This window comes from Pseudomonas sp. NPDC089741 (assembly GCF_044748825.1).
Lineage (GTDB): Bacteria > Pseudomonadota > Gammaproteobacteria > Pseudomonadales > Pseudomonadaceae > Aquipseudomonas > Aquipseudomonas helmanticensis.
In genome coordinates, this window is sequence record NZ_JBIVGT010000008.1 from 170,820 (window position 1) to 218,650 (window position 47,831).

Annotated in this window: 45 protein-coding genes; 23 read left to right on the forward strand and 22 right to left on the reverse strand. The window is 58.8% G+C overall.

Annotation, left to right across the window (positions count from 1 at the left end; translation table 11 throughout):
- Positions 1-249 precede the first annotated feature (249 nt).
- The gene (locus ACIPZE_RS11615) at positions 250-678 is read left to right on the forward strand and encodes a DUF4160 domain-containing protein (protein WP_283438747.1); all 429 of its coding nucleotides are present in this window, start codon (positions 250-252) and stop codon (positions 676-678) included.
- Entirely contained in the window at positions 675-1,121 is a 447-nt protein-coding gene (locus tag ACIPZE_RS11620) for a DUF2442 domain-containing protein (RefSeq protein WP_400772936.1), read from the forward strand. Before ACIPZE_RS11615 ends, ACIPZE_RS11620 begins: the two co-directional genes overlap by 4 nt.
- 55 nt (positions 1,122-1,176) lie before the next feature.
- Here ACIPZE_RS11620 and trmA read toward each other — a convergent pair whose 3' ends face one another.
- Together trmA and ACIPZE_RS11630 are read right to left on the reverse strand one after the other, a co-directional pair.
- Complete coding sequence (gene trmA / locus ACIPZE_RS11625; RefSeq protein WP_283438745.1) at positions 1,177-2,256, reverse strand: tRNA (uridine(54)-C5)-methyltransferase TrmA; 1,080 nt, start codon at positions 2,254-2,256, stop codon at positions 1,177-1,179.
- The gene (locus ACIPZE_RS11630; protein WP_129395616.1) at positions 2,253-3,548 is read right to left on the reverse strand and encodes an NCS2 family permease; all 1,296 of its coding nucleotides are present in this window, start codon (positions 3,546-3,548) and stop codon (positions 2,253-2,255) included. Before ACIPZE_RS11630 ends, trmA begins: the two co-directional genes overlap by 4 nt.
- A gap of 260 nt (positions 3,549-3,808) precedes the next feature.
- Between ACIPZE_RS11630 and ACIPZE_RS11635 the strand changes: the two genes are divergently transcribed.
- Both ACIPZE_RS11635 and ACIPZE_RS11640 read left to right on the forward strand, forming a co-directional pair.
- Positions 3,809-4,213 (forward strand): DUF4879 domain-containing protein, encoded by a 405-nt coding sequence (locus tag ACIPZE_RS11635; RefSeq protein WP_283439471.1) that lies wholly within the window; start codon positions 3,809-3,811, stop codon positions 4,211-4,213.
- Between the two features lie 66 nt (positions 4,214-4,279).
- Positions 4,280-4,831, forward strand: coding sequence for a DJ-1 family glyoxalase III (locus ACIPZE_RS11640; RefSeq protein ID WP_283438744.1), 552 nt, complete (start codon positions 4,280-4,282; stop codon positions 4,829-4,831).
- 5 nt (positions 4,832-4,836) lie between these two features.
- On the opposite strand, the gene ACIPZE_RS11645 is transcribed toward ACIPZE_RS11640, so the two are convergent.
- Complete coding sequence (locus ACIPZE_RS11645; protein WP_400772939.1) at positions 4,837-6,075, reverse strand: MFS transporter; 1,239 nt, start codon at positions 6,073-6,075, stop codon at positions 4,837-4,839.
- A gap of 567 nt (positions 6,076-6,642) precedes the next feature.
- Here ACIPZE_RS11645 and ACIPZE_RS11650 point away from each other — a divergent pair.
- The 3 genes from ACIPZE_RS11650 (at position 6,643) to ACIPZE_RS11660 (ending at position 9,343) form a co-directional block, all read left to right on the forward strand.
- Positions 6,643-8,091 carry a cytochrome ubiquinol oxidase subunit I gene (locus ACIPZE_RS11650; protein ID WP_129395612.1) on the forward strand — a complete coding sequence of 483 codons (1,449 nt, stop codon included), beginning with the start codon at positions 6,643-6,645 and terminating at the stop codon, positions 8,089-8,091.
- 3 nt (positions 8,092-8,094) lie between these two features.
- On the forward strand, positions 8,095-9,102 hold the full coding sequence (cydB, locus tag ACIPZE_RS11655; protein ID WP_093434736.1) for a cytochrome d ubiquinol oxidase subunit II: 1,008 nt from the start codon (positions 8,095-8,097) through the stop codon (positions 9,100-9,102).
- A 73-nt stretch (positions 9,103-9,175) separates the two neighbouring features.
- Positions 9,176-9,343 carry a DUF2474 domain-containing protein gene (locus ACIPZE_RS11660; RefSeq protein WP_283438742.1) on the forward strand — a complete coding sequence of 56 codons (168 nt, stop codon included), beginning with the start codon at positions 9,176-9,178 and terminating at the stop codon, positions 9,341-9,343.
- 78 nt (positions 9,344-9,421) lie between these two features.
- Here ACIPZE_RS11660 and ACIPZE_RS11665 read toward each other — a convergent pair whose 3' ends face one another.
- The gene (locus ACIPZE_RS11665; protein WP_400772942.1) at positions 9,422-10,546 is read right to left on the reverse strand and encodes a methyltransferase; all 1,125 of its coding nucleotides are present in this window, start codon (positions 10,544-10,546) and stop codon (positions 9,422-9,424) included.
- A 173-nt stretch (positions 10,547-10,719) separates the two neighbouring features.
- The gene (locus ACIPZE_RS11670) at positions 10,720-11,433 is read right to left on the reverse strand and encodes an autoinducer binding domain-containing protein (RefSeq protein WP_400772943.1); all 714 of its coding nucleotides are present in this window, start codon (positions 11,431-11,433) and stop codon (positions 10,720-10,722) included.
- 326 nt (positions 11,434-11,759) lie between these two features.
- Between ACIPZE_RS11670 and ACIPZE_RS11675 the strand changes: the two genes are divergently transcribed.
- The gene (locus ACIPZE_RS11675) at positions 11,760-12,536 is read left to right on the forward strand and encodes a ferredoxin--NADP reductase (RefSeq protein WP_400772945.1); all 777 of its coding nucleotides are present in this window, start codon (positions 11,760-11,762) and stop codon (positions 12,534-12,536) included.
- A 45-nt stretch (positions 12,537-12,581) separates the two neighbouring features.
- Here the strand turns inward: ACIPZE_RS11675 and mscL are convergent, their stop codons facing one another.
- Positions 12,582-12,995: a large-conductance mechanosensitive channel protein MscL gene (gene mscL, locus ACIPZE_RS11680; RefSeq protein WP_129395607.1), complete on the reverse strand. Its 414-nt coding sequence runs from the start codon at positions 12,993-12,995 to the stop codon at positions 12,582-12,584.
- Positions 12,996-13,281: 286 nt separating this feature from the next.
- Between mscL and ACIPZE_RS11685 the strand changes: the two genes are divergently transcribed.
- The 3 genes from ACIPZE_RS11685 to radA are packed head-to-tail and all read left to right on the forward strand — an operon-like array spanning position 13,282 to position 16,834.
- Positions 13,282-14,823: a catalase gene (locus ACIPZE_RS11685; protein WP_400772972.1), complete on the forward strand. Its 1,542-nt coding sequence runs from the start codon at positions 13,282-13,284 to the stop codon at positions 14,821-14,823.
- A 60-nt stretch (positions 14,824-14,883) separates the two neighbouring features.
- The gene (locus ACIPZE_RS11690; RefSeq protein WP_400772946.1) at positions 14,884-15,420 is read left to right on the forward strand and encodes an ankyrin repeat domain-containing protein; all 537 of its coding nucleotides are present in this window, start codon (positions 14,884-14,886) and stop codon (positions 15,418-15,420) included.
- Positions 15,421-15,466: 46 nt separating this feature from the next.
- Entirely contained in the window at positions 15,467-16,834 is a 1,368-nt protein-coding gene (gene radA / locus ACIPZE_RS11695; RefSeq protein ID WP_283438737.1) for a DNA repair protein RadA, read from the forward strand.
- A 100-nt stretch (positions 16,835-16,934) separates the two neighbouring features.
- On the opposite strand, the gene ACIPZE_RS11700 is transcribed toward radA, so the two are convergent.
- Positions 16,935-17,303 (reverse strand): PilZ domain-containing protein, encoded by a 369-nt coding sequence (locus ACIPZE_RS11700; protein ID WP_236428353.1) that lies wholly within the window; start codon positions 17,301-17,303, stop codon positions 16,935-16,937.
- A 160-nt stretch (positions 17,304-17,463) separates the two neighbouring features.
- On the opposite strand from ACIPZE_RS11700, the gene ACIPZE_RS11705 reads away from it, so the two are divergent.
- The 3 genes from ACIPZE_RS11705 (at position 17,464) to yjiA (ending at position 20,877) form a co-directional block, all read left to right on the forward strand.
- Entirely contained in the window at positions 17,464-19,530 is a 2,067-nt protein-coding gene (locus ACIPZE_RS11705; RefSeq protein WP_283438736.1) for a carbon starvation CstA family protein, read from the forward strand.
- A gap of 15 nt (positions 19,531-19,545) precedes the next feature.
- Positions 19,546-19,743 (forward strand): YbdD/YjiX family protein, encoded by a 198-nt coding sequence (locus ACIPZE_RS11710; protein ID WP_003228401.1) that lies wholly within the window; start codon positions 19,546-19,548, stop codon positions 19,741-19,743.
- Positions 19,744-19,905: 162 nt separating this feature from the next.
- Positions 19,906-20,877, forward strand: a complete 972-nt coding sequence (yjiA, locus tag ACIPZE_RS11715) for a GTPase (RefSeq protein WP_400772949.1) — start codon at positions 19,906-19,908, stop codon at positions 20,875-20,877.
- An 85-nt stretch (positions 20,878-20,962) separates the two neighbouring features.
- On the opposite strand, the gene ACIPZE_RS11720 is transcribed toward yjiA, so the two are convergent.
- The 7 genes from ACIPZE_RS11720 to morA form a co-directional block, all read right to left on the reverse strand.
- Positions 20,963-21,673, reverse strand: coding sequence for a GntR family transcriptional regulator (locus ACIPZE_RS11720; protein WP_400772950.1), 711 nt, complete (start codon positions 21,671-21,673; stop codon positions 20,963-20,965).
- A 19-nt stretch (positions 21,674-21,692) separates the two neighbouring features.
- Complete coding sequence (locus ACIPZE_RS11725; protein ID WP_095139286.1) at positions 21,693-22,397, reverse strand: FadR/GntR family transcriptional regulator; 705 nt, start codon at positions 22,395-22,397, stop codon at positions 21,693-21,695.
- 83 nt (positions 22,398-22,480) lie between these two features.
- Positions 22,481-23,794, reverse strand: a complete 1,314-nt coding sequence (locus ACIPZE_RS11730; RefSeq protein ID WP_283438733.1) for a C4-dicarboxylate transporter DctA — start codon at positions 23,792-23,794, stop codon at positions 22,481-22,483.
- A gap of 267 nt (positions 23,795-24,061) precedes the next feature.
- The gene (locus ACIPZE_RS11735) at positions 24,062-24,616 is read right to left on the reverse strand and encodes a hypothetical protein (RefSeq protein ID WP_400772953.1); all 555 of its coding nucleotides are present in this window, start codon (positions 24,614-24,616) and stop codon (positions 24,062-24,064) included.
- Between the two features lie 60 nt (positions 24,617-24,676).
- The gene (locus ACIPZE_RS11740; RefSeq protein ID WP_400772955.1) at positions 24,677-24,937 is read right to left on the reverse strand and encodes a hypothetical protein; all 261 of its coding nucleotides are present in this window, start codon (positions 24,935-24,937) and stop codon (positions 24,677-24,679) included.
- Between the two features lie 276 nt (positions 24,938-25,213).
- Complete coding sequence (gene glyA / locus ACIPZE_RS11745) at positions 25,214-26,467, reverse strand: serine hydroxymethyltransferase (protein ID WP_129395595.1); 1,254 nt, start codon at positions 26,465-26,467, stop codon at positions 25,214-25,216.
- Between the two features lie 235 nt (positions 26,468-26,702).
- Positions 26,703-30,551 (reverse strand): cyclic di-GMP receptor MorA, encoded by a 3,849-nt coding sequence (gene morA, locus ACIPZE_RS11750; protein ID WP_400772957.1) that lies wholly within the window; start codon positions 30,549-30,551, stop codon positions 26,703-26,705.
- A gap of 285 nt (positions 30,552-30,836) precedes the next feature.
- Between morA and ettA the strand changes: the two genes are divergently transcribed.
- A complete protein-coding gene (gene ettA, locus ACIPZE_RS11755) occupies positions 30,837-32,501 on the forward strand; it encodes an energy-dependent translational throttle protein EttA (protein WP_008078577.1) in 1,665 nt (554 codons plus the stop codon).
- Positions 32,502-32,851: 350 nt separating this feature from the next.
- A complete protein-coding gene (gene gdhA, locus ACIPZE_RS11760; protein ID WP_400772959.1) occupies positions 32,852-34,189 on the forward strand; it encodes an NADP-specific glutamate dehydrogenase in 1,338 nt (445 codons plus the stop codon).
- Here the strand turns inward: gdhA and ACIPZE_RS11765 are convergent.
- The 4 genes from ACIPZE_RS11765 to ACIPZE_RS11780 form a co-directional block, all read right to left on the reverse strand.
- Complete coding sequence (locus ACIPZE_RS11765; RefSeq protein ID WP_129395592.1) at positions 34,186-34,680, reverse strand: GreA/GreB family elongation factor; 495 nt, start codon at positions 34,678-34,680, stop codon at positions 34,186-34,188. The genes gdhA and ACIPZE_RS11765 overlap by 4 nt on opposite strands.
- Before the next feature lie 70 nt (positions 34,681-34,750).
- Positions 34,751-35,107, reverse strand: a complete 357-nt coding sequence (locus ACIPZE_RS11770) for a hypothetical protein (protein WP_283438728.1) — start codon at positions 35,105-35,107, stop codon at positions 34,751-34,753.
- Positions 35,108-35,258: 151 nt separating this feature from the next.
- Positions 35,259-37,112 (reverse strand): DUF4105 domain-containing protein, encoded by a 1,854-nt coding sequence (locus tag ACIPZE_RS11775; protein ID WP_283438727.1) that lies wholly within the window; start codon positions 37,110-37,112, stop codon positions 35,259-35,261.
- Positions 37,113-37,377: 265 nt separating this feature from the next.
- Entirely contained in the window at positions 37,378-37,866 is a 489-nt protein-coding gene (locus ACIPZE_RS11780; protein WP_007909797.1) for a DUF3015 domain-containing protein, read from the reverse strand.
- Between the two features lie 301 nt (positions 37,867-38,167).
- Between ACIPZE_RS11780 and ACIPZE_RS11785 the strand changes: the two genes are divergently transcribed.
- A complete protein-coding gene (locus ACIPZE_RS11785) occupies positions 38,168-40,606 on the forward strand; it encodes a Lon protease family protein (protein WP_400772962.1) in 2,439 nt (812 codons plus the stop codon).
- Between the two features lie 309 nt (positions 40,607-40,915).
- The gene (locus ACIPZE_RS11790) at positions 40,916-41,233 is read left to right on the forward strand and encodes a hypothetical protein (RefSeq protein WP_064392388.1); all 318 of its coding nucleotides are present in this window, start codon (positions 40,916-40,918) and stop codon (positions 41,231-41,233) included.
- Positions 41,234-41,283: 50 nt separating this feature from the next.
- On the opposite strand, the gene ACIPZE_RS11795 is transcribed toward ACIPZE_RS11790, so the two are convergent.
- Positions 41,284-43,113: a hypothetical protein gene (locus tag ACIPZE_RS11795; RefSeq protein ID WP_400772963.1), complete on the reverse strand. Its 1,830-nt coding sequence runs from the start codon at positions 43,111-43,113 to the stop codon at positions 41,284-41,286.
- 160 nt (positions 43,114-43,273) lie between these two features.
- On the opposite strand from ACIPZE_RS11795, the gene ACIPZE_RS11800 reads away from it, so the two are divergent.
- The 3 genes from ACIPZE_RS11800 to ACIPZE_RS11810 all read left to right on the forward strand — a co-directional run bounded on the left by ACIPZE_RS11800 (position 43,274) and on the right by ACIPZE_RS11810 (position 44,944).
- Entirely contained in the window at positions 43,274-43,762 is a 489-nt protein-coding gene (locus ACIPZE_RS11800) for a TIGR00645 family protein (protein ID WP_129395586.1), read from the forward strand.
- A gap of 136 nt (positions 43,763-43,898) precedes the next feature.
- A complete protein-coding gene (locus tag ACIPZE_RS11805) occupies positions 43,899-44,204 on the forward strand; it encodes a DUF6482 family protein (RefSeq protein WP_400772964.1) in 306 nt (101 codons plus the stop codon).
- Positions 44,205-44,326: 122 nt separating this feature from the next.
- On the forward strand, positions 44,327-44,944 hold the full coding sequence (locus ACIPZE_RS11810; RefSeq protein ID WP_400772966.1) for an FKBP-type peptidyl-prolyl cis-trans isomerase: 618 nt from the start codon (positions 44,327-44,329) through the stop codon (positions 44,942-44,944).
- A 132-nt stretch (positions 44,945-45,076) separates the two neighbouring features.
- Here the strand turns inward: ACIPZE_RS11810 and ACIPZE_RS11815 are convergent, their stop codons facing one another.
- The 3 genes from ACIPZE_RS11815 to ACIPZE_RS11825 all read right to left on the reverse strand — a co-directional run bounded on the left by ACIPZE_RS11815 (position 45,077) and on the right by ACIPZE_RS11825 (position 46,997).
- Entirely contained in the window at positions 45,077-45,334 is a 258-nt protein-coding gene (locus ACIPZE_RS11815; RefSeq protein WP_034153845.1) for a hypothetical protein, read from the reverse strand.
- Positions 45,335-45,542: 208 nt separating this feature from the next.
- Positions 45,543-45,884: a zinc ribbon domain-containing protein YjdM gene (locus ACIPZE_RS11820; RefSeq protein ID WP_129395583.1), complete on the reverse strand. Its 342-nt coding sequence runs from the start codon at positions 45,882-45,884 to the stop codon at positions 45,543-45,545.
- Positions 45,885-46,028: 144 nt separating this feature from the next.
- Positions 46,029-46,997 (reverse strand): polyprenyl synthetase family protein, encoded by a 969-nt coding sequence (locus tag ACIPZE_RS11825; protein ID WP_129395582.1) that lies wholly within the window; start codon positions 46,995-46,997, stop codon positions 46,029-46,031.
- 377 nt (positions 46,998-47,374) lie between these two features.
- Between ACIPZE_RS11825 and rplU the strand changes: the two genes are divergently transcribed.
- On the forward strand, positions 47,375-47,689 hold the full coding sequence (gene rplU / locus ACIPZE_RS11830) for a 50S ribosomal protein L21 (protein ID WP_003176051.1): 315 nt from the start codon (positions 47,375-47,377) through the stop codon (positions 47,687-47,689).
- Between the two features lie 34 nt (positions 47,690-47,723).
- Positions 47,724-47,831, forward strand: a 108-nt coding sequence (locus ACIPZE_RS11835; RefSeq protein WP_400772975.1) for a 50S ribosomal protein L27, incomplete at its 3' end; no start/stop codon positions are given.

Below are 47,831 nucleotides of genomic sequence, written 5' to 3' on the forward strand. Positions count from 1 at the left end.
TGGTCAATTGAACAAAAATAGCCTTGGCGTTTTATGTTCGGTTATCGCACAGAAGCAAGTTCCAGGTTCGGTCCTGATCTAGATGTAACGACAGCTTTGCTTACGTTTTTTCCTGAAAATTGGTCAGCTATTCGCCTACGCCGACGCTAGCCTCAAAGCAGTGAGGCACGTCGCGTGCTTGATCACCAGTTGTCGGATTTGAAAGGAATATCGAATCCTGAAACTTATTAACCTAACGGATGGGTTAGCATGAAGGTGTGCAGCTACAAGGGATTGTCGATTGTCATCATGCTGCGAGATGAACATTGCCCACCTCACGTTCACGTGAACGCGGGCAGTTGGAGTGCTCGATTGCAGTTCAGTTTCTGGTGCAACGATATTGAGCTTTGGGACGTCGTGCCGCTTTCTCGTCGACCACCCTTGGCCGTGCTGGAAGGCTTGTGTCGGTCCCTTGAGCAGCCTGCTCATCTGCGACGAGCACGCGGGATCTGGTGGTCGAAATTGCAAACTGTCTGTCTCGACAATCAGTTGTGGGACAGCAAATCAAACGAAGTGCTGGGGATGAAACTCGTCACTGACACGACCTATAGAGTGGGATCGGCGCGTTATCTGCCAGACGAGGGCAAGACCCTTCTGACATTGGTAGGCGCATTGGAAGGAGTGGAAATCGATTTATGAAAATCATCAAGGCGAAGCCTCCCGCGCGCAATTCGCTGACGGAAGAAATGATCGATGCAGCCATCAAGCGTGGAGAGGAGCGCCGCTCAAGCAGCCTGCAGGCTGTCTCTGTGACATTTGAAGATCCATCGCTGATCATCCATTTTGAAGACGGCAGCGGTGTGTTGCTCCCGGCGGATCGTTATCCGGAGTTCCGCGGATTCAATGCCGACGATTACAAGCACCTGACAGTCGGATTCGCGGGCACTGTGCTTTGCCACGAAGGCAAGGATCTCGATGTGTCCATCGCCGGAATGATTTCAGCGAGCCCGTCATTGATGCTGATGGCCGCTTCGGTAGTGGCTTCGCGCAACGGCCGTCAGAGCAGCGCGGCAAAGTCTGCAGCCGCGCGGGCGAACGGCAAAAAGGGCGGGCGCCCACGCAAGGTCGATCCTGCTTTGTAAGCACCCACAAAAAAGCCGTCAATCACGACGGCTTTCTCGTATTCGCTGCCAGCACTCAGCGCCGGGTCAGCAACACACCCGATTCCATGTGATGCGTCCACGGGAACTGGTCGAACAATGCGCATTTGGTAATGCGGTGCGTGTCGTGCAACTGGGCGATGTTCGCCGCGAGGGTTTCCGGGTTGCAGGAGATGTACAGGATGTTGTCGAAACGCCGGGTCAGCTCGCAGGTGTCCGGGTCCATGCCGGCACGTGGCGGGTCGACGAAGACGCTGCCGAACTCGTAGCTCTTCAGGTCGATGCCTTGCAGGCGACGGAACGGGCGCACTTCGTTGAGCGCTTCGGTCAACTCTTCGGCGGACAAACGCACGAGAGTGACGTTATCCACAGCGTTTTCGCTAAGGTTGCTCAGTGCCGCGTTGACCGAGGTCTTGCTGATTTCCGTGGCCAGCACTTTGCGCACGCGGGTGGCGAGCGGCAGGGTGAAGTTGCCGTTGCCGCAATACAGCTCCAGCAGATCGTCAGGGCGATCGCCGAGCGCTTCGTACGCCCAGTTCAGCATCTTCTGGTTCACTGTGCCGTTAGGCTGGGTGAACGCGCCTTCCGGTTGGCGATAGCTGAAGGTGCGACCGCCGACTTCGAGTTTTTCGACCACGTAATCGAGGCCAAGCACTTCGCGTTTGCCCTTCGAGCGCCCGATGATGCTGACGCCGAGATCCGCCGCCAGCTTGGTGGCTGCTGCATGCCAGTGTTCGTCCAGCGGACGGTGATAGCACAGGGTGATCATCGCGTCGCCGGACAGCGTGGTCAGAAACTCGACCTGAAACAACTTGTGGCTCAGTGCCGAACTGGCCTGCCACGCAGCCTTGAGCTGCGGCATCAACTGATTGATGCGCAGGCTGGCAATCGGGAACTCTTCAATCAGGATCGGCGTGCGTTTGTCGTCCTGAGCGAACATCGCGTAATGCCGATCGCCACCCTCGCGCCACAGGCGGAATTCGGCGCGCAGGCGGAAGTTCTGCAGCGGCGAGTCGAACACGGTCGGCTCGGGGGCATCGAACGGCGCCAGCAGATCACGCAAACGCGTGACCTTGGCTTCGAGTTGTTCGGCGTAAGCCTGGGAATCAAATGTCATGCGTTGAACCAACCCAACTTGATCACGAACAGAATCGACAGAATCACCAGCGCCGGGTTCAGCTCACGGGCACGCCCCGACAGCAATTTGATCACGGTCCAGGAAATGAAACCGAACGCGATGCCGTTGGCGATCGAGTAAGTGAACGGCATGGCCAGCGCGGTCACGACTACCGGCGCGGCAACGGTGATGTCGTCCCAGTCTATTTCCGCCAGGCCGGATGTCATCAACACGGCGACGAACAGCAGTGCCGGTGCCGTGGCGAATGGCGGAACGCTGGCTGCCAGTGGCGAGAAGAACAGCGCCAGCAGGAACAGGATCGCCACCACGATGGCCGTCAGACCGGTACGCCCGCCAGCACTGACGCCGGCAGCGGATTCGATGTAGCTGGTGGTGGTCGAAGTACCCAGCAGCGAACCGGCCATGGCCGCGGTGCTGTCGGCGATCAGCGCGCGCCCCATTTTCGGCATGTGGCCGTCCTTGCCCATCAGGCCGGCGCGCTTGGCGACGCCGATCAGGGTGCCGGAGTTGTCGAACAGGTCGACGAACAGGAAGGCGAAAATCACGCTGACCAGACCGATGTCCAGTGCGCCTTTGATGTCCAGCTGCATGAAGGTCGGGGCCAGCGACGGTGGCATCGAAGTCACGCCGCCAAACGGGGTGAAGCCCATCGCGATGGAGGTGATGGTCACTGCCAAAATGCCGATCAGTACCGCGCCGCGCACTTTCAGCGCTTCGAGAGCAACGATCAGGGCGAAACCGAGGGTGGCGAGGATCGGTGCCGGTTGTTTCAGGTCACCAAGGCCGACCATGGTCGCAGGGTTGCTGACCACGATGCCGGCGTTGTGCAGGGCGATCAGCGCCAGGAACAGACCGATACCGGCAGCAATCGCCGAGCGCAGCGGCAGCGGAATACTGTTGATGATCCATTCACGGATGCGGAAGATCGACAGCAGGAAGAAGCACACGGCCGAGATGAACACCGCGCCCAGCGCCACTTGCCAGGTATGACCCATGTGCAGGACGACGGTGTAGGTGAAGAAGGCGTTCAGACCCATGCCCGGTGCCAGGGCGATCGGGTAGTTGGCGATCAGGCCCATGATCGTCGAACCGATCGCGGCGGCCAGACAGGTGGCGACAAACACCGCGCCCTTGTCCATGCCGGTCTCGCCGAGGATGCTCGGGTTGACGAACAGAATGTAGGCCATGGCCAAGAAAGTCGTGATGCCCGCCAGAATCTCGGTGCGCACGTTGGTGTTGTGTGCCTTGAGTTGAAACAGCCTTTCCAGCATGTCTGCTCCCCGTGGCGCGCGTAGCGCCGTGAATGTATCGACCTCAACAGCAAAGCACAGACCGTCGCAAGCGCCTGGAAAATTGTGGTGGGCCGGAAAAAGCCGCGCATCATACCAGCAGCGTGGGGGATTGGCTGCGATCGTCGGCGATGTTTTGCAGTCAGGCGAAGTGCGCCATACTGCGCGCCTGTTTTGGGGGGAGGGGCATGATGGGCGTCAAGCGCAATTTCGTTCGATCGTTGGGGCTGTTTTGCACGTTTATGGCCAGTGTGCCTGCCGTGATGGCGGCATCGGCGCCGCCGTTGTCCAGCGTCCAGGTGCTCAAGGTGCAGTCGGCCGCTTGTGGCATCGAAAATATTTCCGAAGGGCAGGACAAGACTGCTTGCGACCACGGCGGTGCCAACATCAAGGTTTATGTGCTGGAGATGGGTTACGGCCGTGTACCCAGTGTCGCACTGGACGGTTTCGGGCTCGACGGGATGAAAACCCAGGTTTGCGCCTACGGTAACGGCAACCTGACGGAGTGCACGGGCGCGGCGACGAAGATCGTCGGCGCGTTGTACATCTATGATCTGGAGGGCAAGCAGGAAGGCACGTTCACCTTCAGCAACACCTCGATCAATGCGCCGGGCAACCAGGTCTCGACGCAGCTTTACATCAAGTAACGCCTGGCGCTGCGCGATCCGGAGGAAGCTGACTACGCTTCAAGGATCACCCAGCGGATGGCGCCCATGACTTTTAGAGCCCTGATTACCCTCGCCGAGGGCATCGATGATCTGCAATGCGTGAGCCTGATCGACGTGCTGCGCCGCGCGGAGATCGAAGTCGTCGCGGCCAGCATCGAAGGCCGGCGCATGCTGACCTGCGCGCGCGGCACACGCCTGACCGCCGACGGCATGCTGGTCGATGTATTGGCGCAGAATTTTGACCTGATCGTATTGCCCGGCGGCGCCGTCGGTTCGCAACACCTGGCCGCGCACCAGCCCCTGCAACAACTGCTCAAGGATCAATCCAGCGCCGGCCGCCTGTTCGCCGCCATCGCCGAGTCCCCGGCCGTCGCCCTGCAAGCCTTTGGCGTATTGCGCCAGCGGCGCATGACCTGTCTGCCGAGCACCAGCCATCAACTGTCCGGCTGTACGTTTGTTGATCGACCGGTAGTGGTCGATGGCAACTGCATCACCGCGCAGGGCTCCGGCGCGGTGATGGAGTTTGCGCTGACGCTGGTTGAGCAACTTGGCGGCAAGGCGCTACGGGCGAAAGTGGCGGGGGCGTTGTTGGTCTGAAGGCTTCAGACCTTCGCCTCTTCCACCGGCACATGCATCCGATCGCGGTTAGCCAGTGTCGGGAACAGCTTGATCCATGTGCCCGTCACCACCAGCGTGCCGATCCCGCCCATCACCACGGCTGGCACGGTGCCGAACCAGTGGGCGGTGACGCCGGATTCGAATTCGCCGAGCTGGTTCGAAGCGCCGATGAACAGGCCGTTCACCGCGCTGACCCGGCCGCGCATTTCGTCCGGGGTTTCCAGTTGCACGAAGGAGGCGCGAATGACCATGCTGATCATGTCCGCCGCGCCGAGCACCACCAGCACCGCCAGCGAGAGCCAGAACGAGGTCGACAGGCCGAAGGCGATGGTCGCGACGCCGAAGACACCGACTGCGGTAAACATCACCCGGCCGACCTTACGCTCCACGGCAAATCGTGCGAGGAACAGCGACATTCCCAGTGCGCCGACCGCCGGTGCCGAACGCAGCAGGCCCAGCCCCCACGGGCCGGTCAGCAAAATATCCTTGGCGAATACCGGCAGCAGCGCCGTGGCACCCCCGAGCAGCACCGCAAACAGGTCCAGTGAAATCGCCCCGAGGATGTCCGGGCGGCTGCGAATGAAGCGGATCCCCGCGAGCAATGAATCCAGTGTGGCTTTGCCTTTGTTCAATGGCGTTTGTCGTGCGGGCAGGTTGAGCATCAGCGTGCAGGCAATCACGTACAGCAGTACCGTCGGGCCATACACCCAGACGCTGCCGAACGCATAGAGCAGACCGCCAAGGGCCGGGGCCACGATGGTCGCTGACTGTTGCGCCGACTGCGCCGCCGCAACGGCGCGGGGGAACAACGCACTGGGCACGATGCTTGGCAGCAAAGCCTGGGTGGTCGGCATCTCAAAGGAGCGCGCCGCACCGAGCAGGAAGGCGAGGATGAAGATCATCTCGCGGGTGACATGGTCGGTGGCACTGCCGATGGCCAGCGCCAGGGCGATCAACGCCTGTAACGACTGGCAGATCGCTGCGACTTTGCGTCGGTCGTAGCGGTCAGCGACATGCCCGGTGTGCAACATGAACAGCACGCGCGGAGCGAATTCGACCAGGCCCACCAGACCCAGATCGAGAACGTTGCCGGTCAGTTGATAGAGGTTCCAGCCAATCGCCACGGTGAGCATCTGGAAACCGCTGGCGGTAAAAATTCGCGCCATCCAGAAAGCCAGGAAGGGGCGGTGGTGACGTAACAGCAAAGGCTCTTGGCTGGGCATCTGAAGGCAGGTCTGGTTCGAGGGGAACCGCGAGGTTATCACCAGTCTGTAACAGGAAGTTGCTATGACAAAAAATTTAGTTAGCCAGACATCGATATTCTCGCCATCACAAATTAACCCTGTGGCGAGGGGATTTATCCCCGTTCGGCTGCGCAGCAGTCGCAAATTGGGCGCCACGATTGATCTGAAAAAACGCGTTGGATGGATTCGGGGCCGCTTCGCAGCCCAACGGGGATAAATCCCGTCGCCACAGGGTTTATGTGTTGTTTCCTTACCATCACATGGCTCCGGGGATTTGTTGCAGGGCGTTGCAGCTGCAATGAGGCAACTTGTCACGCGGCAAACGACCACGCAGTTCATCGGCAAAAATGGGACTACTCTTTCAGCGTTGCTTGATCCAGATCAAGACCCCAACGGAATTGATCCGGCGGCCAGTTGGCCAGACTCCCTGCGTTGCGATGGTTGTTTAAAAAGAACGAATCAGAATTCGCCGCACTCCATATCCGTGGGGGCAGTGGGTGCAGGCCTCCGGGTCCGCAGCCGGTATTACCTGACAGAGGAAGCCATATGTTCGGTTTAGAGGCACTAGATCTCGCCCGAATTCAGTTCGCGTTCACCATCTCGTTCCACATCCTGTTCCCGGCCATCACCATCGGTCTGGCGAGCTACCTTGCGGTACTCGAAGGCCTGTGGCTGAAAACCCACAACGACACTTACCGTGACCTCTACCATTTCTGGTCGAAGATCTTTGCCGTCAACTTCGGCATGGGCGTGGTCTCGGGGCTGGTCATGGCCTACCAGTTCGGCACCAACTGGAGTCGCTTCTCGGACTTCGCCGGCGCCGTCACCGGGCCATTGCTGACGTATGAAGTGCTCACTGCGTTCTTCCTCGAAGCCGGTTTCCTTGGGGTGATGTTGTTCGGCTGGAACAAGGTCGGGCGGGGTCTGCACTTCTTTGCCACGATCATGGTGGCCATCGGTACGCTGATCTCGACTTTCTGGATTCTGGCATCCAACAGTTGGATGCAGACCCCGCAGGGTTTTGAAATCATCAACGGCCAGGTGATTCCGACCGATTGGCTGGCGATCATCTTCAACCCCTCGTTCCCGTATCGCCTGATGCACATGGCGACCGCTGCGTTTGTTGCCACGGCGTTCTTCGTCGGTTCATCGGCAGCCTGGCATTTGCTGCGCGGCAAGGACAACCCGGCCATTCGTACCATGCTGTCGATGGCGATGTGGATGGCGTTGATCGTCGCGCCGATCCAGGCAGTCATTGGCGACTTCCATGGCCTGAACACGCTTGAACACCAACCGGCAAAGATCGCCGCGATCGAAGGTCACTGGGAAAACAAAGGCGACGAAGCGACGCCGTTGATCCTGTTCGGCTGGCCGGACATGAAAGAAGAGAAGACCAAGTTCGCCGTGGAGATCCCGTACCTCGGCAGCCTGATCCTCACGCACTCGCTGGACAAACAGGTGCCGGCGCTCAAGGAGTTTCCACCGGAAGACCGGCCGAATTCGACCATCGTGTTCTGGTCGTTCCGGGTCATGGTCGGCCTCGGTTTCCTGATGATCTTCACCGGTCTGTGGAGTCTGTGGCTGCGTAAGCGCGACACGCTCTACACCTCGCGACCGTTCCTCTATCTGGCGTTGTGGATGGGGCCGTCCGGTCTGATCGCGATTCTGGCCGGCTGGTTTACCACGGAAATCGGCCGTCAGCCGTGGGTGGTTTATGGACTGATGCGCACGGCGGATGCCTCTTCCAACCATAGCTTCGTGCAGATGAGCATCACCCTGATCATGTTTGTGGTGGTGTATTTCGCGCTGTTCGGTGCAGGTCTCGGCTACATGATGCGCCTGGTCCGTAAAGGGCCGAAGATCAGCGAAGGCGCAGAAACGCCGGAGGGTGGTCCAGGCAAAAAACGCACACCGGCTCGTCCGTTGTCCGCTGCCGACGATTCGGCGGATGCCGACCACGGCGACGACGACGTCCGCCTGACCAAGGAGATTTGACTCATGGGTATTGATCTTCCGCTGATCTGGGCCGTGATCATCATCTTCGGCATCATGATGTACGTGGTCATGGACGGCTTCGACCTGGGGATCGGGATTCTCTTCCCGTTCATCCCGGGCAAGGTCGATCGTGACGTGATGATGAACACCGTCGCCCCGGTCTGGGACGGCAACGAGACCTGGCTGGTGCTGGGCGGCGCGGCGCTGTTTGGTGCGTTCCCGCTGGCGTATTCGGTGGTGTTGTCGGCGCTGTACCTGCCGCTGATCTTCATGCTGATCGGTTTGATTTTCCGTGGCGTGGCGTTCGAGTTCCGCTTCAAGGCCAAGGATGACAAGCGTCACCTGTGGGACAAGGCCTTTATCGGTGGCTCGGTGGCGGCGACGTTCTTTCAGGGGGTGGCGCTGGGTGCATTCATCGACGGTTTGCCAGTGGTCAATCGGCAGTTCGCCGGCGGTTCACTCGACTGGCTGACACCGTTCACGCTGTTCTGCGGCGCCGCACTGGTGGTGGCGTATGCCTTGCTCGGCTGCACCTGGCTGATCATGAAGACCGAAGGCAAGCTGCAAGAGCAGATGCACAATCTGGCCCGGCCTCTGGCGTTCGTGTTGCTGGCGGTGATCGGTGTCGTCAGTCTGTGGACGCCACTGGCGCACCCGGAAATTGCCTCGCGCTGGTTCAGCATGCCCAACCTGTTCTGGTTCATGCCGGTGCCGATTCTGGTGCTGGTGACGATGTACGGCCTGATCCGCGCCGTGGCACGCAATGCCAACTACATGCCGTTCCTGTTGACCCTGGTGCTGATCTTCCTCGGCTACAGCGGTCTGGGCATCAGCCTGTGGCCGAACATCGTGCCGCCGTCGATCTCGATCTGGGACGCTGCCGCCCCGCCGCAAAGCCAGGGCTTCATGCTGGTGGGCACGCTCTTCATCATCCCGTTCATCCTGGGTTACACCTTCTGGAGCTACTACGTGTTCCGCGGCAAGGTCACCCATGAAGACGGTTATCACTAAACCTGTGGAAGCGGGCTTGCCCGCGATGGCGTCGGCAACGGCGCCATCGATCTGACTGATGAGGATCGAAACAATGTCCGGCAAACATTCCCTGCACGAGATTGAACAAGCCGAAAAAAAGCCGCTGTGGCAGCGGCTCGGCTGGCTGGCCCTGATCTGGGTCGGCAGTGTTGGCGTGCTGTTTATCGCCGCCAGCCTGATGCGCATGTTCATGAATGCCGCAGGCCTGACCACGCACTGATTCTGAATCATCCCCGTCCCGGCGCCTTCGGGTACGGTTTGTAACCCTCCTCACGGAGGGTTTTTTTTGCCTGGTGCTTTACTTGCGGGCTTTGAGAATCACGAATTTCGGTGTTGCCGCCACTTGCTCGACGCCGCGGAATAACCGCGCGAGTTTGCTGTGATAGCCCAGATGACGGTTGCCGACGATGTACAGCGCACCGCCGACGACCAGTGCTTCACGAGCCTGCTGGAACATGCGCCAGGCGAGGAAGTCGCCAACCACTTGCTGCTGATGAAACGGCGGATTGCACAGCACCACGTCCAGTGATTGTGCCTCCTGCCCGGCCAGACCATCGCCTGCACGCACTACGACCTCGCGATCACCCAACGCCGCGCGCCAGTTTTCAGCGGCCGATTGCACCGCCATGTACGACTCGTCGACCAGCGTGTAATGCGCGTCCGGGTTGCGCAGGGCGCTGGCAATCGCCAACACGCCATTACCGCAGCCAAGGTCGGCCACCCGCGCACTACCGAGGTTTTGTGGCAGGTGCGGCAGAAAGGCGCGAGTACCGATGTCGAGGCCTTCACGGCAAAACACATTGGCGTGGTTGAGCAGTTCGATCGCCGGTTCATCAAGACGATAGCGCGACGGGTAGGGCGAGACCGCCGGGGCTTTTGCCTCCGGTGTGGCTATCAACAGTCGAGCTTTCTTCACGGCCAGCGAGGCATGTACCGGGCCGATGTAACGCTCCAGCAAATCACCGGCAGCGCGTGGCAGGTGTTTGACCATCGCCGCGGCAACGACTTCAGCGCCTGGCGCCAGTTGCCCTTGCAGGCGGATCAGTTGTTCTTCGAGCAGGGCCAGGGTTTTCGGTACGCGGATCAGTACGCGGTCGAACGGGCCGACCAACGGCTCGCTGGCCGGGGTTGCGCGAATCGCGTCGAATGCCTGGCCATTGCGCAGCAAATTCTTTTCCAGCCCTTGAAAGCCTAGAAACGAGTCACCGCTGCTGCTCACCTCGACTTTGCCCAAGAGGCTCGCAGCCAGCGCGCCGAAGCTGTCATTGAGCACCAACACCCGCGTGTTCGCTGCTGGCTGTTGCGCGGCAAGATGATTGAGCAGGTATTCGTCAGCCGCGTCGAAGGCTTGCAGCGGTTCATTCTGCTGCTCGGGCTGGCGGATCAGATCGAGTTGGGCGAAGGGGGTGTCGAGCAAAGGCATGGGGCGGGACTCTGGGTAATCAACGGGTGTCCCGCGGCCCAGGGTAGCGTGCGGCGGAACCGTCCGAGTGCAATGCGACGCGCAGTCTGGCGTCATCACTCAGGAAGGTCGCAAATGGTACTTTTTTTTCCTTTGGAATACCCGCAGGTTTTCGTCGTGGCGGGGATCTCTCGTCAGATAATGCCGATTCGAGCGGCGGCAATGACGGCAGAAATCTTATTGCAGACGTTGAGCTTCAGAATCACGTTTTGCACGTGATAATTCACGGTTCGCTCGCTCAGGAACAGGATTCTGGAGATTTCATAAGCGGTCTTGCCGACAGCTGAGAGTTTCAACACCTCGAGCTCTCGCGGCGACAGGTGTGGTTGCGCGGCCTTGAGCGCCGCTTTGGGCAGAGTTTTGGCGAACAGCTCGCTCAAATGACTGGTCGCGTAAAACATGTAGCCAAAATGCTCGTACAGCTCGAGGGGGCTCAACGGGCCATGTTCTCTGGCCAGGCTGATAATGCTGCACAAGCCGCTCTCTTCATGCAGGAATGACTGCGACCAGCCATGGCGCAAGCCATATTCCTGCTGGGCTTGCCATAATTGCGGGGTAGACGAAAACAGGTTCTCGCTCCAGACGATCGGCAACATTGAGTGGTTGCAATGTGCTATTGCCGGATCAACTTTACTGTAACGCTCCTTTTCATATTGCTGACTGAACTGCTTGGGATAGTTATTGATTTGCAAGGCATTAAAATCGGCATTCCGATTGTTTGATGTCAAATAGATAGCGCAAAAACTGAATCCAATATTCTCGGCAAATCTCAGCAGGATTGGATAAGCGACGTCTATTTCCCTTGCGAAAGTCAGTTGCTTTAACTGCGACTCCTTCCACATTTCCATCACAAACTCTCCATGAGTACTTCGCGGGGGGTGCTTTTTGGATCCAATGGATCAGCACGAAAACGAAGTGTAGGACGTTTCTTACAAAGTGTTCTGGAATATTTCGCTCTTGGAACATGGTGTTATTTTCAAAAAAAGATATTAGTGCTCGCGGTTTTTATATTGGGGATAGCATCTAAACGAAAAGTGATACTCAGGGCTTACACGTTTGAGAATGCGTTGAGATCTTGTTTGCGCGAGCTTAGTGCTAATACCATTACAAACCACCGGTGTTTAATCGCAGAGGATTGCGCGAAACTGCGGCTATCCGTTCGATGGAGTGCCTCATGACTGCCAGCACTGAGAAGTTCACCCGACAGACCTTGCTTGATGTCCAGCCGGTTACGGCCAATCTGTTCACGCTGCGTACCACCCGGGATGCCGGGTTCAGGTTTCGTGCGGGCCAGTTCGCCCGACTCGGGGTGACCAAGGCAGATGGCAGCACGGTGTGGCGGGCCTATTCGATGGTGTCGTCGCCGTTCGATGAGTTTCTCGAGTTCTTTTCCATCGTAGTCCCCGGAGGCGAATTCACCAGCGAGCTCAGCCGACTGCAGGTGGGCGACACCTTGCTGGTGGAGCGTCAGGCCTTTGGTTATCTGACCCTGGATCGTTTCATTGATGGCCGCGACCTGTGGATGTTATCGACGGGCACCGGGGTGGCGCCGTTTCTATCGATTCTGCAGGACTTCGAGGTCTGGGAAAAATTTGAGCGCATCATTCTCGTCTACAGCGTGCGCGAGGCGCGGGAGCTGGCTTATCAATCGTTGATTGCCGAACTGACGCAACGGGATTATCTGCAAGAGCACGCGCACAAATTGCAGTTCATCGCGACGGTAACGCGTGAGGAGCATCCCGGTGCGCTGAATGGGCGTATCACCCAACTGATCGAAAGCGGTGAGCTGGAGCGCAAGGCCGGTGTAGAGCTTTCGCCCGAGCATTCACGGGTCATGCTGTGCGGCAATCCGCAAATGATCGACGACACCCGCGCCCTGCTCAAACAGCGCCGTATGAGCCTGAGCCTGACCCGCAGGCCCGGCCAGGTAGCGGTGGAAAACTACTGGTAAAAAAAACGGCACCTCGCAGGTGCCGTTTTGTTTTGCGCCGCCTGTTCAGGGGCGGTTGTTCTGCGCCTTGAGCAAGTCGCGGATCTCGCCCAGCAGTTCCTCTTCTTTGGTCGGAACCGGCGGCAGAGTAGGGGCCACGGCCTCTTCACGCTTCAGGCGGTTGATGGCTTTGACACCCATGAAAATCGCGAAGGCGACGATCACGAAGTCCAGAATCGTCTGGAGAAACTTACCGTACGCCATGACGACCGCAGGGGTGCTGCCCTCGGCAGCTTTCAGCGTAATCGCCAGGTCACTGAAGTCCACACCTCCGATCAGCAGGCCGATTGGCGGCATGATGACGTCGCCGACAAACGACGAAACAATCTTGCCGAAGGCCGCACCGATGATGATACCGACGGCCATGTCGACCACATTGCCTTTGACCGCGAAGGCCTTGAACTCACTTAGCACGCCCATAGGTTATTTCCTTGTTACAGATGAGGTTGGTGTACGCAGTGTAAATCAGCAAAACGCGTCCTGCGCGAAACACCTTCTTACAATGCCCGTTTTTATCGACACATTAATCGGTAAATAGTTTGCAAAGTGCCACTAATCGCGCGCGAAATACGCCTTAACTCGCTGATCAGGAAGCTATTTTTCTTAATGGTGAAGTTGTGAAGATTCTATTTATGTTCCAGCGCCACGCCCTCTAGCCTCTGGTTGGCGCACCTGGATGCGCCCAAAAAAACCAGAGGAACCTGATATGACTTCATCGCTTGGCTTAGGGGCTTTTCCCCATCGCCGTACCCTCGGGGTACTCACCGCCAGCCTGCTGACGTTGTCCGTGAATGCCGCGCCGCTGACGCGCGATAACGGCGCAGCGGTCGGTGACAACCAGAACTCGCAAACCGCCGGCGCCAATGGCCCGGTGCTGCTGCAGGATGTGCAACTGATCCAGAAGCTGCAGCGTTTCGATCGTGAACGCATTCCAGAGCGCGTGGTGCATGCCCGCGGTACCGGTGCGCATGGCACCTTCACCGTGACCAACGATCTCAGCGACTTGAGCAAGGCCAAGGTATTTGCCGCCGGCCAGGCGACGCCGGTCTTCGTACGGTTTTCCGCCGTGGTGCATGGCAACCATTCCCCGGAAACCCTGCGTGATCCCCGTGGCTTTGCCACCAAGTTCTACACCGCCGATGGCAATTGGGATCTGGTTGGGAATAACTTTCCGACCTTTTTCATCCGTGATGCAATAAAGTTTCCGGATATGGTGCATGCCTTTAAACCAAATCCGCGGACTAACCTTGACGACGATTCACGTCGCTTCGATTTCTTTTCCCATGTGCCGGAAGCCACGCGAACGCTCACCGAGTTGTATTCCAACTCTGGAACGCCTGCAAGTTATCGAGAAATGGATGGTAATGGCGTACACGCCTATAAGTTGGTTAACGCCAAAGGTGAAGTTCACTACGTGAAGTTTCACTGGAAAAGTTTGCAGGGCATCAAAAACCTCACGCCTGAAGAAGTAAGCAAAGTGCAGGGTCAAGACTACAGTCACATGACCAATGACCTTGTTACGCATATCAATAAAGGTGATTTCCCGAAATGGGACTTGTACATTCAAGTGCTGAAACCACAAGATTTGTCCAAGTTTGATTTCGATCCATTGGACGCGACCAAGATCTGGCCAGGTATCCCTGAGCGAAAAGTTGGACAAATGGTCTTGAACCGAAACCCGGCAAACGTATTCCAGGAAACCGAACAAGTGGCCATGGCGCCGGCTAATGTGGTGCCGGGGATCGAGCCTTCGGAAGATCGTTTGTTGCAAGGCCGAGTGTTCTCTTACGCCGACACGCAAATGTATCGCTTGGGCGCCAACGCGCTGCAACTGCCGATCAATGCACCGAAGGTGGCGGTGAATAACGGCAACCAGGATGGCGCAATGAACATCGGCGCGAGCAACTCCGGGGTCAATTATCAGCCGAGCCGTTTGCAACCGCGTGAAGAAACAAACAGTGCGCTTTACAGTCAATCGGCGCTGTCTGGCAATACTCAGCAGGCGAAAATTACGCGGGAGCAAAACTTCAGGCAGGCCGGTGATCTGTATCGCTCCTTCAGCCAGAAGGAACGTCGTGACCTGATCGACAGCTTCGGCGGTTCGCTGGCGACCACTGACGAGGAGAGCAAGCACATCATCCTGTCCTTCCTTTATAGGGCTGATCCGGAATACGGCAGCGGTGTGACAGCGGTGGCCAAGGGTGACCTGAGCCGGGTCAAGGCGTTGGCGGCGAAATTGGTCGACTGATCCCGACGCTATGCCATGCGGGGCCTGAATCAGGCCCCGTTCTGTTCCAGGAGGTGATTTATGCGTGTTGTTGTTTTCTTGCTGCTCGGCTGCCTGTCCATTGTGGCGCTGGCCGAACAGAACCCCGAGGCAATCAAGGCCCAGTTGCAGGACTACTATTTCGACGCCGCCCGGCGCGGCGACGTGCCGATGCTCGAGACTTTCATCGACGCTGGTTACTCCCTCGATACACGTGACGCTAAGGGTTACACCGCATTGATTCTGGCGGCTTATCACGGCCAGGCGCCGGCGGTGGAGCGTTTGCTCGCGGCCGGCGCCGATGCCTGTGCGCAGGATCAACACGGCAATACCGCGCTGATGGGGGCGATCTTCAAAGGTGAGTTGCAAATCGCCCGACGCCTGATGGCCACTGATTGCAGCCCTGATCAACGTAATGGTGCCGGACAGACGGCCGCCATGTACGCCGGGTTGTTCCAGCGCCTGGAATTGCTCGATGCGCTGCAAGCCAAGGGCGCGGACCTGCATGCCGAGGATCCGCTGGGCAACAGCGCCACACGTCTGGCCAGCGGGGAAATCCGTACCGCTGCGCCGCGCTGATCGACGGCAGCTGCGTTATCATCGCGGTTTTTGCCGGGGGATCGAGATGGCCAAGGCCAAGCGCATGTACGGCTGCACCGAGTGTGGCGCAACGTTTCCCAAGTGGGCCGGCCAGTGTGGTGAATGTGGCGCCTGGAACACCCTGACCGAAACCATGATCGAAAGCGGCGGCGCTACAGCCCCGACCGGTCGTACCGGCTGGACCGGGCAACAGGCGCAGATCAAGACCCTGGCCGAAGTCAGCATCGAAGAGATTCCGCGCTTCTCCACCGCTTCCAGTGAACTGGATCGCGTGCTCGGCGGCGGTCTGGTCGACGGTTCGGTGGTGTTGATCGGCGGCGATCCAGGTATCGGCAAGTCGACAATCCTGCTGCAAACTCTGTGCAACCTCGCCAAGAGCATGCCGGCGCTGTACGTCACCGGCGAAGAATCGCAGCAACAAGTGGCCATGCGCGCCCGCCGTCTCGGCTTGCCGCAGGATCAACTGCGAGTGATGACCGAAACCTGCATCGAAACCATCATCGCCACCGCCCGGCAGGAAAAGCCCAAGGTGATGGTGATCGATTCGATCCAGACGATCTTCACCGAACAACTGCAATCGGCGCCCGGCGGCGTCTCTCAGGTGCGTGAAAGTGCGGCGCTGCTGGTGCGTTACGCCAAGCAGAGCGGCACGGCGATTTTCCTCGTCGGTCATGTGACCAAGGAAGGCGCGCTCGCCGGTCCCCGGGTGCTCGAACACATGGTCGACACCGTGCTGTATTTCGAAGGCGAATCCGATGGGCGTCTGCGTCTGTTGCGCGCGGTGAAAAACCGTTTTGGCGCGGTCAACGAGCTGGGTGTGTTCGGCATGACCGACAAGGGCCTTAAGGAAGTCTCCAACCCTTCGGCGATTTTCCTCACCCGCGCGCAGGAAGAAGTCCCGGGCAGTGTGGTCATGGCAACCTGGGAAGGTACGCGGCCGATGCTGGTTGAAGTGCAGGCGTTGGTCGATGACAGCCATTTGGCCAATCCACGTCGGGTCACCTTGGGCCTGGATCAGAACCGCTTGGCGATGTTGCTCGCGGTGTTGCATCGCCATGGCGGGATTCCGACCCACGATCAGGACGTGTTCCTCAACGTGGTCGGTGGGGTGAAGGTGCTGGAAACGGCATCTGACCTGGCGCTGATGGCCGCCGTCATGTCGAGCTTGCGCAACCGGCCATTGCCACATGACCTGCTGGTGTTTGGTGAGGTCGGTTTGTCTGGTGAAGTGCGTCCGGTGCCAAGTGGCCAGGAGCGCCTGAAGGAAGCCGCCAAGCACGGCTTCAAGCGCGCGATCGTGCCCAAGGGCAATGCGCCAAAGGAGTCACCGCCAGGCTTGCAGATTATCGCCGTGACCCGCCTCGAACAGGCCCTCGACGCCCTCTTCGAATAACCAGAGATTCCCTGTAGGAGCTGCCGCAGGCTGCGATTTTTTGATCTTCAAACCAAAGTCAAAAGATCGCAGCCTGCGGCAGCTCCTACAGGGGCAACGTTCAGATTTCGATCAGGGCGCCCAGTTCGCGTTCCAATTCGGCTTCGTCAGCCAGATTCAGCTCAATCAACCGCCGCAAGCGCTGGATCGATTCCAGGCTGATGTGTCGGCAGACAAACCCCAACTGGCCGTTCTCCTCATGTGCCAGATGCACATCCATCTCGATATCGACGTCATCGCTCAGATGAATGTCGACGAAAAAATCCTTCTGCGCATCGCCCAGCCACGGTTCCGGCCGTTCGATCAGCAACCCTTTGAGTGACAGGTCGATCAGCTTGACCGGCCAGATGTACTCGCCCTGACTCAGCTCGGTTCTGGCATCGAACGCAATACGTTTGAAGCGACGACGATTGGCTGGGTGCTCGCTCATGGCGCAATCCTCCGAAGGTTCGCTGACTATAGACCCGCATTGTTCAAGCGTGCCAGCGCAGACGGGCCACTCAGACCAATGTCGGGGTATGGTCTTTGCCGCCAGTAGCGCTAAACTCGGGGTGGCTGTCTTTCTTGTCCACCCTGGCTGGAATAATAAAATGAAAAATAATAATAGCCTGCTACGCCACTTACCCTGGCTATTGCTGGCAATCGTAGGAGCGTGCGCCCTGGGCGTAGTGGCATTGCGCCGCGGCGAGGCGATCAACGCCTTGTGGATCGTGGTCGCTGCTGTGGCCATCTATCTGGTTGCGTACCGTTACTACAGTCTGTTCATCGCTAACAATGTGATGCAACTCGATGCGCGTCGGGCCACCCCCGCCGTGATCAACAACGATGGTCTGGACTACGTGCCGACCAACAAACACATTCTTTTCGGTCACCACTTTGCAGCGATTGCCGGCGCAGGACCTCTGGTCGGCCCGGTGCTGGCGGCGCAGATGGGCTACTTGCCCGGCACGCTGTGGCTGATTGCCGGGGTGGTGCTGGCGGGCGCGGTGCAGGACTTCATGGTGCTGTTCATGTCGACCCGGCGCAACGGCCGTTCCCTGGGTGACATGGTGCGAGAAGAAATGGGCCGTATTCCCGGCACCATCGCCCTGTTCGGCTGCTTCCTGATCATGATCATCATCCTCGCGGTGCTGGCGCTGATCGTGGTCAAGGCGCTGGCGGAGAGCCCGTGGGGCATCTTCACCGTGATGGCGACCATCCCGATCGCGATGTTCATGGGCATCTACATGCGCTACATCCGCCCGGGCCGCATCGGCGAGATCTCCGTGGTCGGCGTGTTGCTGCTGCTCGGTTCGATCTGGCTCGGTGGGCAGATTGCCGCTGATCCGGTATGGGCCAAAGCGTTCACCTTCACCGGCGTGCAGATTACCTGGATGCTGGTCGGTTACGGCTTCGTCGCGGCATCGTTGCCGGTCTGGCTGATTCTCGCACCGCGTGACTACCTCTCCACGTTCCTCAAGATCGGCACCATCATCGCTCTGGCGATCGGCATTCTGGTGACCATGCCCGAGCTGAAAATGCCCGCGCTGACCCAGTTCGTCGACGGCACTGGCCCTGTGTGGAAAGGCGGTCTGTTCCCGTTCCTGTTCATCACCATCGCTTGCGGTGCGGTGTCCGGCTTCCACGCGCTGATTTCTTCGGGCACCACGCCGAAGCTGCTGGATAACGAAACCAACGCCCGTTACATCGGTTACGGCGGCATGCTGATGGAGTCGTTCGTCGCCATCATGGCCATGGTCGCCGCGTCGGTGATCGAGCCTGGCGTGTACTTCGCCATGAATAGCCCGGCCGCCGTGGTCGGCAGTGATGTTGCTTCGGTTGCGCAAGTGGTCTCCAGCTGGGGCTTTGCGATTACGCCGGAAGCGCTGCAAGCCGTCGCGCACGACATCGGTGAAACCACCATCCTGGCCCGTGCCGGCGGTGCGCCGACCCTGGCAGTCGGTATCGCGCAGATTCTGCACAGTGTCCTGCCGGGTGAAAACACCATGGCGTTCTGGTACCACTTCGCGATCCTGTTCGAAGCGCTGTTCATTCTGACCGCAGTCGACGCCGGTACCCGTGCCGGTCGTTTCATGCTGCAGGATCTGCTCGGCTCTTTCGTCCCGGCACTGCGACGTACCGAATCGTGGACCGCCAACCTGATCGCCACAGCCGGTTGTGTGGCGATGTGGGGCTGGTTGCTCTACCAAGGCGTGATCGATCCACTGGGCGGCATCAACACCCTGTGGCCACTGTTCGGTATCTCCAACCAAATGCTGGCCGGTATCGCGTTGATGCTCGGCACTGTGGTCCTGATCAAAATGAAGCGCCAGCGCTACATTTGGGTCACCCTGTTGCCAGCGGCCTGGCTGCTGATCTGCACCACGACTGCAGGCTTCATCAAGCTGTTCGATGCCAACCCGGCGATCGGTTTCCTGTCGCTGGCGAAGAAATACAGCGACGCGCTGGCCAACGGTCAGATTCTCGCCCCGGCGAAGAGTATCGATCAGATGCAGCACGTGATCTTCAACGCCTATACCAACGCAACGCTCACCGCGCTGTTCCTGTTCGTGGTCTTCAGTATCCTGTTCTATGCGCTCAAGGTCGGCATCGCCGCCTGGGGCAAAAAAGAGCGTACGGATAAAGAATCGCCATTCCAGGCCCTGCCGGACGCGTAACCAGAGGATTGCACCATGTTCAATGACCTGAGTCGCCTCGGTAAATACCTCGGTCAGGCTGCGCGCCTGATGGTCGGCATGCCCGACTACGACACCTACGTCGAGCATATGCAAACCAAGCACCCGGACAAACCGGTGATGAGCTACGAGATGTTCTTCCGCGAACGTCAGGAAGCGCGTTACGGTGGCAAGGGTGGGCCGAAGTGCTGTTGAGCTGACAGCCTGCGGTTGATGCAATCCCCTGTGGGAGCGAGCCTGCTCGCGAATACGGAGTGTCAGTTGATGAATGATTTGACTGACACACCGCTTTCGCGAGCAGGCTCGCTCCCACAGTTGTTTTTGTGTTGTTCATTCATTTTGTGAAGGGGATCTGTTTTGTCTTCTCCCATACCTGTAACGGTACTCAGCGGTTTCCTCGGTGCCGGCAAGACCACCTTGCTGCGCCACATTCTGAAAGCCGAGCACGGCCTGAAAATCGCCGTGATCGAAAACGAATTCAGCGATGCCGGCATCGACACTCAGTTGCTCGGCGACGAACCCGTGCAAGTCATGACGCTGGCCAACGGCTGCGTCTGCTGCACCATTCACACCGATCTGACCAAAGCCCTGTACCTGCTGCTCGAGCGTTTGGACAGCGGCGAAATCGCCTTCGATCGCCTGGTGATCGAATGCACCGGGCTGGCCGATCCTGCGCCTGTTGCCCAGACTTTTTTCATCGATGAAGAACTGCGCGAGCGTTACTTGCTCGACGGCATCATCACGCTGGTCGATGCCGCGCACGCGGATGTGCATCTGACCCAGACTATCGCACAGGCGCAGATCGGGTTCGCCGACCGTTTGCTGGTGAGCAAGACCGATCTGGTCGACGAAGCCACCTTCAATGCACTGAGCGAGCGCCTGACGCGGATTAACCGTCGTGCGCCGATCCGTGTGGTTGATCACGGCAACATTGATCTGGCTGAACTGCTGGATGTGCGCGGCTTCAATCTCAATGCCGATCTCGGTGGCGGTTTGAGTCTGCGTCCGGTGACCAAGGCGCCATCGATTGATCGCATTTCCAGCCTGGTGCTGCGCACCGATCAGCCGCTGGATATCGATCAGCTCAGTGAATTCATGAACGAGCTGCTGGAAGAGCACGGCAAACAATTGCTGCGCTACAAAGGCGTGCTGAGCATTGCCGGCGAAGATCGGCGGTTGGTGTTTCAGGGCGTGCTGAAACTCTATGGCTTCGACTGGGACACCGAATGGGCCGAGAGTGAAGCGCGGGAAAGCGTGATTGTGTTTATCGCCGATGATTTGCCGGAAGAGAAAATTCGGGCGGGGTTTGCGCGGGTGACGGCGGGTTGATGTTTCCGTAGCGTCAATGATGACGCCATCGCGAGCAGGCTCACTCCTACATTTGAAATGCGTTGAGCCTGCTCGCGATAGCAATCTAACCGACAGCACAATGCCCAAGGTCTGAACCCAGCAGTGTCTGCTCAAGATGATCCAAATGCCGAGTCATCAGCATCCCGGCCCTGGAAGCATCGCCTTGTTCCACCGCTTCAACCAACGCCAAATGCTCCCGCCAAGCGCAACAGCTGTGCGTAGAACCCTCACACCGCGCAATCGCCAACGACGTGAGTGGGACCAGACTGCCGAGAAAATGCGCCAACGGTGAATTCCCCGCCATCTGCGCCAACGTCAGATGAAATTCCCCGGACAAGCGAATCGCCGCCCCACGTCGATCCTGCTCAACCGCCAGCCGCTCACGCTCAATCAACCCACGCAAGCGTTGCAAGCCATCAGCCTGCGGACGCTGACAAGCCAGGCGCACCAACGTGCTTTCAGTCAGTCGCCGCGCATGCAAGGTCTGCCGGGTCTGCTCGCGATCCGGCGCCGCCACGCGCGGACGATGATTTGCGCGCAGCACAATGACTTGCTCATGGGATAACTGCGTCAGCACCCGCCGCACATCGGCGCGGCTGACGTTGAACATGTCTTTCAGACTGTCTTCGGTGAAGCGGCTGTCGGCATCGATGCGCTGTTCGAGAATGGCATCGAACAGTCGCGGATACAGATCCTCCACCGCTGCGCGCGGACGGGAGAAGGGCAGAGGCGTCGTGGTCTGGCGAGTGTGCGACGCTGCGGCAAAACTGTTCATGGCCTGTCTCCAATAGGAATCAGCGACTCAGGTTGTCATCCGGAATATTCAGCTCGATGCCCATACGCTGACCTTCGCGCAAAATGTGTCGACGCATTTCGGCGCTGGCCTGGGCGCTGTTCTTGCTGCGGATTGCACGCACCACGGCTTCGTTTTCTTCGAGGCGTTCGGCTAGGTGCTCAGGCGAGTTGCGCAATACTTCGGCACTTTGCTTGAGGGCGTTGCTGGTCTGCTGCACGACGCTCTGGAAGATCGGGTTCGAGGTGAGGGTGAACAGCTCCTCGTGAAACGCGATGTAGGCACTGACCCCGGCTTCGCTGTCGCCGGCTTCGAGGGCCTCGCGCATGTCCATCAGGGTCAGGCGCAACTGGCCGACTTCCTTGCTGCTGATCGACTGCGCGACCAGACCGACGATGAATGGCTCCAGGGTGTAACGCAGTTGCAGCACGTCCTCGAGGCTGGCACCGGCGACTGCGCTGTCGTGGCTTTGGCTGTCGCTGAGTTGTGCATCGAGGACGACTACGCCTTTGCCCGGCATCGAACGGACGAGGCCGAGGGTTTCCAGGACGATCACGGCTTCACGCAGGCTCGGGCGGCTGATGCCCAGTTGTTCGGCGAGCTCGCGCTGGCCCGGTAACATGTCGCCGGAGCGCCATTGGCCACGGGCGAGGGCGGCGCGGAGTTTTTCTACGACTGAGTTGACGACGGTTGATGTGGTGATCACTGGTCTTGCTCCGTGAGCCCGTTGGGTGCGCCGCAAGCAAGATCAAAAGATCGCAGCCTGCGGCAGCTCCTACGGGGTTGAAATCAGAACTCCTGCTGGTGCGCCGGAGTTGCTGGTTTACGCGGTTGAAAGGTGTAGCCCTGCTGACCGCTGAGTACTTTGTTGGCGCGTTGTACGTCGATGTCTTTTTCCCAACGGGCGATGGCGACGGTGGCGACGCAGTTGCCGATGAGGTTGGTCAGTGCCCGACCGATCCCCATGAACCAGTCCACGGCCAGCACCAACACCAGACCGACCACCGGAATCGCCGGAATGGCGGTCAGCGTCGCCGCGAGGATCACCAGCGCTGAGCCGGGAATGCCGTGGGCGCCTTTGGAGGTGATCAGCGACACCAGCAGAATCGTCAGCAAATCGGTCATCGCCAGCGGCGTGCCGGTGGCGTTGGCGATGAACACGATGGCGAGGGTCAGGTAGATCGAAAAGCCGTCGAGGTTGAACGAGTAACCGGTGGGGATCACCAGGCCCACGGTCGAGCTGCCGATACCGAGGTGTTCAAGCTTGCGCATGATCTGCGGCAGTACCGCGTCGGACGATGCCGTGCCCATGACGATCAGCAATTCTTCCCGCAGGTACTTGAGCAGAGGCCATAGGCGCAGGCCGGACGCACGCATCACCAGACCGAGAATCACGCCGACGAAAGCCATACAGGTCAGGTAGAACAAACCGACCAGACTGCCCAGGTGCTGCAGCGAATCGAGGCCATACTTGCTGGTGGTGAAGGCGATGGCGCCGAATACGCCGATCGGCGCCAGGCGGACGATCATGCCCATGATGCGGAAGATCACGTGGCTCAGTTCGTTGATCAGTCGGGAGATCCCGGAAGCCGCTTCACCGACCAGATTCAACGCGCTGCCGAACAGCACCGAGAACAACAGCACTTGCAGGATGTTGTTGTCGGCGAAGGCGCCGATCACCGAGGTCGGGATCAGGTCCATGAGGAATTGCGTGGTGGTGTGCATGTGCTGGCCGCGTTCGGCGAGATCGCCCATGTCGGCGGTGGACAGCTGCTCCAGATGAATATTCGCGCCGCTGCCGATGCCGGTGCTGAAAGCAAAAACGAGGCCGATGACCAAGGCGATGGTGGTCAGTACTTCGAAGTAGATGACTGATTTAAGGCCGATGCGCCCGACCTTCTTCAGGTCGCCCGCGCCGCTGATGCCGCTGACCACCACGCAGAACACGATGAGGCCGATGAGCATCTTGATCAGTTTGATGAAGCCGTCGCCGAGCGGTTTCAGCTGGGCGGAGTATTCAGGAAGGGTCAGCCCGCAGACGATGCCGAGCATCAGTCCGAGAACCACTTGGAGGAAGATTGAACGCGAGCACCATCTGAGCATGGGAGGAATCCTGGTCGGTGTCCTGACTGCCGTGCGCGTGGCGCATCAGATTCAGGACTTAATTATTGTGGTCTTACCGGTATGTCCAGTGCAGGCGCAGTCTACGCTCGGGTTTTTCCGGAATACAAGAGGAAAACACAAAATTGGCATGACCGGTCAGACCAGTGGTGCTGCGCTCAGTGATTGCGGGAACGACGTCCGCAAATACAGAAGCCCGGCCATGCTCGCCGGGCTGTTTTGGTGCTGAGGCTCCTTGTGTGAATCTGCTCAGTAGGGCACGTTGCGCTGCAGGATATTCAGCTTGAAGTCCAGAACACCTGCACTGCGATTCGAGTTGGTGCGCACGAACGTGCCCACTTTCGGATCGTATTTACTGCGACTTTGCCCTGCACAGAGCAGAGCACCGCCTCGGGTCTGTATTCTGACGGTGGGGTTATCCGTGTCGATCTCATCGAGGGTGATGATGTTGCCTTTGGCGTTCAGCAAGTTGAACGTGGTCTGATCTCCATCTTCGGTTGAATAAGAATTCAGGAAGTCTTTTTCTTCACGACTGATGGTTCTGTAGTAATACTCGCCAGGCGTGAAAATGTAGAGGGTGTAATAGTCGTCTAGGCACCGGAAATAAAAGGTCAAGGCATCGGGAGCGACATTGGGCTTTAGAAAAAGATAGTTTGAAACATCTATCTGATGCGAAAAGGTAAAGGCCTCGTAGTCCGGACGTGGTGTGCTGATTGCTCTGCCATAGGTCAACTTTGGAAAGTGTGGATAACCAAAGCGAGTGCTCATGGTTGCAGTAAAGGATTTTTCCTGGTCGGTGCTCATGAGTGTTTTCTTTTTTAATGAGAATAGATAAATCGCTCGGCCACAAGTGGGCGCAAGCATTCAAATGCTTGTGTGGTCAGATTTCATCTGGATCACTGAGGAACGATGCGTTGCGCTCAATGATTCGCAGTGTGAACGGGATGCCGTCGTTATCAGTCCCGGCCAGGTAGCTGTTTTGATGGATGCTTCGGTAAAAAAGCCCCCCGAAAAGGATCTATCAATGCGCAGGATCGGTGTTTCATATAGCTCCCCGAGAATATCAAGGTAATGGCGGTCAAGTTCCAGTGTTGCTATAAAGGATTTCTGCCTGTTGGTGCTCATGAACTCTTCCTTGAATTCTGAATGATAGGGTTTTTAGAGTTTGTTAAAAGTCTTGTCTATGAATTTTTAGTTGTTGTTGGGGTGTATGTTTGTACCGGCCAAACACTAGCAGCTAAGTTTTGTGGGTGGGGGTGTTTTTATTTAAGTTATTGTTTCAATTTTCAAACGCAGAAAATGATCAGCCCAGAAGATGGGATCAATATCGCTTTCCTGCAGACGAAAAAAAACCGGCCAATCACTTGGCCGGTTTTTCATGCTGCGGATTAAACGTCGCTATTAAGCGCCGTACACCGGCAGTTTCTTGCAGATGGCTTTGACTTTCTCACGAACGGCGTCGATCACCGCTTCGTTGTTCAGGTCAGCCAGGATGTCGCAGATCCAGCCGGCCAGCTCTTTGCACTCGGCTTGCTTGAAACCACGAGTGGTCACAGCCGGAGTACCGAAGCGCAGGCCGGAAGTGACGAACGGCGAGCGTGGATCGTTTGGCACGGAGTTCTTGTTCACGGTGATGAAAGCTTTGCCCAGAGCGGCGTCGGCGTCTTTACCGGAGATGTCCTGCTTGATCAGCGACAGCAGGAACAAGTGGTTCTTGGTACCGCCGGAGACCACGTCGAAACCGCGTTCGATGAACACTTCGGCCATGGCCTGGGCGTTCAGCACCACTTGTTCCTGGTAGGCCTTGAACTCTGGCTGCAGCGCTTCCTTGAAGCAGATCGCCTTGGCGGCGATTACGTGCTCCAGCGGGCCACCCTGGGCGCCCGGGAATACTGCGGAGTTGAGCTTCTTCTCGATGTCGGCGTTGGCGCGAGCCAGGATCAGGCCGCCACGTGGACCGCGCAGGGTCTTGTGCGTGGTGGTGGTCACGACGTCAGCGAAAGGCACCGGGTTCGGGTAGACGCCAGCGGCGACCAGACCGGCCACGTGAGCCATGTCGACGAACAGGTAAGCGCCAACCTTGTCAGCGATTTCGCGGAAACGCGGGAAGTCCAGAATCTGCGAGTAGGCAGAGAAACCGGCCACGATCATTTTCGGCTTGTGCTCAACCGCCAGACGCTCGACTTCGTCGTAGTCGATCAGGCCATTGGCGTCGATACCGTACTGCACGGCGTTGTACAGCTTGCCCGAGGAGGAAACGCTGGCGCCGTGGGTCAGGTGACCGCCGTGGGCCAGGCTCATGCCCAGAATGGTGTCGCCACCTTGCAGCAGGGCCAGGTAGACAGCGGCGTTGGCTTGCGAACCGGCGTGCGGCTGAACGTTGGCGTAATCGGCGCCGAACAGCTCTTTGGCGCGGTCGATGGCCAGTTGCTCAACGATGTCGACGTACTCGCAACCACCGTAGTAACGCTTGCCTGGGTAGCCTTCAGCGTACTTGTTGGTCAGGACCGAGCCTTGAGCTTCCATCACCGCTGGGCTGGTGTAGTTTTCCGAAGCGATCAGCTCAATGTGTTCTTCCTGGCGCTGAGCTTCTTGCTCCATGGCGGCAAAAAGGTCGGCGTCGTACTTGGCAATAGTCAAATCACGGCTGAACATGGCGGTCCTCAAGGATCGGGGGCAGAAAAGGGGGGCATTCTAACCCAACGGGTTTTGGATGGCATATGAAACGACATCATGTCGCAGACAAGTGGCGTTCATGACAGATGTGCGGTGCTTTTGCTGGCCTGAAAAGATCGCAGCCTTCGGCAGCTCCTACATTATCCGAGGCGCACACAAATACCGTGACCGACATCAATCCCGGTAGGAGCTGCCGAAGGCTGCGATCTTTTCTTCAGTCGAACATGAACAGCGCGTCATTGCTGAACTGCGCCTCAAACCGGCTCGCCGGCATCGGCCGCCCGAACAGATAGCCCTGAACCTCATCGCACCCATGCTCACGCAAGAAGTCCAGTTGTTCATGGGTTTCCACACCTTCGGCGATTACCGCCAGATTCAGGCTGTGCGCCATGGCGATGATCGCTCGGGCGATCTGTGCGTCCTGCTCACCCGACGGCAAGCCATCGACGAATGTGCGGTCGATCTTCAGCACATCGATCGGGAATTGCTTGAGGTAGTTCAGCGATGAATAACCGGTGCCGAAGTCATCGACCGCAATGCTCAGGCCAAGGTTTTTCAAGCCGGCGAGAATCTGCATCGCCTCGCTGACTTCACGCATCAGGATACTTTCGGTCAGCTCCAATTCCAGGCACGCCGGCGGCAGGCCGGTTTCGCGCAGGATCGTGGCGATCCGCGTGCCGAGCTGGCCATCGGAGAACTGCCGGGCGGAAATGTTCACCGACACCTTCGGCACGCGCACGCGGTTCTGGTGCCAGGTCTTCAACTGGCGACACGCCTCGCTGATTACCCAGTCGCCGACGTCGACCACCAGCCCGAGTTCTTCCAGTACCGGAATGAAATCCCCCGGTGGCACCAGCCCGCGACGCGGATGACGCCAGCGCAACAGCGCTTCGGCACCGGTCAGGCGTTTGCCGTCGCCACTGAATTGCGGTTGGTAATACAAGACGAATTCGTCTTGTTCCAAGGCGTGGCGCAAATCGCTTTCCAGCTCCAGGCGTTCCAGCGCACTGGCGTTCATGTCGGCCTGATAGAACTGGAAATTGTTCTTGCCGCGCTCTTTGGCGTGGTACATCGCGGTGTCGGCGTTCTTCATCAACTGGCTGAGTTCGTTGCCGTCCTGCGGGCTCAGGGCAATGCCGATACTCGCGGTGACGAAAAACTCGCGGCCTTCGAGCACGAACGGTCGCACCAGACTGGCGAGGATCTGCTCGGCGACATGAATCGCCCGGTTCAGCGCCAGCTCGCGGCTGGAACGGTGTTGCAGCAGCAGGGTGAATTCGTCGCCGCCCATGCGCGCCACGGTGTCGTCATCGTCGACGCAGGCCAGCAGGCGCGTGGCCATGTCTTTCAACATGCGGTCGCCGGCAGCGTGGCCGAGGGAGTCGTTGATCGGTTTGAAGCGGTCGAGGTCAAGGAACATCAGCACTACCCACGACTTCTGCCGCTCGGCCGATTGCAGCGCGGTGTGCAGGCGATCCTGGAACAGCGTGCGGTTGGGCAGGTGCGTCAGGGCGTCGTAGTAGGCGAGGCGGTGAATGCGTTGCTCGCTGGCCTTGCGCTCGCTGATGTCGCTGAAGAAGCACACGTAACTGGCCAGGTCGCCCTCGTCATCGAGCACCGCGGTGATGCCGACCCACGCCGGGTAATGCTCGCCGTTACGGCGCTTGAGCCAGACTTCGCCTTCCCAGGTGTTGTGCTGGTGCAGTTGCTTGAGCACGTAACGCAGGTGCGCATCCTGTTGCTCGTCGACGGTGAGCATGTTTGGCAACTGGTCGAGTACTTCGGCCACGGCGTAACCGCTGACCCGGCTGAACGCTTCGTTGGCCTGAACGATGTAACCCGCCGGATCGGTGATCAGGATCGCCGAGGTCGAGTGTTCGAATACTGTCGCTGCCATGCGCAGGTCTTTCTCGGCGCGGCGCTGCTGACTGATGTCGCGACCGACACCGAGCACGCCTTCAAAGCCGCCATGCTCGTCCCAGACCAGCACCAGACGCAGTTCGATCGGGATCTTGCGGCCGTCGGCGCGCAGGCAGTCGAACAGGAACAACTGCGTCTGTACCTGACTGCGCAACAGCGCCAGTTGTTCGGGTTTGTCGAGGGCTTTACTGACGCGATCCATCAGCGTGTAGATGCCGCTCAGTTGCTGCGGGTTGGCGATGGTCGACTGCCAGCCGTTCTGGAAAATCCACTCGGCGTCGTAACCCAGCACGGCTTGCACCGACGGGCTGACGTAGTTCAGCGAAAGCTTGCTGTCGGTGGAGAAAATCACGTCGCTGATGCTTTCGGCGAGCATGCGGTAGCGCTGCTCGCTGTCACGCAGGGATTCGCTGGCCTCGATCTGCTCGGTGATGTCCTTGGCCACGCCGATAATCCGCGTGACCTGATCATGCTTGTCCCGCGCCAGCGCCTGTTCGCGGATATCGAAACGCCGCCACTTGCCGTCGCGATGACGGAAGCGCAGCTGGCATTGCAGCAACTGACTGTAACCGGCGTGACGCTGCATCTGCCGCGAGCGATGGTAGTAATCGGCGTCTTCGGGGTGCAGGAGGATTTCCCAGAAGTACTCGCCCATCTGATGCAGTTCAGTGCGGTTGTAACCGAGCGTCTGGCCGAGGTGGTGGTTGCTGAAAATCATCCGCTGGCTGATCACGTCCTGTACGTAGAGGTGATCCGGCACGGTGCGCACCACGTCCGACCAAAAACCTTCGCGCTCCAGCAGCGACAACTCGATCAGCTTGCGGCTGGTGATGTCGTTGATGCTGAGGATCACCGCTTTATAGTCGTGCTGCTCGGTCGGCAGGCGCAGCACCATCCACAGGTGCTGGTCGCGGCCATTGGTGTCCGGCAGTTTGATTTCCAGCTCCAGTTGATCCTGTTGCTGCAACACGGCATCGAGGACCTGATTACCGATGGCGCACTGGCGGTGTGGATGGCCGTCGATCAGCAGTTGCCAGGCATGCTCGCAGGAATTGACGTTGAGCAGTTGCAACGCCACCTGATTGACCTCGGTGACGCGCAGTTCCTGGAGCAATTGCTGGCGCTGCTGCGGCTGGTCTAGCCAGGCCTTGAGCTGATCGCTGGTCTGGATCTGGGCCTTGTCGAAAACCTGCTTGAGACCGGAAAGATCGAGTACGCAGAGGGCGACGCCAGTGCCTTCGAAAATATCCTGATAACGTCGACGACCTTCATGCAACTGGCGCTGGCGGCGGCGCATGTTCAGCAAGGCAATCACCGGCAGCATCGAGAACGCCAGGCCGAGCAGGCATTTGCCGATGAACGCCGGGAGCAACTCTTCGAGCACGCGTTGACGGTCGAACAGGCCACGCAACTGCCAGTCGCTGCTGCTCAGCGGCACGGTCAGCACCGTGTTGGCGAGATCGTCGGGGGTGAGCACGCCTGGTTTGGCCGAAGGCAGTGCCTCATCGCGGCTGATGATCTGGTGATTGTTGCGGTTTTCCACCAGCCACAGCGGGCGGGCGCCGGTTTCACCCTGCTTGGTCAGCGAGTTGAAAAACGTTGGCGTCAGGCGCAAGGCCCAATAACCGCGCGTGCTGCCGCTGGCCTGATGCAGCAGCAAATGCACCACCGAGCCATCGTCGGCGTTACTGAAATAGTGCGCTTGGGCGCGGCTGCGCCGGACCAGTTCGGTCAGGTAGTCGGCGTCGGCACTGTCGGCCGCGCTGTCGCTGAGGATCCGCCCGGAAGGGCTGAGCAATGCCATGCTGCGCAGATCCGGCAGCGACTGCTGAAGTTTGCGCAACAGTGCCTGCTGTTCGTCGGCGGTTTGCGGTTGCTCGACGATCGGTAGCAGATTGAGGGCGATTTGCGCGTTCAGCGCCATGTTCAGGCTGACCTGCGAGGCGAGATCGGCGGTGTAGTCGATGGTGTACTGGCGCTGATTCTTCTGGGTTTCGCGCAGTTGATCGAGCAGCTGCCAGAACAGCAATGCCAGCAGCAACAGCACCAATGTCGCCAGCGCACCCTTTAATGTTCCGCGCAGGGGCGAGCCGGTCGCCGGATTGGACGCGCTCACAGAAGCTGGCGGAGTGACATTGGACAAGCTGTAATCCTGCGGTCTGGCTGGACTGGCGCGACGTGCACTATAAGCCGGACGCCCAAAGGGCGGCTAGCATGCCTTGAGTTGTGGCGAAGTGCCAGCCCCGCTCGGCTGGACTGCCTTCCGTCATTAAGGTAGCTTTGCCGGTTACGCGGGAGCGTTCCAGCTCCTAGACTCAGACTTTTTCAGCGCGCACGCATTGATAACCATCAAGTGAACGACGCGCATGGTCTGGCCGGGCATCGCCCGCGCTGCAATCATTCATCTGTCACTGACCCAAGGTTCTCCATGGCTCAATACGTCTTCACCATGCATCGGCTGGGCAAAGTTGTTCCGCCGAAGCGGGAAATTCTCAAAAACATTTCGCTGTCCTTCTTCCCCGGCGCCAAGATCGGCGTACTCGGCCTCAACGGTTCGGGTAAGTCCACGCTGCTGAAAATCATGGCTGGCGTCGACACCGAGTTCGAGGGCGAAGCCCGTCCGATGCCGGAACTGAACATCGGTTATCTGCCGCAAGAGCCACAACTTGATCCGACCAAGACCGTGCGTGAAGTGGTCGAGGAAGCGGTCAGCGTGATCAAGAACGCCCAGGCGCGCCTGGACGAGGTCTACGCGGCTTACGCTGAAGAAGATGCCGACTTCGACAAACTGGCTGCTGAACAGGCCAAGCTCGAAGCGATCCTGCAAGCCAGCGACGGTCACAACCTCGATCGTCAACTGGAAGTCGCCGCCGACGCCCTGCGTCTGCCGGCGTGGGACGCCAAGGTCGAATTCCTCTCCGGTGGTGAGAAGCGTCGTGTGGCCCTGTGCCGCCTGCTGCTGTCCGCGCCGGACATGCTGCTGCTCGACGAACCAACCAACCACTTGGACGCCGATTCCGTTGCGTGGCTGGAGCACTTCCTGCACGACTTCCCGGGCACTGTGGTAGCGATCACGCACGACCGTTACTTCCTCGACAACGTCGCCGGCTGGATTCTCGAACTCGACCGCGGCGCGGGCATTCCGTACGAAGGCAACTACTCGGGTTGGCTCGAAGCCAAGTCCGATCGTCTGGCCGCTGAATCCAAGCAGCAGTCGGCGCACGAAAAAGCCATGAAGGAAGAACTGGAGTGGGTGCGCAAAGGCGCGAAAGCCCGCCAGTCGAAATCCAAGGCACGTCTGCAACGCTTCGAAGAAATGCAATCGCAGGAATTCCAGAAGCGCAGCGAAACCAACGAGATCTACATCCCGGCCGGTCCACGTCTGGGCGACAAGGTCATCGAATTCAAGAACGTCACCAAGGGCTACGGCGATCGCGTGCTGATCGACAACCTGTCGTTCTCGATGCCGAAGGGCGCCATCGTCGGCGTGATTGGCGGTAACGGTGCCGGTAAGTCGACCCTGTTCCGCATGCTGATGGGCAAGGAACAACCGGACTCGGGCAGCATCGAAGTCGGCGAAACCGTGCAACTGGCCTGCGTCGATCAGAGCCGCGATGACCTCGATGGCAGCAAGACTGTGTTCCAGCAGATCTCCGACGGTTCCGACCAGATCCGCATCGGCAACTACGAGATCCCGTCGCGCACCTACGTCGGTCGCTTCAACTTCAAGGGCGGCGATCAGCAGAAGTTCGTCAAGGATCTGTCCGGTGGTGAGCGCGGTCGTCTGCACCTCGCGCTGACCCTGAAGGAGGGCGGTAACGTCCTGCTGCTCGACGAACCGTCCAACGACCTCGACGTTGAAACCCTGCGTTCGCTGGAAGAAGCCCTGCTGGACTTCCCGGGCGCCGCGATTGTGATCTCTCACGATCGGTGGTTCCTTGACCGCGTGGCGACACACATCCTCGCGTACGAAGACGACTCGCAAGCGATCTTCTTCGAAGGTAACTACACCGAGTACGAAGCGGATCGCAAAAAGCGTCTCGGCGAAGCGGCTGCCCAGCCACACCGGGTACGTCACAAGAAACTGGCCTGATATCGGGTTGGTTGCATGAAAGAGCGGAGCCTTCGGGCTCCGTTTTTTTTGCCCGGGTTTTTTCAGAGAGACCGTGGAATGACCATCGCGAGCAGGCTCACTCCTACATTTGAAATGCGTTCCCTTGTAGGAGTGAGCCTGCTCGCGATAGCGGTATAACTGTTGGTGCATCAATCAGATTTGATCTCCCCATTCAGGTGCAAATCAGCGCCAAAAACCGGCAGGATTTATATCTTGTGCACCATTTAATTTCATATCTGCGACATTTTGCTCTGTTCCTGTGCGCAATTCGTTTGTTACAGTCCGGCCAAATCTCCTCCAACGACAAAAAATTTGCCGAGACTTTTGCCATGATCGAATCCGTCGAATCCTTCCTTGCCCGACTGAAAACACGCGACCCGGATCAGCCTGAATTTCATCAGGCCGTCGAAGAAGTCCTGCGCAGCCTGTGGCCGTTTCTCGAAGCCAATCCGCACTACCTGACCTCGGGGATTCTGGAGCGCATTTGCGAACCAGAACGCGCGGTGGTGTTTCGCGTGTCGTGGGTCGACGATCAGGGCAAAGTCCAGGTCAATCGCGGTTTCCGCATCCAGATGAACAGCGCCATCGGCCCGTACAAGGGCGGCTTGCGTTTCCATCCGTCGGTGAACATGGGCGTGCTGAAATTCCTCGCCTTCGAACAGACCTTCAAAAACTCCCTGACTTCGTTGCCCATGGGCGGTGGCAAGGGCGGTTCGGACTTCGATCCGAAGGGCAAGAGCGACGCCGAAGTCATGCGTTTCTGCCAGGCGTTCATGAGCGAGTTGTATCGCCACATCGGTGCGGACGTTGACGTCCCGGCCGGAGATATCGGCGTCGGTGCGCGCGAGATCGGTTTCCTCTTCGGCCAGTACAAACGCCTGAGCAACCAGTTCACTAGCGTGCTGACCGGCAAAAGCATGACCTACGGCGGCAGCCTGATTCGCCCGGAAGCCACCGGTTTCGGCTGCGTGTATTTCGCTGAAGAAATGCTCAAGCGTCGCGAGCAGACTGTTGAAGGCAAACGCGTAGCGATCTCCGGCTCCGGCAACGTTGCGCAATACGCTGCGCGCAAGGTCATGGATCTGGGCGGCAAGGTGATCTCGCTGTCCGACTCCGAAGGCACTTTGTATTGCGAAGCGGGTTTGACCGAGGCGCAATGGCTGGCGCTGCTGGAGCTGAAAAACGTCAAGCGTGGACGCATCAGTGAACTGGCAAGCGCATTCGGTCTGGAATTCCGCGCCGGTCAGTTGCCGTGGTCGCTGCCGTGCGACATCGCGCTGCCGTGCGCCACGCAGAACGAACTCGACGCCGAAGCCGCGCACGCGCTGCTGTGCAATGGCGGCGTGTGCGTGGCTGAAGGCGCAAACATGCCGACCACGCTGGCGGCTGTGGATATCTTTATCGAGGCCGGCATTCTTTTCGCGCCGGGCAAAGCGTCCAACGCTGGTGGCGTCGCGGTGAGCGGTCTGGAAATGTCGCAGAACGCCATGCGTCTGCTGTGGACCGCGGGCGAGGTCGACAGCAAGCTGCACGCGATCATGCAGTCGATCCACCATGCTTGCGTGCATTACGGCGAAGAGAACGGCCGGATCAACTACGTCAAAGGCGCGAACATCGCCGGCTTCGTCAAAGTCGCCGATGCCATGTTGGCGCAAGGCGTGGTTTAAGCCGGCTGGATGCGGATCACTTCGATGACTTGATCACCGGCGGGGCGTTGCCACAGCACTTCATCATTGAGCTGGGCACCGAGCAGGGCGCGGCCCAGTGGTGAGCCCCAATTGATCAGGCCCTTGCCCGCATCGGCCTGATCTTCGCCGACCAGTTGCACGCGGCGCTCGGTGTCGTGTTCGTCGGCGTAGGTGACCCAGCTGCCGATCTGCACTTTGTCGGTGGACGTTGCCGGCACCGCCACTTGTGCACTGCTCAGGCGCTGATTGAAATAACGCAGATCCCTTTCCAGATCAGCCAGGCGTTGCTTGTCGGCCTGCTCACCTTTGGCCGTTTGCTCGGCATGCAGGGTTTGCAGTTCGGCGACTTTCGCCTGCAACTGCGCAAGCCCCTGTGGCGTGACGTAATTGGGCTGCGCGCTGACCTGCCGTTCGACCGGCTGATCGGCTTGCGCGGCGGCGTTGTCTTCGTTGACGAATGCGCGGCTCATGCTGTCCTCCTCGTATGAGGTTTGGGCCATGTTCGCAGGCATTTGGTTTCACTGGATGTCTGCAAGCGACCTATGGCGAGCGATAAGCCCGCCCGGCGTCCTGATCTTTCTGTTGCTGCCAGGCGCGCTCGCGTTCGTCCCAGTGTTCGTTGCGATAGTCGTCGCGATCCTTGTTTTCGAGCATCGCCTGACACTGGCGAAAGCCGTCGGTCCAGCCTTCGGCGTATTGCTTGTCCTTGATATAACGCGGCACGTTCTTGCGGAACTCGCCGCTGATTGCCCCGGCGGCCTGACGACCGCTGACGCAACCATCATCGAAACCGTCGGCGAACGCCGGTGGATAACCTTTGGCGATCAAGTCTTCGTGAGTCGACTGGCAACCGCCCAGCAACAACAAAACACCCAGCAATCCCGCACACCGCCACATCGCACTCTCCCGCGCCGGTTCTCGGCTTATGGGGAAAGTCTAGAAGGGGATTCGTTGGTGGGGTGTGAAAGAAAGATCAAAAGATCGCAGCCTGCGGCAGCTCCTGCATGAGCGCGCGATCCCTGTAGGAGCTGCCGCAGGCTGCGATCTTTTAATAGTGATACCACTTCACTTCGAGCATGACTTCCGTTTCCGGCGTGGCGATGTGGCTGAACTCGCGTTGTGCACTCAGGCGCAGGCCAAGATTGCGCGACAATTCCCACTGCTGATTCAGGCTCAGGCTACGGCGCACTTCGCCGTTGAAGAAATAATCACCCTTGGCTTCCAGGCTGAGATTGCCCAGCGGGTTTTTCCACAGCACCCCGGTATTGAAGCCGCCGGCCGGGGACACAAACGCGGCGAAGTCATTGTTGTGCTCGACCCGCACCGTGCCGAGGGCAAAACCCAGCACATCGTCGCCCAACGCCCACGTACCACCGCCGCCACCGTTGACGTGGCTGACCAGTGTTTCGTCATCATGCTTGCCCGGTACCCGCTCCAGGCCACCGGTGACCTGCCATGACAACGGCTGCAGCAGCTCATTGCGCGGTGTCAGCGAACGAATCGTCGCCAGGTCCAGTTGCTGGAACTGCCAGTGATTGCCTTCGTACTGACGCAATTTCATCTGCAGGATTTCGATCTGCGCGCCGAGCGGGAAGCTTTCGGCGTTGTCGTTGAGATCGTGATAAGCCATGCGCAAACCATACTCACCGAACGCACGATCGCCACGGGTGCCGAGTCCGGCCTGCCAGGTGCGTGATTCGTGGCCATCTTCGGGCAGGCCCGGTTGCGGAATTGCCAGCTCGGGTGCCGGGTTCTTGTTGATCGCCCGCAACAGTTCGAAACTGCGCTGCGCCCGCTGCGGATCACGCTCCTGACCATTGGCGCGGTAGCGCTCCAGACGATACGCAGCGTCGATGATCAACGCCTGGCGATCGCGCGGCAGGGCTTTGAACGCCGGGTCCTGCAATTGCTGTTGATCGGCGCTGACTTTCAGCACCCATTGTTGTTCTTCATCGCTGAGCGGCTCGGCGCGGCTGAGCAGCTCACGCTCGCGGGACGGGCGGTATTCGATACTTTCCACCAGCCCGGCTTCTTTCACTGCTTTGACGGTGTCGGTGGGAATCGCGGTCAGCGGGAATTGTTCGGTCAGGCGCAGGCTCGGCCGAGCCACTTGCAGCAACTCGAGCAAACGGTAAGAGCAGTTTTCATCAAAGAAGAAATAGTCGAACTGGATCTGCTTCAGCTCCCACACATGTTCGACCATGCGTGCGGTTTCTTCCTGGGTCAGATTGAGTCGGTATTCCCAAAGGTCGCGGTTTTCCAGGCTGCGGTACTCAGAGAGTTTCTCTTGGTACGGCACCAGTGCGAACAGGCCGGGATAGCCGCCCATCAAGCCTTTCCAGGCGTAAAGAATGCTGTTGTCGGAACCTTCGATGTAGGCGCCGAAGTTGATTGCGTAACTGAGCAGCGAAGTCTTGTCGGCCTGCACGTCGGCCTGATCGATGCGCAGCAGGGTGTGGCCGAACATCGATGACGGGCTGTTCAAATAAGCTGCCGGGAAGATCATCACCGCGCTGTGCGGCGAGACGTCCTTGAACCACTTTTTGTACTCGGCGCACTCGGGTGTCGGCAGATCGCTGAGCTTGAGCTGCGCTTTCAGCCAGCGGGTGCGTGCAGGATAAACGCACTGTGCATGTTGCTCGCCAAGACTGGCCGGGGCGTACAGCGCTTGCACGGTGGCTGCCAGTTCATGGTCGGGATGTTCATTGCCATCGGGGGCGAGAAAGAATTTCTTGTCGCTGACATAGCTGCGCCAGCCGCCGAGCTTGGCGGTTTCGTAGTGACCGAGGGACATCCAGAAGCGGTCGTTGGCCAGTTGCTGCAAACGTTGAGGGTCGATATGTGGCGCGGCGGACAGCGGGGCGCAGACACAGAGCGCCAGCCAGGCAAGGCGTTTGAGCATAAGTGGCAACTTAAGTCGAAAGAAAATAAAACCCGAATCGGGGGTCAACACTCCACCCTGTGGCGACGGGATTTATCCCCGTTGGGCTGCGAAGCGGCCCCAAAACCTGTATCCCCAATGCATCAGATACTCCGTATGCACAGGTTCACGACTGCTTCGCAGCCGAACGGGGATAAATCCCCTCGCCACAAGGTTCTGCGTCACGATGGACTGACGGTATTCAAAACAAAACCCGCTTCCCGAAGGAAGCGGGCAGGGGTCGAGCTTAAGCCTGAGTAGCGTACTTGGCCAGACGAGGATCCGATTTCAGTACGGCCAGGGTGTTGGTATGCACGTCTTCAGCGGTCACGTCAGCCTTGCTGAAGATTTGCTGGAAGTGCTCGTGAGTCACAGCAGCGAAATGCGCGCGATCTTCCGGCGCCACGCCCAGTACCACGGCATAAGTCGTCAGCGCTTCGCCGTTGCCTTTGGCCATGTCTTCGGACAGCTCGTTCATCATGCCATTCATGGCAAACCAGGATTTGCCGCCGTAGGTCAGCGACGCGTTGGTCGAGCAACCGTTGGTGCCGGAAGTCATACCAAACGTAGCGTTACCGGAAGTGCCGTTGGTGGTGGAAGCGAGGAAGTGCGCCGGGGTGCCACGCTGACCTTCGAACAGCATGTTGCCCCAACCGCAATCCGGGCCGCCTGGAGCTTGCGCCATTGCGTTGATGGATACAGCGGTGAAGAGAGTACCGAGAAGAATCCGTTTCATAGCTTTGTTCTCTTTATGTGCATACCAATGGACAGGGTTCTGGCCCCCCAAGCTCTGTACGAGACAGACCCAAACGAAGCCAGTGGGCCGGTATTAGTTCCAGCCGCGCAGTTTGGAGTTTAGGCACGTTCCCGGGGTTCCGTGATTTTTTACAAAAGATTCGCTCATGACCCCGGTTTCCGGGGGCCTGCTGCGTAGCGGGGCGGTTGTCTATGCTTTGTCACATGGCGCGCCTTGCCAGTGGGGCATGGGCAGCGCCAGAATGCCGCTATCTGCCCCGCCTGATTGTTAAGGAAGCCCGATGCCTGATCCTGTTGCTGCCAGCTTGCGTCTCGCGCCCGAAGCGCTGACCCGTCCGTTTTCCGCTGAACAGTTCAGCTTCACTACCACCAATGATCTGGAGCCCTTTCGCGGTGTGCTCGGCCAGGAACGCGCGGTCGAAGCCTTGCAGTTCGGTGTGGCGATGCCACGCCCCGGTTACAACGTCTTCGTCATGGGCGAGCCCGGCACCGGCCGCTTCTCGTTCGTCAAACGCTACCTGAAGGCCGAAGGCAAACGCCTGCAGACCCCGGCGGACTGGGTCTACGTCAACAATTTCGATGAACCGCGCGAGCCGCGTGCGCTGGAACTGCCTTCGGGCACGGCCACCTCGTTCACGGCTGACATCAACGGCTTGATCGACAACCTGCTGGCGACGTTTCCGGCGGTGTTCGAGCATCCGTCCTACCAGCAGAAGAAAAGCGCCATCGACCGCGCCTTCAACCAGCGCTACGACAAGGCCCTCGACATCATCGAACGCCTGGCGCTGGAAAAAGACGTCGCCCTGTACCGCGACAGCAGCAACATTGCCTTCACGCCGATGCTCGATGGCAAGGCGCTGGACGAAGCCGAATTCGCCCAACTGCCGGAAGCCGATCGTGAGCGTTTCCACGAGGACATCTCCGGTCTCGAAGAGCGCTTGAACGAAGAACTCGCCAGCCTGCCGCAGTGGAAGCGCGAATCGAACAATCAGCTGCGTGCGCTCAACGAAGAAACCATTACGCTGGCCCTGCAGCCGCTGCTGTCGCCGTTATCCGAGAAGTACGCGGAAAACGCTGCGGTCTGCGGTTATCTGCAAGCGATGCAGGTGTACCTGCTGAAAACCGTGGTCGAGCAACTGGTCGACGACAGCAAGACCGACGCTGTCGCGCGCAAACTGCTCGAAGAGCAATACGCGCCAAGCCTGGTCGTCGGTCATCCGGCCAGCGGTGGTGCGCCGGTGGTGTTCGAACCGCACCCGACTTACGAAAACCTCTTCGGCCGTATCGAATACACCACCGATCAGGGCGCGCTCTACACCACTTATCGTCAGTTGCGTCCGGGCGCCTTGCACCGCGCCAACGGCGGTTTCCTGATTCTTGAAGCGGAAAAAATGCTCAGCGAGCCGTTCGTGTGGGATGCGCTCAAGCGCGCCCTGCAATCGCGCAAGCTGAAAATGGAATCGCCGCTGGGCGAGATGGGCCGTTTCGCCACTGTAACGCTCAACCCGCAGCACATTCCGTTGCAGGTCAAAGTCATCATCATCGGTGCGCGGCAGCTGTATTACACGCTGCAAGACCTCGATCCGGACTTCCAGGAAATGTTCCGCGTGCTGGTCGACTTCGACGAAGACATCCCGATGGTCGACGAGAGTCTCGAGCAGTTCGCCCAATTGCTGAAAACCCGTACCTCGGAAGAAGGCATGGCACCGCTGACCGCCGATGCGGTGGCGCGTCTGGCCACTTACAGTGCACGACTGGCCGAGCATCAGGGACGTCTGTCGGCGCGTATCGGCGATCTGTTCCAGTTGGTCAGCGAAGCGGACTTCATCCGGCATCTGGCCGGCGATGAAAGAACCGACGCCGGGCACATTGAACGTGCATTGAAAGCCAAAGCCACCCGCACCGGGCGTGTCTCGGCGCGGATTCTCGACGACATGCTCGCCGGGATCATCCTGATCGATACCGATGGCGCCGCAGTCGGCAAGTGCAACGGCCTGACCGTGCTCGAAGTCGGCGACTCGGCGTTCGGTGTGCCGGCGCGGATTTCCGCCACGGTGTACCCGGGCGGCAGCGGTATCGTCGACATCGAGCGTGAGGTCAACCTCGGCCAGCCGATCCACTCCAAAGGCGTGATGATCCTCACCGGGTATCTGGGCAGCCGTTACGCTCAGGAATTCCCGCTGGCGATTTCCGCGAGCATTGCGCTGGAGCAATCCTACGGTTACGTCGATGGCGACAGTGCGTCGCTGGGTGAGGCGTGCACGCTGATTTCGGCGCTGTCGAAAACGCCATTGAAGCAGTGCTTTGCGATCACCGGTTCGATCAACCAGTTCGGCGAAGTGCAGGCGGTGGGCGGGGTCAACGAGAAGATCGAAGGCTTCTTCCGTCTCTGCGAGGCGCGCGGACTGACCGGTGAGCAGGGCGCGATCATTCCGCAGGCCAACGTTGCCACGTTGATGCTGGATGAGAAGGTCCTGGCGGCGGTGCGTGCCGGGCAGTTCCACGTTTACGCGGTGCGTCAGGCTGATGAGGCGTTGAGCTTGCTGGTTGGCGAGCCGGCGGGTGAGCCGAATGCCGACGGTGAATTCCCGGAAGGCAGCATCAACGCGCGGGTAGTGGAGCGCTTGCGCGACATCGCCGAGATGATCAGCGAGGAAGACCTCAAGGAAGCGGAAAAGGAACTGGCCCAGGAGGCTCTGGCCGAAGCCAAACCGGCCTAAGCCTGGCGCGGTCAAACTGTAGGAGTGAGCCTGCTCGCGATAGCGGAGAGTCAGTCGGCGAATGAGTTGCCTGACACACCGCCATCGCGAGCAGGCTCACTCCTACATTTGCTTTGTGGTGATCTTCTGGAAATTCGTCACTACTCTGACGTCAAACTTCACACAATGACCATTCGGCGCCTGCTGGTTCTATCTGGCTTGCGCAGCGGACTTTTCTTCTATTCTCAGCTCAAGGATATCGACAGTATCACTGGATCGAGCCAGTCCTCCCGTGGGGGCTGAATACCGGCTTCACCGAGGGTCGCCGCCATGTCGCGCAACCTCTGTCTCACCCGTCAGTGCCTGGGTCTGGTGACCCGAATCGAATGCGCCATCAAGCCGTTGGCCGGCGATAACGGCATGTGGACGCTGCTCTTCGCGGCCGGCATGGCCGGCGAACAACCTTCCGCGATCAAAGCCCAGGGCCCGTTTCACGGACCGATCGCCGCCGAGTCGATTCTCGACACCATCGTTGAAAGTCTGACCCTGCACGGCTACGAACTGGCCGATGATCCGCAGATCTGGAGCCTGCACCTGCAAGCCCAACTGCGGCAGATCAACGGTGGCCGCAGCCGCAGCCTCAATTAACACCTACCCTGTAGGAGCTGCCGCAGGCTGCGATCTGTTGATCTTGTTTTTTACGGCGCCGAGTTGCCCGCCTGCGCCTTGTCGAGTTTGACCTCAAAGCCGTATTGCACGGTGGCGAGGTCGGTCCGCTGATAGGTTTCCACGTGTGTCGGATGGCCGTAGAAATAGTGCACGCCGAACAGTGCCGGGCCTTCTGCCTTCGCATCGTGGCTGACCGAAAGAATCTGCTTCAGGTAATTGCCGCTGTCGTCCTTGACGAAGAAACGCCATTCGTTGGCCGGAAACAATTTCAGATCCACCACCAGTGTGTTGTTCTTGATCTCCAGGCCTTTGGGCAGGGATTTGGCGTCGTATGCTTGCTGGGCCACAGTGGCGAGAAACAGCGGCATCGAACCGACCGCGATCGCCGGGGTTTCCGGAAACAGATTCAAATCGTAGGTAATCGTCGCTTGCAGCGGATCGACCTGATACGCCTCGGGCGGTAATTCGATCGGCTCGTCGAGTTTGCCGTTGTGTTTTTCCGTGAAGAACGTCACCGGGCTTTCACCGGGGCTGAAGTCGTCGCCGAGCAACTCATCGTTGAACGTGCGGCGATGGGAAAACTCGATACGGGCAGCGCTCGGGTCTTCGACCGATTGATGAATACGGATCCCGGCTTTCAGCTGTTCTTCCGTCAGGCTCGCGCCTTTGAGCCAGCTCGCGGCCTGGTCGTCGTAAACCACCACCGGCAGATCCAGCGGCTGTATGGCTTTTTCCGTGGTGTGCTGGCTGAACGCGCGGATCGGCAGATCCAGCGCCTTGCGGGTCACCGTGGCAGACGAGAAATCCAGCACGCTGACTTCCAGAGTCTCGATCGGGCCATTGAAGTAGACCTTGTTGTAGCGTCGCGGGTGTTGTTGTTCGAAAGTTTGCTGATCGTTGGTCAGCTGTGTTTCCAGGCTATCGCTCCAGCTCTTCTGCTGTTGCAGGTGCGCCAGTTGTTTTTCGTAGAAGGCCACTTGCTCCGGGCTCTCGTTGATCGAGCCGGCGCGCACCAGGTATTGCCCGGTGTCGTCGTGCGCCTGCACGATCAGTGGATTGAGCGGGGTGCCAACGACTTGCGCGGCGAGGGGCAGGCTGTTGCTGACCTCGACTTCGGCGTAGTTCTTTTCAAGCTTGAGCAGTTTGACGCTGAGATTGTCGTTGGTGCGGGTCTGGCCGAGGTCTTTCTTCGTCAGATCGAAAGTGTACAGGCGACGCGGTGCGATGACTTCGACCTGGCCTTGCAGGCTCACCGGTTGCGGCTGGGTCTTCTTGTCGACATCCAGGCCCTCGATGAACGGGTACGTCACAGTCAGGTCATCGGGGTTGGTGACGTTGGAACTGGACGGGCTGAGCTGAATGCCGGGATCGGTTTCCGACCATTCCGGCTGCCAGGCAATCACGCGTTTGTTGCTCAGGGTCACCGATTGCCATTCCACGCCATGCGGGAACAGGAAGCCGCCGGGGGTGTTGAGAATGAACGGGAATACCGGTTGCAGATCGGTGAGGTAGTCGGAGCTGGCGTCCTTGTGCAGGACGAACAGGCCGTTGATAAAGGTGTCGACCAGCGCCTGCGGGGTAGGGTAGTGCTTGAGTACGCCAAGGGCGTCTTCGCCGTACTCGATACGCATTGGAATGCCGTCGAGTTTCTGCTGTGCACGTTCGAGCAGCAGCAGCGAGCCGCCGAGTTCGCTGACGGCGTCCTTGAGCTTCGGATCGGTAATGGCGTCGAGCGACTGTTCAAACTGTGCGGTCTTTTCTTCAAGGCTCAGCGCGTGCTTCTCTTCACCCGGCGAGCAACCGCCGAGCAGCAGGGCGAAGCAAATTCCGGCGGTCGTTAACGGCAATCGCACATCCATTTCCACACGTCCTGTCCACTGTCGCTGGGCTGTCAATGGTTTGGACACTAGCAGAAAAAAAATGACACACACACGCAGGTGACGGATTTGCGGGCGGTTTCTGGCTGTCATCGGTGGCTGGTATACTCGCCGCCATTTCCAGCCCCCTGTGTGAGATTCAATGGAACGCTTTATCGAAAACGCAATGTACGCCTCGCGCTGGCTGCTGGCGCCGATCTATATCGGGCTGTCCCTCGGGCTGCTGGCGCTGGCACTGAAATTTTTCCAGGAAGTTTTTCACATCCTGCCCAACGTCTTCTCGATGGCCGAGTCGGAACTGATTCTGGTGCTGCTGTCGCTGATCGATATGGCGCTGGTCGGCGGCCTGCTGGTCATGGTGATGATTTCCGGCTACGAGAACTTCGTCTCTGAACTGAACATCGATGAAGGCAAGGAAAAGCTCAGCTGGCTGGGCACCATGGACTCTTCATCGCTGAAGATGAAAGTCGCCGCCTCGATCGTGGCGATTTCCTCGATTCACTTGCTGCGCATCTTCATGGACGCCAAGAACGTCGATCCCGAGCATCTGATGTGGTACGTGATCATCCACATGACTTTCGTGATCTCGGCATTTGCCATGGGTTACCTGGACAAGCTCACCAAGCACTGATCAACCTCTGATCACGGCAATGAACACCGCCCGTCTGTTGTGAAACAGACGGGCGGTGTCGTTTGTGGCTTGTGCTTTGGGGCGCGCGGGCATATCCCTGTAGACGTCCTGATTCGCCACCGCGTGAGGTGCGCTGATGAACCTGCAAGAGTTGAATGCGTTTGCCATTGCCAGGAAGGTCGATGAGCTGAACCTGATCTCCATGGAGGGCGGGATTTATCTGCTCGAAGCGCGCATGCATGGCGCCGCGTATCCATTGAGTGATCCCAAGGGCAACATGCTGACGCTGCGTTCGGTGGAGCATGCGCGGGATTTGCTGCACAACTTTCCGGTGCTGCCCTTCAATCTCGTACACACCTCGGTACACGATGAAATGTGCGGCCTCGGTGCCAGCAGCGAGGAAAGCCTGAAAGTGCCGCTGGCCTGGCGTTCGGCCCTATAGGCCTTGCGCGCCATCGCCGGAACATCTGTGCTAGTCTGCTCGCCCTTTTGGTTCCGGGCGCGCCGGGACGCGCTGTGCACGCACGGCAAGTCTTGTGGCCGTCCGCACAGCGGAGCAGTGTCATGTCCGAAGTAAATCTGTCCACCGACGAAACCCGCGTCAGCTACGGCATCGGCCGTCAGCTGGGTGATCAGCTGCGCGACAACCCGCCACCTGGCGTTAACCTGGACGCGATCCTGGCGGGTCTGACCGACGCTTTCGCCGGTAAGGAAAGCCGTGTTGGCCAGGAAGAGATGTCCGCCAGCTTCAAGGTTATCCGCGAAATCATGCAAGCCGAAGCAGCTGCCAAAGCTGAAGCCGCTGCTGGCGAAGGCCTGGCCTTCCTGGCTGAAAACGCCAAGCGTGATGGCATCACCACTCTGGCTTCCGGCCTGCAGTTCGAAGTGCTGACTCAGGGTGAAGGTGCTAAGCCGACCCGTGAAGATCAAGTGCGTACTCACTACCACGGCACACTGATCGACGGCACTGTGTTCGACAGCTCCTACGAGCGCGGCCAGCCTGCAGAATTCCCGGTTGGCGGCGTGATCGCTGGCTGGACCGAAGCCCTGCAACTGATGAATGCCGGCAGCAAATGGCGTCTGTACGTGCCGAGCGAACTGGCTTACGGCGAACAAGGCGTTGGCAGCATCCCGCCGCACAGCGTTCTGGTATTCGACGTCGAGCTGCTGGACGTTCTGTAATCCCGGGCCTGCCTTGATGGCGGGCTAATGTGGGAGCGGGCTTGCTCGCGAAGGCGGTGTGACAGACAACCTATATGTTGGATGTTGATCAGTCTTCGCGAGCAGGCTCACTCCTACAGTTTTTACCGGGTTTCATAATTCGATCTTGTGATGCAGCTCACTGGTCGGGCGCAAGGCCCGGGCATAGCAGAACAGGAACAGATTGCGCACCAGCTCCTTGAGCACCAACGGTTCGCTGGAATTCAGGCTGCTGACGTCCAGATCCCCTTGATCCTGCAGTTCATGCAAGGCTTCCTCTTCAAGCACCGCACAGACTTCACCGGTCTCCCGATGGAGGATTCTGAGGTAAGGGTGTGGGCGATCCAGCCAGGCGTCGATCAGATAAGTCATGGTTCTCATCTCCATTGAAGGTGTTTGATGAGAATAATTCTTATTATCCAAATAGCAAGCGCCTATTGGCAGATTGTGAATTTTTCCGGGTAAAGATTGCGTAAGGTCAAAACGGCTGGCGTTTGGCTATTGCACGGTTTTATCGGGTTGAAACGGGGGGAGGGTGAAGCGCCATCCCACGGCTGGCGCGGGATGGATCACAGCATAATCAGACTTTTCTGACGAACTCGGATTTCAGTTTCATCGGGCCGATGCCGTCGATCTTGCAGTCGATGTCGTGGTCGCCATCGCACAGGCGGATGTTCTTGACCTTGGTGCCGACCTTGACCACCAGCGAGGTGCCCTTGACCTTGAGATCCTTGATCACGGTGATGGTGTCGCCGTCCTGCAGGACATTACCGACCGAATCTTTCTTCACGGCATCATCGGATGCCACTTCGGCTTCGCCACTGGCGGACCACTCGTGGGCGCACTCAGGGCACACCAGTTGGGTGCCGTCTTCGTAGGTGAATTCGGAATTGCATTTCGGGCAGGGTGGCAACGTGCTCACTAAGGCTCCTTGGGTAGGGATCGCTAAAAGTCGCACATTATATAGGGTTTATCTGTTCGTGGCGCCAAAAGCAAAAAAACGCAGCCCGACAGCCCGTGTAGGAGCTGCCGAAGGCTGCGATCTCTTGATCTTGCTTCAGCGATTTCAGTGCGTACGCGCGACCGCAAACTCGCTCAGTTCAACCAGCGCATCCCGGTATTCGCTGGCCGGCAGCGCCTCAAGGCACTTGATCGCACGGGCCACGTAATCACGCGCCAGTTGTGCGGTGTACTCCAGCGAACCAGAGGCTTCCACGGCAATGCGAATGCTCTCGAGATCTTCGATCCCGCCTTTCTGGATCGCCTGACGCACCAGCGCAGCCTGTTCCGGCGTGCCTTCGCGCATGGTGTAGATCAGCGGCAGGGTCGGCTTGCCTTCGGCCAGATCGTCACCGACGTTCTTGCCCAGGGTTTCCGCGTCGCCCTTGTAGTCGAGCAGGTCGTCTACCAACTGGAACGCCACGCCGAGGTGATCACCAAAGGTGCGCAGCGCTTCAGACTGTTCAGGCGTTGCTTCGCACAGGGCCGCGGCGCTGTGGGTCGACGCTTCGAAGAGCATTGCGGTCTTGCCGCGGATGACTTCCATGTAGGTTTCTTCGGTGGTGCTGGCGTCACGTACCTTGGACAGCTGCAACACTTCGCCTTCGGCGATGATGCGCGTGGCCTGGGACAGGATCTTCATCACCGGCATCGAACCCAGTTCGACCATCATTTCGAATGAGCGCGAATAGAGGAAGTCGCCGACCAGCACGCTTGGCGCGTTGCCCCACATGGCATTGGCGGTCGAGCGGCCACGGCGCATGCCGGACATGTCGACGACATCGTCATGCAGCAGGGTTGCGGTGTGCAGGAATTCGATGGTGGCGGCGAGCAGGCGCAGATCGTCGCCTTCACGGCCCAGTGCCTTGCCACACAGCAACACTAATAAAGGACGCAGGCGTTTGCCGCCGGCCGACGTGATGTAATCGCCGATTTTCGATACCAGCGGCACTCGGGAAGTCAGCTGCTTCTTGATGATGCCGTCGACGGCGCTAAAATCGTCCGCCACCGCGCGGTAGAAAGCTTGGGGTTGCATCAGCGAGAGTCGCTCCAGAAGGGTTGCGCGGCATGCTAGGACCCCAGTCCAGACCTGTCAAGGCGCGGTCGGGCACTGTGAAAGCTGCTGCGCTCGGTAATCCTGCGTCAAAAACAGGCTCGGAATGCTCATTTACAAACCGTAAACTCCGCTTCCTCGCCTGTTTTTTCCTTGTCTTCCCTTCGCTCGCGACGCTTTCACAGCGCCTGAAGGCTACTTGCGTGACGGTCGCGCCTTGCGTACAATCGCGCACCCTGAACTTCCTGGGCAGCACCTGCCTTACGCAATTGCAACAGGCCTTCCAGCCCAATGCAGCCATGCCAGCCAATACCTCTTCTTATAAAGAGCTGGGTGAGCAGGATTATCGGAGAAATACCATGTCTTATGCAGTAATCGTTACTGGCGGCAAGCAGTACAAAGTCGCCCCAGGTGAATACCTGAAGATCGAAAAACTGGAAATCGCTACCGGCGAATCCGTTACCTTTGATCGCGTTCTGTTGGTTGCCAATGGCGACGACGTGAACATCGGCGCTCCAGTTGTTGCTGGCGCTACCGTTGTGGCTGAAGTGATCTCCCAAGGTCGTCACGATAAAGTCCGCATCATCAAGTTCCGTCGTCGTAAGCACCACATGAAGCGTATGGGCCACCGCCAGTGGTACACCGAGATCAAAATCACCGGTATTCAGGCTTAATTTCAGCCTAATTCCTCACTAGGAGAATTGACTCATGGCACACAAAAAAGCTGGTGGTAGTACCCGTAACGGTCGCGAGTCAGACGCCAAACGCCTTGGCGTGAAGATGTCTGGGGGGGCGAAAATCCTTGCGGGCTCCTGC

What these genes read in the sequence shown, in the direction of transcription:
- ACIPZE_RS11640 (WP_283438744.1), top strand. Translation starts at nt 4,280, where the DNA reads ATGACTTTTAGAGCCCTGATTACCCTCGCCGAGGGCATCGATGATCTG.
- ACIPZE_RS11775 (WP_283438727.1), bottom strand. Translation starts at nt 37,112, where the DNA reads ATGCTCAAACGCCTTGCCTGGCTGGCGCTCTGTGTCTGCGCCCCGCTG.
- ACIPZE_RS11790 (WP_064392388.1), top strand. Translation starts at nt 40,916, where the DNA reads ATGTCGCGCAACCTCTGTCTCACCCGTCAGTGCCTGGGTCTGGTGACC.
- ACIPZE_RS11675 (WP_400772945.1), top strand. Translation starts at nt 11,760, where the DNA reads ATGACTGCCAGCACTGAGAAGTTCACCCGACAGACCTTGCTTGATGTC.
- ACIPZE_RS11805 (WP_400772964.1), top strand. Translation starts at nt 43,899, where the DNA reads ATGAACCTGCAAGAGTTGAATGCGTTTGCCATTGCCAGGAAGGTCGAT.
- ACIPZE_RS11685 (WP_400772972.1), top strand. Translation starts at nt 13,282, where the DNA reads ATGACTTCATCGCTTGGCTTAGGGGCTTTTCCCCATCGCCGTACCCTC.
- ACIPZE_RS11710 (WP_003228401.1), top strand. Translation starts at nt 19,546, where the DNA reads ATGTTCAATGACCTGAGTCGCCTCGGTAAATACCTCGGTCAGGCTGCG.
- ACIPZE_RS11645 (WP_400772939.1), bottom strand. Translation starts at nt 6,075, where the DNA reads ATGCCCAGCCAAGAGCCTTTGCTGTTACGTCACCACCGCCCCTTCCTG.
- ACIPZE_RS11660 (WP_283438742.1), top strand. Translation starts at nt 9,176, where the DNA reads ATGTCCGGCAAACATTCCCTGCACGAGATTGAACAAGCCGAAAAAAAG.
- ACIPZE_RS11665 (WP_400772942.1), bottom strand. Translation starts at nt 10,546, where the DNA reads ATGCCTTTGCTCGACACCCCCTTCGCCCAACTCGATCTGATCCGCCAG.
- trmA (WP_283438745.1), bottom strand. Translation starts at nt 2,256, where the DNA reads ATGACATTTGATTCCCAGGCTTACGCCGAACAACTCGAAGCCAAGGTC.
- ACIPZE_RS11650 (WP_129395612.1), top strand. Translation starts at nt 6,643, where the DNA reads ATGTTCGGTTTAGAGGCACTAGATCTCGCCCGAATTCAGTTCGCGTTC.
- cydB (WP_093434736.1), top strand. Translation starts at nt 8,095, where the DNA reads ATGGGTATTGATCTTCCGCTGATCTGGGCCGTGATCATCATCTTCGGC.
- ACIPZE_RS11615 (WP_283438747.1), top strand. Translation starts at nt 250, where the DNA reads ATGAAGGTGTGCAGCTACAAGGGATTGTCGATTGTCATCATGCTGCGA.
- ACIPZE_RS11795 (WP_400772963.1), bottom strand. Translation starts at nt 43,113, where the DNA reads ATGGATGTGCGATTGCCGTTAACGACCGCCGGAATTTGCTTCGCCCTG.
- ACIPZE_RS11765 (WP_129395592.1), bottom strand. Translation starts at nt 34,680, where the DNA reads ATGAGCCGCGCATTCGTCAACGAAGACAACGCCGCCGCGCAAGCCGAT.
- ACIPZE_RS11780 (WP_007909797.1), bottom strand. Translation starts at nt 37,866, where the DNA reads ATGAAACGGATTCTTCTCGGTACTCTCTTCACCGCTGTATCCATCAAC.
- ACIPZE_RS11620 (WP_400772936.1), top strand. Translation starts at nt 675, where the DNA reads ATGAAAATCATCAAGGCGAAGCCTCCCGCGCGCAATTCGCTGACGGAA.
- ACIPZE_RS11670 (WP_400772943.1), bottom strand. Translation starts at nt 11,433, where the DNA reads ATGGAAATGTGGAAGGAGTCGCAGTTAAAGCAACTGACTTTCGCAAGG.
- ACIPZE_RS11700 (WP_236428353.1), bottom strand. Translation starts at nt 17,303, where the DNA reads ATGAGCGAGCACCCAGCCAATCGTCGTCGCTTCAAACGTATTGCGTTC.
- ACIPZE_RS11735 (WP_400772953.1), bottom strand. Translation starts at nt 24,616, where the DNA reads ATGAGCACCGACCAGGAAAAATCCTTTACTGCAACCATGAGCACTCGC.
- ACIPZE_RS11705 (WP_283438736.1), top strand. Translation starts at nt 17,464, where the DNA reads ATGAAAAATAATAATAGCCTGCTACGCCACTTACCCTGGCTATTGCTG.
- gdhA (WP_400772959.1), top strand. Translation starts at nt 32,852, where the DNA reads ATGATCGAATCCGTCGAATCCTTCCTTGCCCGACTGAAAACACGCGAC.
- ACIPZE_RS11720 (WP_400772950.1), bottom strand. Translation starts at nt 21,673, where the DNA reads ATGAACAGTTTTGCCGCAGCGTCGCACACTCGCCAGACCACGACGCCT.
- mscL (WP_129395607.1), bottom strand. Translation starts at nt 12,995, where the DNA reads ATGGGCGTGCTAAGTGAGTTCAAGGCCTTCGCGGTCAAAGGCAATGTG.
- ACIPZE_RS11825 (WP_129395582.1), bottom strand. Translation starts at nt 46,997, where the DNA reads ATGCAACCCCAAGCTTTCTACCGCGCGGTGGCGGACGATTTTAGCGCC.
- glyA (WP_129395595.1), bottom strand. Translation starts at nt 26,467, where the DNA reads ATGTTCAGCCGTGATTTGACTATTGCCAAGTACGACGCCGACCTTTTT.
- rplU (WP_003176051.1), top strand. Translation starts at nt 47,375, where the DNA reads ATGTCTTATGCAGTAATCGTTACTGGCGGCAAGCAGTACAAAGTCGCC.
- ACIPZE_RS11815 (WP_034153845.1), bottom strand. Translation starts at nt 45,334, where the DNA reads ATGACTTATCTGATCGACGCCTGGCTGGATCGCCCACACCCTTACCTC.
- ACIPZE_RS11740 (WP_400772955.1), bottom strand. Translation starts at nt 24,937, where the DNA reads ATGAGCACCAACAGGCAGAAATCCTTTATAGCAACACTGGAACTTGAC.
- ACIPZE_RS11800 (WP_129395586.1), top strand. Translation starts at nt 43,274, where the DNA reads ATGGAACGCTTTATCGAAAACGCAATGTACGCCTCGCGCTGGCTGCTG.
- ACIPZE_RS11690 (WP_400772946.1), top strand. Translation starts at nt 14,884, where the DNA reads ATGCGTGTTGTTGTTTTCTTGCTGCTCGGCTGCCTGTCCATTGTGGCG.
- ACIPZE_RS11810 (WP_400772966.1), top strand. Translation starts at nt 44,327, where the DNA reads ATGTCCGAAGTAAATCTGTCCACCGACGAAACCCGCGTCAGCTACGGC.
- ACIPZE_RS11770 (WP_283438728.1), bottom strand. Translation starts at nt 35,107, where the DNA reads ATGTGGCGGTGTGCGGGATTGCTGGGTGTTTTGTTGTTGCTGGGCGGT.
- ACIPZE_RS11630 (WP_129395616.1), bottom strand. Translation starts at nt 3,548, where the DNA reads ATGCTGGAAAGGCTGTTTCAACTCAAGGCACACAACACCAACGTGCGC.
- ettA (WP_008078577.1), top strand. Translation starts at nt 30,837, where the DNA reads ATGGCTCAATACGTCTTCACCATGCATCGGCTGGGCAAAGTTGTTCCG.
- ACIPZE_RS11730 (WP_283438733.1), bottom strand. Translation starts at nt 23,794, where the DNA reads ATGCTCAGATGGTGCTCGCGTTCAATCTTCCTCCAAGTGGTTCTCGGA.
- radA (WP_283438737.1), top strand. Translation starts at nt 15,467, where the DNA reads ATGGCCAAGGCCAAGCGCATGTACGGCTGCACCGAGTGTGGCGCAACG.
- ACIPZE_RS11785 (WP_400772962.1), top strand. Translation starts at nt 38,168, where the DNA reads ATGCCTGATCCTGTTGCTGCCAGCTTGCGTCTCGCGCCCGAAGCGCTG.
- ACIPZE_RS11635 (WP_283439471.1), top strand. Translation starts at nt 3,809, where the DNA reads ATGGCCAGTGTGCCTGCCGTGATGGCGGCATCGGCGCCGCCGTTGTCC.